This window comes from Pseudomonas gingeri (genome assembly GCF_013385425.1).
Lineage (GTDB): Bacteria > Pseudomonadota > Gammaproteobacteria > Pseudomonadales > Pseudomonadaceae > Aquipseudomonas > Aquipseudomonas gingeri_D.
In genome coordinates this window covers 1-56757 of record NZ_JACAQA010000036.1, presented here as the reverse complement: position 1 = coordinate 56757, position 56757 = coordinate 1, and the positions used below count along the sequence as shown (strand labels likewise).

52 protein-coding genes (1 of these 52 only partly in view) are annotated in these 56757 nt (G+C 61.8%); 25 read left to right on the top strand and 27 right to left on the bottom strand.

Annotated features, from left to right (window positions below):
- Together HX830_RS32255 and HX830_RS29065 are read left to right on the top strand one after the other, a co-directional pair.
- Nucleotides 1-102: the 3' end of an autotransporter outer membrane beta-barrel domain-containing protein gene (locus tag HX830_RS32255; protein WP_248764398.1), read on the top strand. The gene continues 498 nt to the left of window position 1, outside the view; 102 of the gene's 600 nt are visible here — the last part of the coding sequence; the start codon falls outside the window, past its left edge; its stop codon occupies nucleotides 100-102.
- A gap of 178 nt (nucleotides 103-280) precedes the next feature.
- Nucleotides 281-2764: an autotransporter outer membrane beta-barrel domain-containing protein gene (locus tag HX830_RS29065; RefSeq protein ID WP_103498467.1), complete on the top strand. Its 2484-nt coding sequence runs from the start codon at nucleotides 281-283 to the stop codon at nucleotides 2762-2764.
- A gap of 55 nt (nucleotides 2765-2819) precedes the next feature.
- On the opposite strand, the gene HX830_RS29060 is transcribed toward HX830_RS29065, so the two are convergent.
- The 7 genes from HX830_RS29060 to HX830_RS29030 form a co-directional block, all read right to left on the bottom strand.
- Nucleotides 2820-3104 (bottom strand): helix-turn-helix domain-containing protein, encoded by a 285-nt coding sequence (locus HX830_RS29060; protein WP_371317553.1) that lies wholly within the window; start codon nucleotides 3102-3104, stop codon nucleotides 2820-2822.
- Nucleotides 3076-4419, bottom strand: coding sequence for a TolC family outer membrane protein (locus HX830_RS29055; RefSeq protein WP_177104098.1), 1344 nt, complete (start codon nucleotides 4417-4419; stop codon nucleotides 3076-3078). The genes HX830_RS29060 and HX830_RS29055 overlap by 29 nt, the downstream gene beginning before the upstream one ends.
- Before the next feature lie 17 nt (nucleotides 4420-4436).
- Nucleotides 4437-5765: an HlyD family type I secretion periplasmic adaptor subunit gene (locus tag HX830_RS29050; RefSeq protein ID WP_152736613.1), complete on the bottom strand. Its 1329-nt coding sequence runs from the start codon at nucleotides 5763-5765 to the stop codon at nucleotides 4437-4439.
- Complete coding sequence (locus HX830_RS29045; protein WP_177104096.1) at nucleotides 5762-7498, bottom strand: type I secretion system permease/ATPase; 1737 nt, start codon at nucleotides 7496-7498, stop codon at nucleotides 5762-5764. The genes HX830_RS29050 and HX830_RS29045 overlap by 4 nt, the downstream gene beginning before the upstream one ends.
- A 122-nt stretch (nucleotides 7499-7620) precedes the next feature.
- Nucleotides 7621-8160, bottom strand: coding sequence for a hypothetical protein (locus tag HX830_RS29040; RefSeq protein WP_103498472.1), 540 nt, complete (start codon nucleotides 8158-8160; stop codon nucleotides 7621-7623).
- A gap of 192 nt (nucleotides 8161-8352) precedes the next feature.
- Entirely contained in the window at nucleotides 8353-10167 is a 1815-nt protein-coding gene (gene oadA / locus HX830_RS29035; RefSeq protein WP_177104094.1) for a sodium-extruding oxaloacetate decarboxylase subunit alpha, read from the bottom strand.
- An 11-nt stretch (nucleotides 10168-10178) separates the two neighbouring features.
- Nucleotides 10179-11594 carry an acetyl-CoA carboxylase biotin carboxylase subunit gene (locus tag HX830_RS29030; RefSeq protein WP_103498474.1) on the bottom strand — a complete coding sequence of 472 codons (1416 nt, stop codon included), beginning with the start codon at nucleotides 11592-11594 and terminating at the stop codon, nucleotides 10179-10181.
- A gap of 200 nt (nucleotides 11595-11794) precedes the next feature.
- Here HX830_RS29030 and HX830_RS29025 point away from each other — a divergent pair, with 200 nt between their 5' ends.
- A complete protein-coding gene (locus HX830_RS29025) occupies nucleotides 11795-12757 on the top strand; it encodes a LysR family transcriptional regulator (protein ID WP_103498475.1) in 963 nt (320 codons plus the stop codon).
- Here HX830_RS29025 and HX830_RS32250 read toward each other — a convergent pair.
- The 3 genes from HX830_RS32250 to HX830_RS29015 form a co-directional block, all read right to left on the bottom strand.
- Nucleotides 12699-12890, bottom strand: a complete 192-nt coding sequence (locus HX830_RS32250; RefSeq protein ID WP_083875491.1) for a PA3496 family putative envelope integrity protein — start codon at nucleotides 12888-12890, stop codon at nucleotides 12699-12701. The two genes, HX830_RS29025 and HX830_RS32250, sit on opposite strands and share 59 nt — an antisense overlap.
- A gap of 94 nt (nucleotides 12891-12984) precedes the next feature.
- Nucleotides 12985-13851: a transcriptional regulator HexR gene (gene hexR, locus HX830_RS29020; RefSeq protein ID WP_040071809.1), complete on the bottom strand. Its 867-nt coding sequence runs from the start codon at nucleotides 13849-13851 to the stop codon at nucleotides 12985-12987.
- Nucleotides 13852-13995: 144 nt separating this feature from the next.
- Nucleotides 13996-16863, bottom strand: coding sequence for a putative bifunctional diguanylate cyclase/phosphodiesterase (locus HX830_RS29015; protein WP_152736611.1), 2868 nt, complete (start codon nucleotides 16861-16863; stop codon nucleotides 13996-13998).
- 275 nt (nucleotides 16864-17138) lie between these two features.
- On the opposite strand from HX830_RS29015, the gene uvrD reads away from it, so the two are divergent.
- From uvrD to HX830_RS28995, 4 genes are all read left to right on the top strand, one after another.
- Nucleotides 17139-19322: a DNA helicase II gene (uvrD, locus tag HX830_RS29010; protein WP_103498477.1), complete on the top strand. Its 2184-nt coding sequence runs from the start codon at nucleotides 17139-17141 to the stop codon at nucleotides 19320-19322.
- Nucleotides 19323-19414: 92 nt separating this feature from the next.
- Entirely contained in the window at nucleotides 19415-19855 is a 441-nt protein-coding gene (locus HX830_RS29005) for an EamA family transporter (RefSeq protein ID WP_177104092.1), read from the top strand.
- 190 nt (nucleotides 19856-20045) lie between these two features.
- Nucleotides 20046-20915 (top strand): Tim44 domain-containing protein, encoded by an 870-nt coding sequence (locus tag HX830_RS29000; protein ID WP_103498479.1) that lies wholly within the window; start codon nucleotides 20046-20048, stop codon nucleotides 20913-20915.
- A 137-nt stretch (nucleotides 20916-21052) separates the two neighbouring features.
- Nucleotides 21053-21460 carry an SMI1/KNR4 family protein gene (locus HX830_RS28995; RefSeq protein ID WP_103498480.1) on the top strand — a complete coding sequence of 136 codons (408 nt, stop codon included), beginning with the start codon at nucleotides 21053-21055 and terminating at the stop codon, nucleotides 21458-21460.
- A 145-nt stretch (nucleotides 21461-21605) separates the two neighbouring features.
- Here HX830_RS28995 and HX830_RS28990 read toward each other — a convergent pair whose 3' ends face one another.
- Nucleotides 21606-23369 (bottom strand): cation:proton antiporter, encoded by a 1764-nt coding sequence (locus HX830_RS28990; protein WP_152736609.1) that lies wholly within the window; start codon nucleotides 23367-23369, stop codon nucleotides 21606-21608.
- A gap of 278 nt (nucleotides 23370-23647) precedes the next feature.
- Between HX830_RS28990 and HX830_RS28985 the strand changes: the two genes are divergently transcribed.
- Nucleotides 23648-24139, top strand: coding sequence for an acyl-CoA thioesterase (locus HX830_RS28985; protein WP_100939860.1), 492 nt, complete (start codon nucleotides 23648-23650; stop codon nucleotides 24137-24139).
- Nucleotides 24140-24156: 17 nt separating this feature from the next.
- Here HX830_RS28985 and pdxY read toward each other — a convergent pair whose 3' ends face one another.
- Nucleotides 24157-25029 carry a pyridoxal kinase PdxY gene (pdxY, locus tag HX830_RS28980; RefSeq protein ID WP_177104090.1) on the bottom strand — a complete coding sequence of 291 codons (873 nt, stop codon included), beginning with the start codon at nucleotides 25027-25029 and terminating at the stop codon, nucleotides 24157-24159.
- Nucleotides 25030-25143: 114 nt separating this feature from the next.
- Here pdxY and HX830_RS28975 point away from each other — a divergent pair, with 114 nt between their 5' ends.
- Nucleotides 25144-25548, top strand: coding sequence for a DUF3301 domain-containing protein (locus tag HX830_RS28975; protein ID WP_100939862.1), 405 nt, complete (start codon nucleotides 25144-25146; stop codon nucleotides 25546-25548).
- Between the two features lie 55 nt (nucleotides 25549-25603).
- On the opposite strand, the gene HX830_RS28970 is transcribed toward HX830_RS28975, so the two are convergent.
- Nucleotides 25604-26584 (bottom strand): CobW family GTP-binding protein, encoded by a 981-nt coding sequence (locus HX830_RS28970; protein WP_177104088.1) that lies wholly within the window; start codon nucleotides 26582-26584, stop codon nucleotides 25604-25606.
- A 34-nt stretch (nucleotides 26585-26618) separates the two neighbouring features.
- Between HX830_RS28970 and HX830_RS28965 the strand changes: the two genes are divergently transcribed.
- The gene (locus tag HX830_RS28965) at nucleotides 26619-26969 is read left to right on the top strand and encodes an NADH:ubiquinone oxidoreductase (RefSeq protein ID WP_177104161.1); all 351 of its coding nucleotides are present in this window, start codon (nucleotides 26619-26621) and stop codon (nucleotides 26967-26969) included.
- A gap of 159 nt (nucleotides 26970-27128) precedes the next feature.
- Here HX830_RS28965 and HX830_RS28960 read toward each other — a convergent pair whose 3' ends face one another.
- Nucleotides 27129-27779 (bottom strand): DUF1826 domain-containing protein, encoded by a 651-nt coding sequence (locus HX830_RS28960; protein ID WP_177104086.1) that lies wholly within the window; start codon nucleotides 27777-27779, stop codon nucleotides 27129-27131.
- On the bottom strand, nucleotides 27779-28987 hold the full coding sequence (gene zigA / locus HX830_RS28955) for a zinc metallochaperone GTPase ZigA (RefSeq protein WP_177104084.1): 1209 nt from the start codon (nucleotides 28985-28987) through the stop codon (nucleotides 27779-27781). Before zigA ends, HX830_RS28960 begins: the two co-directional genes overlap by 1 nt.
- Before the next feature lie 201 nt (nucleotides 28988-29188).
- On the opposite strand from zigA, the gene HX830_RS28950 reads away from it, so the two are divergent.
- Entirely contained in the window at nucleotides 29189-29569 is a 381-nt protein-coding gene (locus HX830_RS28950; RefSeq protein WP_103497203.1) for a glutamine synthetase, read from the top strand.
- 126 nt (nucleotides 29570-29695) lie between these two features.
- Here HX830_RS28950 and HX830_RS28945 read toward each other — a convergent pair whose 3' ends face one another.
- Entirely contained in the window at nucleotides 29696-30937 is a 1242-nt protein-coding gene (locus HX830_RS28945; protein WP_177104082.1) for an N-acetylmuramoyl-L-alanine amidase, read from the bottom strand.
- A gap of 127 nt (nucleotides 30938-31064) precedes the next feature.
- On the opposite strand from HX830_RS28945, the gene folE2 reads away from it, so the two are divergent.
- Genes folE2 through thrS form a run of 8 tightly spaced genes read left to right on the top strand, consistent with a single transcriptional unit; the run spans nucleotide 31065 to nucleotide 38651 of the window.
- Entirely contained in the window at nucleotides 31065-31961 is an 897-nt protein-coding gene (folE2, locus tag HX830_RS28940) for a GTP cyclohydrolase FolE2 (protein WP_152736602.1), read from the top strand.
- Nucleotides 31958-32626, top strand: coding sequence for a metal ABC transporter ATP-binding protein (locus HX830_RS28935; protein WP_100939870.1), 669 nt, complete (start codon nucleotides 31958-31960; stop codon nucleotides 32624-32626). The genes folE2 and HX830_RS28935 overlap by 4 nt, the downstream gene beginning before the upstream one ends.
- A gap of 2 nt (nucleotides 32627-32628) precedes the next feature.
- Entirely contained in the window at nucleotides 32629-33495 is an 867-nt protein-coding gene (locus tag HX830_RS28930) for a metal ABC transporter permease (RefSeq protein WP_177104159.1), read from the top strand.
- An 11-nt stretch (nucleotides 33496-33506) separates the two neighbouring features.
- On the top strand, nucleotides 33507-34394 hold the full coding sequence (locus HX830_RS28925; protein WP_103497136.1) for a metal ABC transporter substrate-binding protein: 888 nt from the start codon (nucleotides 33507-33509) through the stop codon (nucleotides 34392-34394).
- A complete protein-coding gene (hisI, locus tag HX830_RS28920) occupies nucleotides 34391-34825 on the top strand; it encodes a phosphoribosyl-AMP cyclohydrolase (RefSeq protein WP_177104080.1) in 435 nt (144 codons plus the stop codon). Before HX830_RS28925 ends, hisI begins: the two co-directional genes overlap by 4 nt.
- The gene (locus tag HX830_RS28915) at nucleotides 34822-35382 is read left to right on the top strand and encodes a gamma carbonic anhydrase family protein (protein ID WP_103497138.1); all 561 of its coding nucleotides are present in this window, start codon (nucleotides 34822-34824) and stop codon (nucleotides 35380-35382) included. The genes hisI and HX830_RS28915 overlap by 4 nt, the downstream gene beginning before the upstream one ends.
- A gap of 2 nt (nucleotides 35383-35384) precedes the next feature.
- Nucleotides 35385-36722, top strand: a complete 1338-nt coding sequence (locus HX830_RS28910) for a dihydroorotase (protein ID WP_152736599.1) — start codon at nucleotides 35385-35387, stop codon at nucleotides 36720-36722.
- A gap of 36 nt (nucleotides 36723-36758) precedes the next feature.
- Nucleotides 36759-38651 (top strand): threonine--tRNA ligase, encoded by a 1893-nt coding sequence (gene thrS / locus HX830_RS28905; RefSeq protein ID WP_152736598.1) that lies wholly within the window; start codon nucleotides 36759-36761, stop codon nucleotides 38649-38651.
- Nucleotides 38652-38778: 127 nt separating this feature from the next.
- On the opposite strand, the gene HX830_RS28900 is transcribed toward thrS, so the two are convergent.
- A complete protein-coding gene (locus tag HX830_RS28900; protein WP_152736597.1) occupies nucleotides 38779-39294 on the bottom strand; it encodes a DUF3617 domain-containing protein in 516 nt (171 codons plus the stop codon).
- Nucleotides 39295-39426: 132 nt separating this feature from the next.
- Between HX830_RS28900 and cls the strand changes: the two genes are divergently transcribed.
- Nucleotides 39427-40866, top strand: coding sequence for a cardiolipin synthase (gene cls / locus HX830_RS28895; protein WP_177104078.1), 1440 nt, complete (start codon nucleotides 39427-39429; stop codon nucleotides 40864-40866).
- A 48-nt stretch (nucleotides 40867-40914) separates the two neighbouring features.
- On the opposite strand, the gene cfaB is transcribed toward cls, so the two are convergent.
- The 4 genes from cfaB to bufA2 form a co-directional block, all read right to left on the bottom strand.
- Nucleotides 40915-42099: a C17 cyclopropane fatty acid synthase CfaB gene (cfaB, locus tag HX830_RS28890; RefSeq protein ID WP_177104076.1), complete on the bottom strand. Its 1185-nt coding sequence runs from the start codon at nucleotides 42097-42099 to the stop codon at nucleotides 40915-40917.
- 128 nt (nucleotides 42100-42227) lie between these two features.
- A complete protein-coding gene (locus HX830_RS28885; protein ID WP_177104074.1) occupies nucleotides 42228-43019 on the bottom strand; it encodes an HvfC/BufC N-terminal domain-containing protein in 792 nt (263 codons plus the stop codon).
- Complete coding sequence (gene bufB, locus HX830_RS28880) at nucleotides 43010-43855, bottom strand: MNIO family bufferin maturase (protein WP_103497146.1); 846 nt, start codon at nucleotides 43853-43855, stop codon at nucleotides 43010-43012. Before bufB ends, HX830_RS28885 begins: the two co-directional genes overlap by 10 nt.
- A gap of 70 nt (nucleotides 43856-43925) precedes the next feature.
- Nucleotides 43926-44177 (bottom strand): BufA2 family periplasmic bufferin-type metallophore, encoded by a 252-nt coding sequence (gene bufA2, locus HX830_RS28875; protein WP_103497147.1) that lies wholly within the window; start codon nucleotides 44175-44177, stop codon nucleotides 43926-43928.
- Between the two features lie 681 nt (nucleotides 44178-44858).
- Here bufA2 and HX830_RS28870 point away from each other — a divergent pair.
- A complete protein-coding gene (locus tag HX830_RS28870; protein ID WP_177104072.1) occupies nucleotides 44859-45194 on the top strand; it encodes a hypothetical protein in 336 nt (111 codons plus the stop codon).
- A gap of 105 nt (nucleotides 45195-45299) precedes the next feature.
- Nucleotides 45300-46700, top strand: a complete 1401-nt coding sequence (gene lpdA, locus HX830_RS28865; protein WP_177104070.1) for a dihydrolipoyl dehydrogenase — start codon at nucleotides 45300-45302, stop codon at nucleotides 46698-46700.
- Nucleotide 46701: 1 nt separating this feature from the next.
- Here lpdA and HX830_RS28860 read toward each other — a convergent pair whose 3' ends face one another.
- Nucleotides 46702-47175, bottom strand: coding sequence for an Lrp/AsnC family transcriptional regulator (locus HX830_RS28860; protein ID WP_177104157.1), 474 nt, complete (start codon nucleotides 47173-47175; stop codon nucleotides 46702-46704).
- Between the two features lie 144 nt (nucleotides 47176-47319).
- Here HX830_RS28860 and HX830_RS28855 point away from each other — a divergent pair, with 144 nt between their 5' ends.
- A complete protein-coding gene (locus HX830_RS28855) occupies nucleotides 47320-47943 on the top strand; it encodes a LysE family translocator (protein WP_103497150.1) in 624 nt (207 codons plus the stop codon).
- A gap of 94 nt (nucleotides 47944-48037) precedes the next feature.
- Nucleotides 48038-49540 (top strand): aldehyde dehydrogenase family protein, encoded by a 1503-nt coding sequence (locus HX830_RS28850; protein WP_177104067.1) that lies wholly within the window; start codon nucleotides 48038-48040, stop codon nucleotides 49538-49540.
- Between the two features lie 153 nt (nucleotides 49541-49693).
- On the opposite strand, the gene HX830_RS28845 is transcribed toward HX830_RS28850, so the two are convergent.
- From HX830_RS28845 to HX830_RS28830, 4 genes are all read right to left on the bottom strand, one after another.
- Entirely contained in the window at nucleotides 49694-51739 is a 2046-nt protein-coding gene (locus tag HX830_RS28845) for a 2Fe-2S iron-sulfur cluster-binding protein (RefSeq protein WP_177104065.1), read from the bottom strand.
- A gap of 57 nt (nucleotides 51740-51796) precedes the next feature.
- Nucleotides 51797-52426, bottom strand: a complete 630-nt coding sequence (locus HX830_RS28840; protein WP_177104063.1) for a glutathione S-transferase family protein — start codon at nucleotides 52424-52426, stop codon at nucleotides 51797-51799.
- Nucleotides 52427-52555: 129 nt separating this feature from the next.
- Nucleotides 52556-53458 (bottom strand): LysR family transcriptional regulator, encoded by a 903-nt coding sequence (locus HX830_RS28835; RefSeq protein WP_177104061.1) that lies wholly within the window; start codon nucleotides 53456-53458, stop codon nucleotides 52556-52558.
- Nucleotides 53459-53495: 37 nt separating this feature from the next.
- Complete coding sequence (locus HX830_RS28830) at nucleotides 53496-54311, bottom strand: alpha/beta fold hydrolase (protein WP_177104059.1); 816 nt, start codon at nucleotides 54309-54311, stop codon at nucleotides 53496-53498.
- A gap of 253 nt (nucleotides 54312-54564) precedes the next feature.
- Between HX830_RS28830 and HX830_RS28825 the strand changes: the two genes are divergently transcribed.
- Nucleotides 54565-55314: an SDR family NAD(P)-dependent oxidoreductase gene (locus tag HX830_RS28825; protein WP_177104057.1), complete on the top strand. Its 750-nt coding sequence runs from the start codon at nucleotides 54565-54567 to the stop codon at nucleotides 55312-55314.
- A gap of 19 nt (nucleotides 55315-55333) precedes the next feature.
- Here HX830_RS28825 and HX830_RS28820 read toward each other — a convergent pair whose 3' ends face one another.
- Complete coding sequence (locus HX830_RS28820; protein WP_177104055.1) at nucleotides 55334-56239, bottom strand: LysR family transcriptional regulator; 906 nt, start codon at nucleotides 56237-56239, stop codon at nucleotides 55334-55336.
- Nucleotides 56240-56757: the final 518 nt, after the last annotated feature.

The window sequence follows — 56757 nt, the reverse complement described above, 5'->3', positions numbered from 1 at the left end:
AAGCTGTCGCCCAGCCAGAACCTCGGCGTCGGCTACACCGGGGAAGTCAGCAGCAACCAGCGTAATCATGGGGTCATGGGTCAATGGAGGCTGACCTTTTAAACAAGGTTCCCGCCACCCGGCCGGGTCAGGCCGGGCCGCGGGAAGGTGTCAATCCTGCCCAGGACCAAACATCGCTCAAACAAGGACGTGTCTCGCACAGCAGGAGCCCAAGGCCCGACATCCGCCAGGGAAACGAATAATTACATTCTCATCTCAATTGAACTTGAGGTGACAAGGAATGCAATTTACTCAGCCTCGTTTAAGCATCGCCGTGACGCTCGCCCTCGGCATAACGGCGACACAACACACTCAAGCCTCCGACATCGTCAACAGGGGCATCATTTCCAATAACTCCCATGGCCTTACCAGCCAAGAGGATCTCTTGCTGTTCAATGCGGGAACAATCGTCGGTCGAGACGGGGCCGGCGTCTATGCCCAAGGCAATGGCAACGTGGACAATAAGGGACGTATCACCGGTAGTCTCGGAGAGAAGGGCAGCCCTCTCAATGACGGCATCCGCATCGGCAAGGTCGCCCGTATCTCGAACGCCGGGACCATTGAAAGCACCCACCCGCTCGGCTCAGGCCTGGTGATCGGCAACGGTAGCGTTACAAACGGCTCGTCGGCACTGATCAGCGGCAAGGGCTACGGCATTCTGGCAAAGGGCGGCGGTACGACCCATGTGACAAACTCGGGAACCATCCAGGGTGCCCGAGGCATAAAGTTCGAAGGCAACTTCAATGACGTCGTCGTCAACAGCGGTTCAATCATCGGTTCCGGAGGCGGTCCCACGATTGACCTCGGCGGTGGCGACGATGTGCTGTCCCTCCACAGCGGCTCCCGAATCGGCGGATTTATCGACGGCGGTCAAGGTTACGACCGGGTGGTTCTCAATGGCGCCGGGAGCGGAACCCTCAGAGACACCCTCAGGTTCGAAAAGCTCCATGTCGATTCAGGGACCTGGACGCTGCTCAGCCGCGGCGACTTCAGTGACGGCGCCGAGATTGCCTGGGGCGCGAAGCTGATCAACCAGGGTGCGATCACCGGGCAGACCCTGGTCAAGGGTGAGTATACCGGCCAGGGTTACACCCATAGCTTGCTGGTAAAGGGTACGTTGCGGGTCAATCGGGCATCGGGCGCTGCCAGTATCGGTCAGGACCTCACCTTGAGCCGAGGTTCGAAGTTGATCTACGGGGTCGACGCCAATGGTGGCAGCGCCACCGTCCAGGTCGGGGGAACAGCGAATTTGGGTGGGGCCACATTGCTGGTAAACGCGACGGGAGGCCGTGCGCCCGTGAACAGCCAGCACACTCTTCTGCGAGCGGGCAACGTGGAGGGTACCTTCGGCCAGGTCACCACTGACCTGGCGCTGATGACCCCGGAGGTCCGCTATGGCAAAACGGAGGTTGGACTGAGCTACCGGCGTAACGATGTCGCCCTTGAGAGTCTTGCGCAATCCGATAATGCCAAGAGCGTTGCCAGACACCTGGAACCCCTGACACGTTTTGGGAAAGTAACCACCGGGATCAAGGGCCAAGCCGTCAGCCGCGAGGAATTTTTCTCGGACGGCATGAACAAATCCATCATACGAAAGCGCAGGAGCCTGGACGACGACATGGACAGCGATCTTGAGCTGGCGATGGCTGATGTCGAGGAGATGGACGATGTCCCGGCCGTGGGCGCCGCCCTGACCACCAGTAATGAAGCCACGCTGACACGCGCCTTGGAGCAACTCGCCAGCAGCCACACTGCCAACCTGGGTAACGCAACCTTGAGTGGTGCCAGCCAAGTGAGCAGCAGCATGCTCTCGGCCATGCGGCAACTGGGCGACCCCGCCAATCGACAGACCCTGAGTTCGACCGCCCTCGCCACCGGCGATTCGAGTCGTAACGGTGCCAATGGCCGACTCTGGGTCCAGGGCCTGGGCAACTCCGGAAAGTTCGAGCGCAGCCAGAGCAGCCAGGTGCTGCAGCAGAACACCAGGGGCCTTCTCCTCGGTGCCGATTGGGCGCTCGATTCGGAATGGCGCCTGGGGGTGCTGGGCGGCAAATCACAGACCCGCCTCAAGGGCACCGACTTCGGGGGTGACCTCGATAGCTGGCACCTGGGTGCTTATGCCCTGCGCCAAAGCGGCCCCCTGGCGCTGCGTCTCGGCGCGGTACACAGCATCCACGAGGGCAGAACCCGGCGCAACGTGGACTTCGCCGGCCTCAGTGATCGCCTCAAAGGCAACCACCGTGCCGACAGCCAACAAGCGTTCGCCGAACTCGGCTACAACCTGGGTAGCGGCAACCTGCACGCGGAGCCGTTCGTCAATATCGGTTATCAGCGCTACCACCACGAGGGTTTCAAGGAAAAAGGCGGTGACACGGCCCTGAACGTCAAGGCACAGACCCAGGACAATCTCAGCAGCACCTTCGGTGCCCGCCTGGCCAATCAGTACACACTGGACAGTGGCATGCGCCTGACCCCACACCTGAGCGCCGGCTGGAAACATCTGTATGGCCGCACCACCCACCAGACTGAACAGAACCTGATGGCACTGAACGACGATTCGTTCAAGATCAAAAGCAGTGCATTGGACCGCGACAGCCTGGTGCTGGAGGCCGGCCTCGACCTGAAGTTATCGCCCCGCCAGAACCTCGGCGTCGGCTACAGCGGGGAAGTCGGCGGCAACAGCCGCAAGCATGGCGTCATGGGGCAGTGGGCGCTGGCCTTTTAACCGGGCTTGGGCTGTTCGGCCAGTCGTCCGCCGTGCAAAAGGTGGCGCGAACCCGTCAGCCTGAAGTCTTGCGAAGTCGCACCACGCCCATCTGCAACCCGAAGGGTTTGAACACCGAGTTCAACGACTTGAGCGTCGGATTGCCCTCCTCGTGCTCGATATGAACAAGGGTCCGTACCGAAATCCTGCACATCCGAGCAAATTGAGTCTGGTGCAAGCCGGTGACCTCGACACGCAAGCGCCTGACCGCCGCGCCGATACCGATCACGCCCTGGGTAAGCTCGCCTTGAATGGCCTGAATCAGTGGCTCATCAACCGATATCGCCAACAAAGACCTCATCGATCCTGGCCAGATCGCCCTCATTCAGGATGCCGGCGTGGAAACGCAACTTCACCCATGCCATCAGATAGTCGTAACGGGCCTTGGCCAGCTCGCTACGGGTACTGAACCGTTGTTGTTCGGCATTCAGCAGATCGAGGTTGACCCGCTCGCCCCCCAGCAAGCTCTTTTGCGTCGAATCCACCAACGACTCCGCTGAAGCCAGGGCCTTCTGATAAGCGCGTAATTTGCTCTCCCCCGACAGGCAAGCGCTGAACTGGCGACGCAGCTCGATCAACGTCTCACGGGTCTTGGCCTCCAGTTCGTACTCCGTTTGCTCAAGGGTCCGGCTGGCCTTGCGCACGGAGGCCGAAACGCCGCCCCCCGCAAACAACGGCACGCTCAACTCGACGCCAATGCTATTGGTGCTGTTGCGCTGGTCATAAGTGCTGCTGCTATCGGACTCCGATCTGCGCAGGCTGGCGTAGGCCGTGACCTTGGGCAGGTGTCCGGCACGGCTGCGCTCCACCTCGAACCTCGCCACCTCGACCGCCTGGCGTTGAGAAGCCAGCAACGGGTTCTGGACCAGCGCCATGCGATGCCAATGATCAAAGGTCGCCGGCTCCATGGGAAAGGCCTGGAAAGTCGCGGACAGCGGCGCCAGATCATTGATGGCGATCCCTGGTTTGCCCATCAACGCCCCCAACTCCCGCAAGGCGGCCTCCTGTTCGTCATGGGCCTCGATCTGCTGCGCCGTTGCCAGCTCGAAACGCGATTCGGCTTCGAGAATATCGGTACGCGCGCCCTCTCCCTGGTGAAACAGGTGGGTATTGCGCTGGAACTGCTGCTCAAAGGCCTTTTTTCGGGCCTGGGCAATTTCGATCTGATCCTGGGCCAACAAGGCCCGGGTGTAGGCACTGAGTACCCGCAGCAGCAGCTCCTGGCTTTTGCTGCGAAACACCTCATCGGCAAACAGCGACTGGGCGACGCCTTTGCGATAAGCCGCATAGGCTTCGTAATCGAGCAGCGGTTGCTGCAGGGTCAGTGCCGAGGTGGCACTGCGGTAGCGGCGCTGGTCATGGCTGCTGCCCGCCTCCCTGAGCTGGGTGATCCTGGATTCATTACGCCCCAGGTTGTGGCTGTAGGACAGCCGAGGCAGCAGCCCCGCCCGGCCAATGGCATCGCTTTCCCGCCCTGCATCGCGCGCCTTCATGGCCCCCTGGAACACCGGGTCATGCAGCAAAGCCGACTCATACACTTGAAAGGGTCCCAGGGCATGGCTCTCGAGGCTGGCGATCAACGCGAACAGCGCAACAGGTATCAAAACTATTTTCATGACGGCAGACCCTCTTCCTATTCGGTCAACGAGGCGCTCACGCGATCCAGCAGCGGTTTGAACAGGTAGTTGAGGAGCGAGCGCTCCCCGGTACGGACGAACATCTCGGCCGGCATGCCGGGCTTGATCACCAGTCCATTGAGCTGTTCCAGAGAGGCTTCACTGACCGAGCTGCGTATCACGTAGTAGGGGGCGCCGGTTTTTTCGTCGAGCAACTGGTCGGCCGACACCAGGCTGACCTCACCCGCGACACGGGGCGTCACGCTCTGATTGAACGCCGTGAACAGGATGTCCACCGGCAGGGCCGGACTGACCTTGTCCACCAGGCTGACCGGCAAGCGCCCCTCCACCTCCAGATGCTGGCCTTGGGGCACGATCTCCAGCAGGGTGTCGCCGGCACGGACCACGGCGCCCTCGGTATGCACGCTCAAGTTGACGGCAATCCCTTGCGCCGGCGCGTTGACCTCGGTGTGCTGCAAGTCAAAACTCGCGGATGCCAGCTGTTGTTCCAGAGTCAGGCACTTGAGTCGCACCTCGGCCAACTCGCCACGGACTTCGGTCTGATATTCCTCGACATGCCGGGAGAGCCTTAGCTGCGACTCGAGTATTTCCTGTTTCAGCAGCCCGATTTCCCCCTTATTCCGCGCGATCTGCTGCTGAACCTGGGACAACTGGCGCTCCTGCTCCAGCAGACGATTACTCGCAATATGTCCCTCATCCGCCAGAGGGCGCAGTTTCTCCAGTTGCCGGCGCAATGATCCGGCTTGGGCATTCAGATCATTGCGGGCTTGGCGCAGGCCGGACAGTTGGGCCGTCGCCCCGTCGATGCGGGCACGGATGCCCGCCTGCTCGCGAGAAAAGGCTTCGCGCCGACTATTGAAAAGCTGCCGCTGCCCTTCCAGCACAAGCGCCAACAATGGATCGGTATCGGCCATCAACTCGCCTGGAAACTGAACTTGCGCCAGATTGTCCCGCTCGCTCTGCCAGCGGGCCTGGGTGGCCAGGGCTTGGCGGTACTGGGCCTGCAAGGATTGGACAGTGGCCGACAGTTGCGTGCGATCCAGGCGAAACAGCACCTGCCCCTTCTCGACCTTCTCTCCTTCTCTGACCAGAATCCCACTGACGGCTCCCCCGCCCAGGGACTGGACGGCCTTGCGCTTGCCGGACACGACAACCGTGCTCGGCACACTGACGCCTTGATCCAGCGGTGCCAGGGCCGCCCAGCTGAAGAAACCTCCGGCACCGAACACCACCAGTGCCCAGCCCAATCTGACGAAAAACGCGGCCCCGCGCTGCGGACACGAAGTGAGCGCAGGGTGATGTGGCGTGATGCTCTCTGAACTCATGCGCCTGTTTTCCTTGGCGATTGAATGGCAGCTTTCGAAGCCGACTCCCGGGTTCTCGATAAACTGTCGAGCACCTCCGAACGCGGACCGAAAGCCCGCACTTTCCCCTCTTCCAGCACCATCAACTGATCGGCCTGGACCAGAACCTGGCTACGGTGGGTCACCAGAATCACCGTGCTGCCCTGAGCCTTCAGTTGGGTAATGGCTCGGGTGAGGGCCGCTTCACCCTCGGTATCAAGGTTGGAGTTCGGCTCATCGAGCACCACCAGGCGAGGCCGGTCATAGAGCGCCCGGGCCAAGGCCACGCGCTGCTTCTGGCCTCCGGAAAGGCCGGCGCCGGCGTCCCCCAGCACCGAGTCATAACCTTGCGGCAGACGCAGGATCAGCTCATGAACACCCGCCTGCCGGGCCGCCTCGACAACCTTGTCCGGGTTCGGCGCGCCGAAACGGGCGATATTTTCAGCCACGGAACCGCTGAACAACTCGATGTTCTGCGGCAGGTAGCCAATATGGGGACCCAGTTCATTGCGGTCCCAACGATGGATATCGGCACCGTCCAGCCTCACCACCCCGCCCTGGACCGGCCAGATGCCCAGCAGCACGCGAATCAGGCTCGACTTGCCCGCGCCGGAGGCCCCCAGCACCCCCAGCACTTCACCGGCCGCCAGCTGGAAACTCACTTGATGCAAGGTCGTGCGCTGCTGGCCGGGAGGCCCGGCACTCACCTGCTCGAACGCCAGTTGCCCCTTGGGAGCGGGCAAGGCCATCGCTCCCGTCGATTCGGGAAACTCATTGAGCAGCGCGTCGAGACGCTGATAGGCCGACCTGGCCGCGTTCCAATGCCTGGAGGTGGCAATCAACTGGTCGATGGGCAGCAAAACCCTTCCCATCAGGATGGAACCGGCAATCATCATCCCGGCGCTCATATCACCAATGATCACCAGCAGCGCACCGAGCCCCAGCACCAGGGATTGCAGGCACTGGCGAAAGCCTTTGCTCAGATGGGTCATGACCGCGCCCGTGTCGCCGGCCCGGCTCTGTTGCGAAAGAAAATGGGCGTAGGGCTCGAACCAGCGTTGGCGTAACACACCCAGCATGCCCATGGCCTGAATGGTCTCGGCATTGCGCAAATGGCTGGTGGCCAGGCGACTGGCCTCTTGTGAATGGCGGCCGGCTTCAGCCAGCGGCTTCCTGGTCAGCCACTCATTGAGCAGCGCCATGCTCACCAGCAGCACAGCTCCCACACAGGCGAAGACACCCAGCCAGAAGCTGAACATAAACATCACCGCCAGGTAGATCGGAAACCAGGGCGCATCGAAAAAAGCGAACAAGGCCGGGCCGGTCAGGAACTGGCGAATATGGTTCAGATCGCCGAGGGCCTGCGCGCCATGCCCGTCACCACGGACCAGGTTGCGCGCGAAGGCGGCCTGGTAGACCCGCAGGTTGAAACGCTGATCGAGATGCCCGGCGACACGGCTGACGACAAAGTTGCGAACGGTCTCCAGCAGCCCGATAAAAACGAAGAATCCCACGATCATCAACGTCAACATAACCAGCGTGGTCTGGTTTTGCGAAGTCAGGACCCGATCATAAACCTGCAGCATATATATCGAGGGGGCCAGCATCAGCACATTGATCAAGGCGGTAAAACAGCCCACGCTGATCAGAATACTCTTATATTCCCCGAGCACTTCTATCAACGGTGCCGTAGGTGTTGTCGCCAAGGGTTTCATTGACTTCCTTGAGTAGTATTTCGCGTGCGTAAAACATCAGAAGAGCAGCGCCTAGGGCACTGCTCTTGGTGAGTTCAAACGAATAAACTGACCGGGCTATTTATAAACCGGCGAGAGGGCTATTACGCCGCCATATCCAAAATATCAGGGAGCGGGCCCTTATCAACAGGACCGTCGTAATAGCTGTCGGCAAAGTCGCTATAGGCATCAGGCTGATTGAAAACGAATTCATACTCATTAAACGCTGAGAAATTACTTTCTCCCTGGCCAGAATCTGCTTCAAGCCTGTCAAACGCGTCCCTGCCGGGGCTCTCCTCGCCAATAAACCCTCGATGTTGCGGCTGCACCTCATCTAAACCGTCTTCAGGCTTGCCAAACTCAAAATGGCTGAGGTCCTGGTCGTCTATGAGCCCCCTATGTTGCGCTGGCCTATAATTTAAAACCACGTCAAGCAGCGCCTGGATTTCCATAAGATCTCGCTGCAAATTTTCTGAAACCTTGGTAACTTTTGCGCTCCAGCCAACAAAATCAAAAGTGGCATTTGTGCTACTGAAATTAGGATTGGTAGCAGCCGGTTGCCCGCGCTCAGATACTATCCATGGCAACTTGTTCTCGAAAGGCGAGAACATCCAATCGTTTGCACCGTTGGTTTCCACTGACATAAATCACTCCATATAACGACGAGTTAATGAGCGCCCGATACCCATCAGGCGTGCTCGTCGTCTATTTAATGAAACTTATGAAGTGAGGGTTATATAAATAGATATCACCACTCTTCCATGGCAAATCCAGCGTAAAAAAAAGGGGAGCACATGCTCCCCCGAGGAAAAACGTTGGTAGTCGAAGGCCTTCGATCAGCCTTCGATCTCGATCAGGATCTCGCCCGGATTGACCCGGTCGCCCTTGGCCACATGGATGGCTGTGACCTTGCCCGCCACGGCGGCCTGCACTTCGGTTTCCATTTTCATGGCCTCGGTGATCAGTACGGCCTGGCCGGCTTTCACGGTGTCGCCTTCCTTGACCAGCACATCGACGATATTGCCCGGCATGGTGGTGCTGACATGGCCCGGCGCGCTGGCCTGCTTGCGCTTGCTGCTGCCACCGCCGACAAACTCGTTGAGCGGTTCGAACACCACTTCTTCCGGCATGCCGTCGATGGACAGGTAGAAGTGCCGCTTGCCTTCGGCCTTGACGCCGACACCGGTGATGTCCACGCGGTAGGTTTCGCCGTGCACATCGATCACGAACTCGGTCGGCACGCCCTCACCGCCCACCGAACGCACGCCACCGGCCTCGGGGATCGGCAACAACACCTCAGGAACCAGGGTGCCGGCCTCACGCTCTTCGAGGAATTTGCGCCCGATATCCGGGAACATGGCGTAAGTCAGCACGTCTTCTTCCGACTTGGCCAGGGCACCGATCTCACCACGCAACTTGACCATTTCCGGCTTGAGCAGGTCGGCCGGGCGCACGTCGATCACTTCTTCGCTGCCGATGGCCTGGCGCCGCAGCTTCTCATTGACGACGCCCGGTGCCTTGCCATAACCGCCTTGCAGGTACAGCTTCACTTCGTTGGTGATGGTCTTGTAGCGCTCGCCGGCGAGGACGTTGAAGAACGCCTGGGTGCCGACGATCTGCGAGGTCGGGGTCACCAGCGGCGGGAAGCCGAGGTCTTCACGCACTCGCGGAATTTCCGCCAGCACTTCGCCCATGCGGTTCAAGGCGCCCTGCTCTTTCAGCTGGTTGGCGAGGTTGGAGATCATCCCGCCCGGCACCTGGTTGACCTGCACGCGGGTGTCGACGGCGGTGAATTCGCTTTCGAACTGGTGGTACTTCTTGCGCACGGCGTAGAAGTACAGGCCGATTTCCTGCAGCAGTTCCAGATCCAGGCCGGTGTCGAATTCGCTGCCTTTAAGGGCCGCAACCATCGACTCGGTGCCCGGATGGCTGGTACCCCAGGCGAAGCTGGAGATCGCGGTGTCGATATGGTCGGCACCGTTTTCCACCGCCTTGAGCTGGCACATCGCGGCCAGGCCGGCGGTGTCGTGGGAGTGGATAAATACGGGCAGCGATTGCTCGCTCTTCAGCGCCTTGACCAGTTCGCCCGTGGCGTAAGGGGTCAGCAGGCCGGCCATGTCCTTGATCGCCACCGAGTCGCAACCCATGGCTTCCATCTGCTTGGCCTGGGCCACGAAGGCCTCGATGGTATGCACCGGGCTGGTGGTATAGGCGATGGTGCCCTGGGCATGCTTGCCCGCCGCTTTCACCGCTTCGATGGCGACCCGCAGGTTACGCACGTCGTTCATGGCGTCGAAGATGCGGAACACATCGATACCGTTGACCGCCGCCTTGGCAACGAAGGCCCGGACCACGTCGTCGCTGTAATGGCGGTAGCCCAGCAGGTTCTGGCCGCGCAGAAGCATTTGCAGGCGGGTGTTGGGCAACGCCGCGCGCAGTTGGCGCAGGCGCTCCCACGGGTCTTCTTTCAGAAAGCGCACGCAGGCGTCGAAGGTCGCGCCGCCCCAGACTTCCAGGGACCAGTAGCCGACCTTGTCGAGCTTCTCGCAGATCGGCAGCATGTCTTCGGTGCGCATGCGGGTGGCGAGCAGCGATTGGTGGGCGTCGCGCAGGATTGTGTCGGTAACGTGGATTTTTTTGGAAGAAGTCATTGGAATAGTCCTCACAGGCCTGCGTGGGCGGCGATGGCGGCGGCGATGGCCAGGGCCAGCTCTTCGGGTTTGCGCTTGATCGAGTAGTTGGTCAGTTCAGGGTGGCTTTCAACAAAGCTGGTATTGAACTGGCCGCTACGGAATTCCGGGTTACGCAGGATTTCCTGGTAATAGGCCGCGGTGGTCTTCACCCCCTGCAGGCGCATGTCGTCCAGGGCCCGCAGGCCACGGTCCATCGCTTCTTCCCAGGTCAACGCCCAGACCACCAGCTTCAGGCACATGGAGTCGTAGAACGGCGGAATGGTGTAGCCGGTGTAGATCGCCGTGTCGGTGCGCACGCCGGGACCGCCGGGTGCGTAGTAGCGGGTGATCTTGCCGAAGCTGGGCAGGAAGTTGTTCTTCGGGTCTTCGGCGTTGATCCGGAACTGCAAGGCAAAACCGCGATGGATGATGTCTTCCTGCTTGACCGACAACGGCAGGCCGGAGGCGATGCGGATCTGTTCACGGACAATGTCGATGCCGGTGATTTCTTCGGTGATGGTGTGTTCCACCTGCACCCGGGTGTTCATTTCCATGAAGTACACCTCGCCCTCGGCGAGCAGGAACTCCACGGTACCGGCGTTCTCGTAGCCCACCGCCTTGGCCGCGCGCACCGACAGGTCGCCGATATAGGCGCGCTGTTCCGGGGTCAGCTGGGGGCTGGGGGCGATTTCGATCAGCTTCTGGTTGCGGCGCTGGATCGAGCAGTCACGCTCGAACAGGTGCACCACGTTGCCGAAGCTGTCGCCAAGAATCTGCGCTTCGATGTGCTTGGGATTGACGATGCATTTTTCCAGGAAGACTTCCGCCGAACCAAAGGCCTTGGTCGCTTCGGAAATCACCCGGGGGAAGGCCTGTTCCAGTTCTTCGCGGCTGTTGCAGCGACGAATCCCGCGACCGCCACCACCGGAGGTGGCCTTGAGCATCACCGGGTAACCGATACGGTCGCCTTCGGTAAGGGCTTCGGCGATGTCCGCGACGTTGCCTTCGGTGCCCGGGGTGACCGGCACGCCGGCCTTGATCATGCTGCGGCGGGCTTCGGTCTTGTCACCCATGCGGCGGATCACTTCCGCCGACGGGCCGATGAATTTGATTCCACGTTCGGCGCAGATATCCGCCAGTTCGGCATTTTCCGACAGGAAGCCGTAACCGGGGTGCAGCGCGTCACAACCGGTTTCCACCGCCAGGTTCACCAGCTTGCGCGGGTTCAGGTAGCCGGCCAGGGGTTCGGCACCGATGCTGTGGGCCTCATCCGCGCGCTTCACATGCAGGGCATGGCGATCGGCGTCGGAATAGATCGCGACCGAGCGAATGCCCATCTCGGCGCAGGCACGCACGATTCGTACGGCAATTTCACCACGGTTGGCGATCAGGATCTTTTTTATCACTTGGAAATTCCTAAGCCGCTGGAACAAACAACCCTTGGGTGCAACCGGAAAACGGGTCGGCGCGTGACTAAATGTTTCAAGCCAGTCGCGCAGTCCACACTAGACCTACCCAGTGATAAACCAAAATCAATAATTATTGGGTCACTCATAAGTAAAAGCTTATAGTTGAGCGGTTCGCGGCTTTCATGAGTGTTTATAAAATGCGTAAGTCCTTGATGCGTATGACATTACGCCAGCTCAAGATTTTTAATGAGGTCTGCGATCTGCGTTCCTACAGCCGCGCAGCTGATGAAATGTCTCTCACACAACCGGCCGTAAGCCTACAAATTCGCCAGCTGGAAGAGCTGATCGGCCAGCCATTGTTCGACTACGTCGGCAAAAAGCTCTACATGACCGAGGCGGCTGAAGCGTTACAGCGGGCCAGCCGGGACATTTTCGGTCGACTGGAAAACCTCGATATGCAGCTCTCGGACATGCAGGGCTCGCTGCAAGGGCAGTTGAAACTGGCGGTGGAATCCAGCGCCAAGTATTTCGTCCCGCACCTGTTTGCCGCGTTCAAGCGCCAGCATCCCGAGGTCAATCTGCACCTGACGGTGGTCAACCGCGCGCAGGCGCTGCGGCGCCTTTCGGACAACCGCGACGACCTGCTGATCATGTCGATGGTGCCCCAGGACATGGGGCTCGAATTCCTGCCGTTCCTGAACAACCCGATTGTCGCGGTGGCGCCGCCCGATCACCCGCTGTGCCACGGCGGCCCGCTGCGCTTGCAGGACCTGGAGCCGTATACGTTGTTGATCCGCGAAGCGGGGTCGGGGACGCGGATCGCCTGCGAGGAGTATTTCAAGGAGAAACGCGTGCACTTCTCGCAGACGCTGGAAGTGACCTCGGGCGAAGCCCAGCGCGAGTGTGTGGTGGCGGGGCTGGGCCTGGCCCTGTTGACGCGCCATGCCCTGAGCCTGGAACTGGCGACCGGCGTGCTCCGAGAACTGCCGGTGGAAGAACTGCCGCTCTATCGCAGTTGGTGCCTGGTTCAGGCCAAGGACAAACGCCTGTCACCGGTCGCCCATGCGTTCCTGGGGTTTATTCGCAGTGAACGGTTACAAATCAGCGGGCTGGTTGAGCGCTTCGACGGTCGGATGCCGAGTCTGCCTGCCAGTAATTGAGTGCGGCGATTTCCTGTTGCAATTGGCGCAGTTCGGTGCGGTCTTCGATTGCGCGACGAAATTCCATGCGGCGCTGATCTTCCTGCTGCCGACGGGTTTTGACGCTGCTTTGCTCTTCGTGGTGCCGGGCCATTTCGAGTCTCCCAGGGTGGGTACGGGAGCTTCAAGATGGACGTCCGGCGTTACGGTTTGGCGGCAGGTGGGTGACAGACTGATGAAATCATCGGTCAGTCGTCGAGGGCCTTCACCGACTTGGGCGACAGGCGCAGGCTGCGCAAGCTGCGTTTGACGCTCTTGAGGTGGTTGACCAGGCTCGGCCCACGGGCCATGGCCACGCCCATGGCCAGCACGTCGATCACCACCAGGTGGGCGATACGCGAGGTCAGCGGGGTATAGATCTCGGTGTCTTCGTGCACGTCGATGGCCAGGTTCACCGTCGACAGCTCGGCCAGCGGGGTCTGGCTCGGGCACAGGGTGATCAGGGTCGCGCCGCTTTCACGCACCAGGTTGGCGGTAATCAGCAGGTCCTTGGAACGGCCCGACTGGGAAATGCAGATCGCCACGTCGGTGGGCTTGAGGGTCACCGCCGACATCGCCTGCATATGCGGGTCGGAATACGCCGCCGCCGTCAGCAGCAACCGGAAAAACTTGTGCTGGGCATCCGCCGCCACCGCACCGGAAGCGCCGAAACCATAGAACTCCACCCGCTGCGCCGCCGACATGGCGGTCACGGCACGTTGCAACGCGGCCGGATCGAGCTTTTCGCGCACGTCCATCAGGGTGTGCAGGGTGGTGTCGAAGATCTTCAGGCTGTAGTCCGCCACCGAATCGTCTTCGTGAATCGCGAACTGCCCGAAGCTGGCGCCGGCCGCCAGGCTCTGGGCCAGCTTCAGTTTCAGGTCCTGGAAACCCGAGCAACCGATGGCCCGGCAGAAACGCACAATGGTCGGTTCGCTGATGCCCACGCTGTGGGCCAGGTCAGCCATGGAACTGTGCATCACCGCCGCTGGATCGAGCAGGACGTGATCGGCGACCTTGAGCTCCGACTTGCGCAGCAGGTTGCGAGACTGGGCGATGTGTTGCAACAGATTCAAAGGTCTGGACTCATTGTTATGGGCGAACGCCTGGGATGTAGCAGTCTTGTAGTTATACTACAAGAATTCGCGAATTGCCCGCTCCATTACGTAACCCGCCTCCCCGCTAGCGTAGCGCGGGGAGCATGTAGCCACTCTCGACGCCTAGGGAAAGCCATGGCGTAGCAGTCGCATCAATTCCTGCGCCGCCACCGGCCGGCTGATCAGATAGCCCTGCACTTCATCGCAGCCCTGGGCCTTGAGGAAATCCAGTTGCTCCTGGTTTTCCACACCCTCGGCCACCACCTTCAGTTCCAGGCTGTGGGCCATGGCGATGATCGCCCGGGTGATCGCCGCATCTTCACTGCCGTCCCCCAGGCCGCGAATAAAGCTCTGGTCGATCTTCACGTAGTCCACCGGGAAGCGCTTGAGGTAACTCAAGGACGAATAGCCGGTGCCGAAGTCATCGATGGCCAGTTTCACCCCCAGGTCGCGCAGTTGCTGGAAGGTGGCGATGATGTGTTCGACGCTGTCGAGCAGCTGGCTTTCGGTCAGCTCAAGCTCCAGCAGTTCCGGGGCCAGGCCGGTTTCCTCCAGCACCTGGCGCACCAGGCTGACCAGCTTGCCCTGGCGCAACTGATGCACCGACAGGTTTACCGACACCCGGATCGGCGCCAGCCCCTCGCGCTGCCATTCGCACGCCTGCCAGCAGGCCTGGCGCAAGACGAACTCACCGATCGGCCCGATCAACCCGGTTTCCTCGGCCAGGCCGATAAAGTCCGCCGGCGGCACCTGGCCCAGGGTCGGATGCTCCCAACGCACCAGCGCCTCGGCGGCGTTCATCCGCCCGGTGGCCAGGCACAGCTTGGGTTGGTAGAAGACGCGCAATTGCCGCTCTTCGATGGCCTTGCGCAGCTGGTTCTCCAGCTGCAAGCGCTCCAGGGTGCTGGCCTGCAGGCTCTCGGTGTAGAACTGGAAGTTGTTCCCGCCCAGGTGCTTGGCATGTTGCATGGCGATGTTTGACTGGCTGAGCAGCACCGGTATTTCCCGGGCATTATCCGGCAACAGGCTGATGCCCATGGACGCGCTGACCACCAGCTCATGCTCGTCGATAGTCACCGGCACCCGCAACTTGCCGAGCAGGCGCGTCGCCACCCGGGCCAGGCTGGAGAGGTTGCCGTAGGCATCGAACAGCACCGCGAACTCATCCCCGGACAAACGGGCAATGGTGTTGGCTTCAGGCAAGGCGTTGACCAGGCGCCGGGCCATCTGCTGCAGCAACTGGTCGGCGATTTCATGGCCGAGGCTGTCGTTGAGCAATTTGAAACGGTCCAGATTGATGTGCAGCAACGCCAGGCTGCGGCCACCCTGGCGCACTTGCTGGTGAGCCTCGTACAGACGTTCGCGAAACAACGAACGATTCGCCAGCCCCGTCAGTTCGTCGTAGTGGGTCAGGTAGCGCATGCGCTCTTCGGATTCGCGGCGAGCCGACAGATCGGCGAAGAAGCCGACGATATGGCTGACATTGCCTCGAGTATCGCGCACCACATTCAGTTGCAGCCATTGCGGGTACAGCTCGCCGTTCTTGCGCGCCTCCACCAGTTCGCCCTGCCAGCTGCCGTGCTGTTCCAGGGCCTGGCGGATGGTCGAATAGTGACGCCGGGCATCACGACTGCCCGGCAGGTCGACCACATTGCGCCCGAGCATGTCCTCGAGCAGGTAACCGGTTACCCGGCTGAAGGCCTGGTTGATCGCCAGCAGGACGTAATTGGGGTCGAAAATCACAATACCTTCGCTGGCCGCCTCGAACACCGTCGCGGCCAATTGGCGCTGGGCTTCCTGCTCCTTGTGCGCGCTGATATCGCGACGGGTGCCGACCATACGCAACACTCGACCGTTGGTGGAGCGCTCGACCGCCCGGCCGCGGTCTTCGATCCAGACCCAGTGACCATCGCCATGCCGCACCCGGTACTCGATCAGGTAGTCCTCGGTGCGGCCCTTCAGATGCTCCACCAGCGCGCGCTTGAGTGCCGGCACATCCTCGGGGTGCAGGCGCGGCTTGAGGTGGCCGAGCATGGCGGTCACGTATTCCGGGTCGAGGCCGAACAGCTCCTTGATCTGGGTGTGATGCACTTCATCGGTCTGCAGGTTCCAGTCCCACAGCCCGAGGGCGCTGGCCTGCAACGCCAGGGCCAGGCGCGTTTCGCTTTTGCTCAGGGCCTTGTTCGCCACATCCAGCTCCAGGCTGCGCTGGACCACCCGGCTTTCCAGGCCGACCTGGGCGTCGCGCAGTTCCTGTTCGGCACGACGCCGCTGATCGATTTCCCGCGCCAGTTCAAGATTGAGTTGTTCGCTGCGGGTGTGTGCCTGTTGCAGGCTCTCGATCAGCGCCTGGTTCTGGAAACGCCGCAGCAGGCCGCGGCGGATCAGCCGATTGACCTGCAAGGCCACCACGCTCAGCGACACCAGCAGGATCAGCCCGAGCCAGGCCCAGCCTTGTTGCTCCTCGGTGCCGCCCCAGAACAGATAGACGATGGCCGGCAACAGGCAGGGCAAGGTAAAGGTCAGGAACGCCGGGATGCTCACGGCATACGCCACGCTGGCAGAGAGGGTCGCTGCGCCGATCAGGCCGAAGACCCAGGCCTGCTCGAGAAAACTGTCGGTGGGCACCAGGGCGATGCCGGCGCAGGCCAGGGTCAGGCCGCTGACCGCCGAGCCCAACAGGAAGGTACGGCGCCAGATCGGCTGGGCCTGGCGGCTGGGCATCGCCGAGTCGAACGCCGCCACCTGGATCACGCGCAAGGCCACCAGGGCCATCAACCACACCAGCCAGACGCTGACCAGCAGGTAACGCTGCGGGCTCCAGAGCAACCAGGCGCAGACCAGACCGTTCAACAACATGAATAAAGTCGGCAGCAACGACCCCTGGTACAGCAGGCGCGTACGCTCGACTGTCAGCTCAGTGGCGAATTGCTTGCGGATAACCCGCCCAGCCTCCATCGAGGGGCTCAGCGCGTCAAAGCTCTGGGTCATGGGCAGTATTCTTATAATGGTTAGCCATAAACGTGGCAGGAGCATACACAAGCATCCGGCAGGACCAAACTGCCTCAGGTCATAAAATGTAATGAATTGATCGGTGGCCAGACCCCTTGCCGAGGCCCAGAGCAAGACACACTGCCGCCTGTAGCCGATGACTGACCGGTCGTCATCGCCAATCTTTTTATCTGCCGCGGCGCGCCCCCCGGTATAAGAGCCGCCGCTCAGCATTAGGGTTTGCCCGCCCAGGCCCGGCACCCTAGAATGCGTCGATGCGCGATGATCTCTCCTTTCTGCTGAACTCCCTCAACGATGCCCAACGCCAGGCCGTAGCCGCCCCCGTTGGTCGTCAGTTGGTCCTGGCCGGTGCCGGCTCGGGTAAAACCCGGGTGCTGGTGCACCGTATCGCCTGGTTGATCCAGGTCGAAAACGCCTCGTCCCATTCGATCCTGTCGGTGACCTTCACCAACAAGGCCGCTGCCGAGATGCGCCATCGCATCGAGCAGTTGCTGGGCATCAGCCCGGCCGGCATGTGGGTCGGCACCTTCCACGGCCTGGCACACCGCCTGTTGCGGGCGCACTGGCAGGAAGCCGGCCTGAGCCAGACCTTCCAGATCCTCGACAGCGACGACCAGCAACGGCTGGTCAAGCGGGTGATCCGCGACCTCGGCCTCGACGAACAGCGCTGGCCCGCCCGCCAGGCCCAGTGGTTTATCAACGGCCAGAAGGACGAGGGCCTGCGCCCACAGCATATCCAGGCCAGTGGCGACCTGTTCCTGGCGACCATGCGCAGCATCTATGAAGCCTACGAGGCCGCCTGTGCCCGCGCCGGGGTCATCGACTTCTCCGAGCTGCTGCTGCGCGCCCTGGACCTGTGGCGCGACCATCCGGGCCTGCTGGCGCACTACCAGAAGCGCTTCCGGCACATCCTGGTGGACGAATTCCAGGACACCAACGCCGTGCAGTACGCCTGGCTGCGTTTGCTGGCCCAGGGCGGCGACAGCCTGATGGTGGTCGGCGACGACGACCAGTCGATCTACGGCTGGCGCGGCGCGAAAATCGAGAATATCCACCAGTATTCCGCCGACTTCGCGGACGCCGTGACCATCCGCCTGGAGCAGAACTACCGATCCACGGCCGGGATCCTCAAGGCCGCCAACGCCCTGATCGCCCATAACACCGGGCGTCTGGGCAAAGAACTGTGGACCGATGGCGGCGACGGCGAGGCGATCAACCTCTATGCCGCCTTCAACGAGCACGACGAAGCGCGCTACGTGGTGGAAACCATCGAAAGCGCCCTGAAAACCGGCCTGGCCCGCAGCGATATCGCCATTCTCTACCGCTCCAACGCCCAATCCCGGGTGCTCGAAGAAGCCTTGCTGCGCGAACGTATTCCGTACCGCATCTACGGCGGCCAGCGCTTCTTCGAACGGGCTGAAATCAAGAACGCCATGGCCTACCTGCGCCTGCTCGAAGGCCGTGGCAACGACGCGGCGCTGGAGCGGGTGATCAACGTTCCAGCCCGTGGGATCGGCGAGAAAACCGTCGAGGCCATCCGCGAACACGCCCGCCACAGCGAGCTGTCGATGTGGGAAGCCATGCGCCAGCTGGTCGCCAACAAGGGCCTCGCCGGACGGGCCGCCGGTGCCCTGGGGGTGTTTGTCGAGCTGATCGAGGACCTCGCGGCGAAAACCCGGGAAATGCCGCTGCACCTGATGACCCAGGTGGTCATCGAGCAGTCCGGGCTGATCGCCTACCACGAAGCGGAAAAGGGCGAGAAAGGCCAGGCCCGGGTGGAAAACCTTGAGGAACTGGTCAGCGCCGCCCGCAACTTCGAGGCCGCCGAAGAAGACGCCGAGCTCACGCCGCTGGCCGCCTTCCTCGGCCACGCGTCGCTGGAGGCCGGCGACACCCAGGCCGACGAGCACGAAGACAGCATTCAGTTGATGACCCTGCACAGCGCCAAGGGCCTGGAATTCCCCTACGTGTTCCTGGTGGGCATGGAAGAAGGCCTGTTCCCCCACAAGATGAGCCTGGAAGAACCCGGCCGCCTTGAGGAAGAACGCCGGCTGGCCTACGTCGGCATTACCCGGGCGATGCAGAACCTGGTACTGACCTATGCCGAAACCCGACGCCTGTACGGCAGCGAGACCTACAACAAGGTCTCGCGTTTCGTGCGCGAAGTGCCGAAAGGACTGATCCAGGAAGTGCGCCTGTCCAACAGCGTCAGCCGACCGTTCGGCGGCGCCCAGGCTCAGGCCGGCAGCAGCCTGTTCGGTGGCAGCGACATCCCGGACACCGGTTTCAGCCTCGGCCAGACTGTACGCCACAGCATCTTCGGCGACGGCGTGATCCTCAACTTCGAAGGCGCTGGCGCCCAGGCCCGGGTCCAGGTGAACTTCAGCGAAGGCAGCAAGTGGCTGATGCTCGGCTACGCCAAGCTGGAAGCGGTCTGATCGTGACGCTCAAGCGTTTCCACGGCCAATGTGGAAACGCTTCTCGACAGCACGCCATGCACATCTAATCATTCATCGAGGTCACGATCACCATGGGTTCAGGTTTCTTCTCCTCGTGGACATTCTGGGCCCTGCTGTCGGCGACTTTCGCCGCCCTGACGGCGATCTTCGCCAAGATCGGCATCGACAACGTCAATTCGGACTTCGCCACCCTGCTGCGAACCGTCGTGGTATTGGTCAGCCTGGCCTTGATTTTGTACGCAACGGGCCAATATCAGTCATTGAGTTCGATTTCCGCCAAGAGCTATCTGTTCCTGCTGTTGTCGGGCCTGGCAACCGGTGCCTCGTGGTTGTGCTACTTCCGCGCGCTGAAGGTCGGCCCGGCCTCGCTGGTGGCCCCGGTGGACAAGCTCAGCGTGGTGTTCGTCGCCGTCATCAGCGTACTGCTGCTGGGCGAGAAGCTCGACCTGCGCCAATGGGGCGGTATCGGCCTGATTACCGCCGGCGTGGTCATGCTGGCTCTCCGGCGTTAGCCGGGAACATTTCACTCAGCATTTATCGACTCGTCTTACGAAACAAACGGCATCGGCGTAATGCCTTTCATGAAACCCTCAGGTGAGGCATGGAAGGATCAGGCAAAAGCCGGAAACACTCTCGCGCTAGCCAGTAACATTTCACCTGTGCAGTATGGCGCGCGTGCACTCCACAAACGGGAATACCCTTATGCAACGTTTTCTCAGTATCGTCTTGGCGCTCTGCATCGGTCTGACGATGAGCCTCGACGCGAACGCCAAGCGCTTCGGCGGTGGCAAAAGCATGGGTTCGGCACCCAGCCATCAAACCAGCCAAATGGCCCCAGCCGCGGGTGCCGGCGCTGCTGCCGCAACCGCCGGTGCTGCCGGTGCCGCGGGCGCTGCTGCCAAAGCCGGCGGTGCTTCGCGCTGGCTCGGCCCTCTGGCCGGCATCGCCGCCGGTGGCCTGCTCGCCTCCATGTTCATGGGCGGCGGCTTCCAGGGCATGCAGTTCTTCGACATCCTGATCATGGCGGTCATCGCTTTCGTGATCTTCCGCTTCATTGCCGCCCGTCGACGCAAGCAGCAGGAGCACATGGCCCCGGCCGGCGCGCCGTTCCAGCGTGAAGTGTTCGAGCAACCGGCACAGCCGCAGAACGCGATCTTCGGTGGTTCCGCCCCCGTCGCCCCACGCCGCGTGATCAACGCACCGGCCTGGTTCAACGAAGAGCGCTTCCTGGAAGCCGCCCGCAGCCACTTCCAGGCGCTGCAGCAGCACTGGGATGCCAACGAGATGGACAAGATCGCCGAATTCGTCACCCCGCAGATGCTGCAGTTCCTGAAACAGGAACGGGCGAACGAAGGCGACGGTTTCCAGTCTACCTATATCGAAAACCTGCATGTGCAGTTGGACGGCCTGGACGATCGCGCCGACAAGACCATCGCCACCCTGACCTTCAGCGGCGTGTCGAAGAACTCGCGCTTCGACCAGGGCGAAGCCTTCAGCGAAAGCTGGAACATGGAGCGTCCACAGGGCGACAACCAGCCTTGGCTGGTGGCCGGTATCCGCCAGAACGGCTGATCCACGGCTCGCGGTTGAAAAAAGCTACAAAAACCCCGGACTCGTCCGGGGTTTTGCATTTCACAATTGTACTTTTTGCAAGCTACTGTATAAGACCCGTGATACGAACCGCGCCATAAAGCAAGAGGATTGAGGCCGTGGAAGAAGTCATTGAACAATTGCGTGAAGCCAACGAACCCGTACCGGTGCCTTTGGAGTTACCCGACGAGGATCAGTTGGTCGAAGTCGAAGAGGAGTTGTTCATCAACATCCCCTTCGTTTTCAAGGAATTCCTGCTGACCGTCAGTGACGTGGTGTTTGGCAGCCTGGAACCGGTGACGGTGACTGATCCGCAGTCGCACACCTACCTGCCCGATGTAGCAGCCAATGCCTGGGATTCTGGTGTGCCCCGGGACCTGATCCCGATCTGCCAGGACGGTGACAACTACTACTGCGTCGAAGAAGACGGCACCGTGGTGCTGTGGTCCGGCGAAGAAGAGCTGATCACTGAAGAGTCCTGGGAATCGGTATGGCACTGGGCGCGGGATGTGTGGCTGGAAAGCTGATTGACCCTGTCCGATGCTGCTCCAATCACGCTACCTTGGGTTGACTCGGACCTGTAGGAGCAGGGCTTGCCCGCGAAGCTTTTGGCGGCCTCAAGGGCCCCTTCGCTGGCAAGCCCTGCTCCTACAAAGGGTCGGCACCTGAACCTCAGTGCCCCGCCGAATCGCTCTTGTGCTCCAGCGTCTCCAGCAAGGCGACCTGCATCCGCGTGTGCACACGCACAAACCAGCGCCACAACACCGCCGCGATCGCCGCTGCAACCACCGCGATCAGCACCAGCAACTCGCTGGTGGGCAGAATGCTCGCCGACAGCGCCGACAGCAGCAGGAAAATCACCAGCAGCGACAGCAGCGGAATCACCTCGGCGATCACCCTTCTGACCCGCTGGGTGTGCCGTCCCGCCACCTCGGCTTTCACGCCCATCTCCGCCAGCAGCATCGACAGCGCCTTGAGCTTGCGGTACGCCGCAATCAGGAAGGGTAGCGACAACAGCAGCGCCCCACCCCAGATCAGGCCGTTGTGCCAGCTCGGCTCATTGATCCAGTCGGCCAGATAATCGGCAATCGGCGCCGCGAAGAAGCCCCCGGCAAAGAAGATCGCCATCACCAGCGCCAGGTTGACCCCCACCTGCAACAGAATCCGCCGGATCATCGAGGCCAGCAGCGCGCCCTCGCCCTGGGGCTGGATGCTGCGCAACCATTCACCGTAGAGGCTGAACACCCGTGCCAGGCGTCGCGGCATCACCGCCGCCAGCTTGAGCGACAGTGGGTCCGCCGCGCGGATCAGATAGGGCGTGAGCAGCGTGGTGATCACCGAGACCGCCACCGCGACCGGATAGAGAAAGTCACTGGTGACCTGCAAGGTCATCCCCAGCGCCGCGATAATGAAAGAGAACTCGCCGATCTGCGACAGCCCCATCCCCACCCGCAACGACGTCCGGCCATCGTTGCCGGCAATAAACGCCCCCAGCCCGCAGGAGAGCATCTTGCCCAGCACCACCGCGACGGTGATCACGGCAATCGGCCAGGCGTAATCGAGGAGGATCGCCGGATCGATCATCAAGCCGATGGCAACGAAGAAGATCGCGCTGAACAGGTCGCGAACCGGCTCGATCAGGCGTTCGATTTTCAGCAACTGACGGGACTCGGCCATGATCGCGCCAATCAGGAACGCCCCCAGGACCATGCTGTATTCCAGCTTGACCACCAACAGGCAGAAACCGAAACACAGGCCGAGCACGGTGATCAGCAGCATCTCGTTGCTTTCGAAGCGGGCGACGTAAGCCAACAGCCGCGGCACCAGCAGGATGCCGACCACCAGGGCGACGATCATGAACAGCGACAGCTTGCCCACGGTGGAGAACACCTCGCCCGAGCTTACGGTGCCGCTGACCGCGATGCTCGACAGCAAGGCGATGATGCCGATGCCGAGGATGTCCTCGACGATCAGTACGCCGAAGATCAGCTGGGCGAAGCGCTGGTTCTTCATCTTCAGGTCGTTGAGCGCCTTGACGATGATGGTGGTCGAGGAAATCGCCAGGATCGCGCCGAGGAACAGCGAATCCATGGTGTTCCAGTCGAACCAGCGGCCGATTTCGTAGCCGATCCAGATCATCAGCACGATTTCCAGGAACGCCGCGATAAACGCCGTGGCCCCGACCTTGAACAGCTTGCCCAGGCTGAACTCCAGGCCCAGGCAGAACATCAGGAAAATCACCCCCAGCTCGGCCAGGGTCTTGATGGTGTCTTCGTCGTGGATCAGGCCGAACGGCGGCGTGTGCGGCCCGATGATAAAACCGGCGACGATATAGCCGAGCACCACCGGTTGCTTGAAACGGTGGAAGAGGATGGTCACCACACCGGCCACCAGCATGATCACGGCCAGGTCCTGGATAAAGCTGATGGCATGCATGGCGTGGCGCTCCTTGCTGTTGGGAAAGCGGCCATGGGACAGCTTTTTGAGCCGTCAGCAATCACCGTTCCTGGTGTGAGAACTTTCTATGGCATGGCTTTCTGAAGGTTAACACCGCGACTTCCGACAAAAAGCCGGTGCAATATGTAGAAACAGATCCCTTGAAGCGTGACGATGCCCCCATCAACGGCGTCCCGTTATCGAGTGTCTGTGAAAATGAAGGAAGCGCCCGTAGAGGTGCCTGAGCCAATCCCTGCCTACCCAACCGTGAGCGTGCTATGGAACCCGGAAATGCCCAGCTGTCGATGACTGTTTTGATGACCCCGGACATGGCCAACTTTTCTGGCAATGTCCACGGCGGCACCTTGCTCAAGTACCTGGATGAAGTGGCTTACGCCTGCGCCAGCCGTTATGCCGGGCGTTATGTGGTGACCCTGTCGGTGGACCAGGTGATTTTCCGCGAGCCGATCCATGTCGGCGAACTGGTGACCTTCCTGGCCTCGGTCAACTACACCGGCAACACCTCCATGGAGGTGGGCATCAAGGTGGTGACGGAGAATATCCGCGAGCGTTCGGTGCGCCACACCAATAGCTGCTTCTTCACCATGGTCGCGGTCGACGACCAGCGCAAGCCGGCCGCCGTGCCGCCGTTGCAGCCGCAAAGCAGCGAGGACAAGCGTCGCTACGTGCAGGCGCAACAGCGTCGGCAGATTCGCCAGGAGCTGGAAAAGCGCTACCAGGAAATCAAGGCCGACGGTGAAGGCGACTGAAACCCTGAAGACAGGGCCTACAGGCTGATCGACTCCGCCTCGAACCGCACCCGCGGATGCACGATGCGGTCCTGGGCCCGCACCAGCTCAAGCTCGTAGCTGGCGCAGGCCTGGGTTTCCAGCAACACCTCATGCACCGCCGAGGCGGCGAACTCGAACGCCGCCACCAGGCTGTCGCCCAACAGCACCCGCGCCAGGAACAGCCCCGAGGTCAGGTCGCCGACGCCCACCGGCTGCTTCGGGAAGGCCAGCAAGGGCCGTCGCAGGTGCCAGCTGCCCTCGGCAGTGACCAGGAGCATCTCGAAACTGTCGGCCAGCTTGCCCGGATAGGCCAGGTGCTTGACCAGCACCGCCTTCGGTCCCCGTGCCAGCAGGCTGCGGGCCATGGCCAGGCAATCGAACAGGGAACTTGGCGTACGCCCGCAGAAGCTATCGAGCTCAAGCTGATTGGGGCAGAGGAAATCGGCCATGGCCACCGCTTCTTCCAGCAGGAAATCACTGACCTCGGTCGGCACGCTGCAGCCTTTCTCCGGATGGCCCATCACCGGGTCGCAGAGATACAGGGCATTGGGGTTGATCGCCTTGATCCGCGCCACACCGGCGAGGATCGCCCGGCCCTGGGCCGCACTGCCAAGGTAGCCGGACAACACGGCATCGCAGTTACCCAGTTCACCGATGGCGGCGATCCCCTCGACCAGCTCGGAAATCCGCTGCGGCGCCAGCACTTCGCCCGCCCACTGCCCGTATTGGGTGTGGTTGGAGAACTGCACGGTGTTCAGCGGCCAGACATTGACCCCGACGCGCTGCATGGGGAAAACCGCCGCACTGTTGCCGGCATGGCCAAAAACCACGTGGGATTGAATGGCGAGCAAATGGGGAGTGCGTTTCATTCCGTATTCCAGAAAGGCCAGTGGATTCAAGGCGCTGAGTATGCGACTAAACGGAGCCTGTACGACAGGCCGGGGAGCCAGTTAAGCTGAGCTGACTTTGTTGGAGTGGCGTTCATGCTGACCCTCGGAAATATGTTCGTGCTGATGTTGCTGGCGACCGGCGCTGCCTGGCTCTGGCACAACCATGGCCTGCGCGAGCGGGCGCTGGAGCGGGTCAAGCAGCACTGCGCCAAGCTCGACATCGAGCTGCTCGATGGCGCCGTTGCACTCAAGCGCATCGGTTTTGTCCGTGACGCCCATGGTCGGCGGCGTCTGGCGCGGATCTACAACTTCGAGTTCACCGTCACCGGTGAGCAGCGTCACGCCGGGACCATCACCCAGTTCGGCGCCCACAGCGCCCATATCGAGCTGGCACCCTACCCGTTCGAAGCCAAACCGGAAGTACGCAGCGCCGAAGTGATCGAATTGAGCCAATGGCGCCAGGATCACGCCAAGGACCATAACAATTTGCGTCGTTGAACGGCCCGGCGGTGGTTTGCCAGTGAGTGCGATGCAAGATGCAATGCCGCTCGCCCTACAAACGACACTGCACCATTCCCGCCTTTAACGACTCGATCTCCTGCTTTTCAGCGAAAATCAGCTCAATACGCGAATCCCGCCGCCACTCGCTGGGCTGCCACTGCGCTGCCGAGTTATCCACAGCGTTGGCGGAAACCCAGCCGTCCGGGCTGTGGATAACCAGTTTGGCCCGCAACCAATCCAGCCCGGACAACCAGCGCTGGAGCTTTTCCGTATCGAAGCGCTGGCTCGGGTGCCAGCGCCAGCCGATGCTCCAGTTGCCGTCCTGGGCATGATCCAGGCAGATCGGTTGGGCCGGGTCGGTCCAGATCGCCGCCAGTGGGGCATTGACCGGTGCGCCTGCGGAGGGCGCGATATCAGCGTAGGTATGAGCCTGCTCGCGATGACCGTTATCCAGGGCGAGCAACTCGGCCAACCCCAACACGCCCTGCTCCGTCCAGTGCACGGGTCCTTCAGGCAAGCGGGCCAGCACCCGCTGCCGTTCAACCTCGTCCAATCCTTCGGACTTGTTCAACACCCGTAACCCCGCCAACTCCAGCGCTTCCTGCTGGGAGTCCGGCAACGGCTTGCCCGCCGCCAGGGCCCGGGCGTCCAGCACCAGCACACAAGGTTGCAACGCCAGGACGCCCAGCCAGGGCGCCTCGGCCAGTTGCCTGAGAATCTGCACCGGATGCCCCAACCCGGAGGGCTCGATCAACAACCGATCCGGTCGTGCCTTGCGCAACAGTCGGGTCAATCCAACCTGGAACGGCGCGCCGTTGACACAGCAGACACAGCCGCCTGCCACTTCCCCCAGTGCGATACCATCGTCGCCCCGGGTCAGCAGTGCGGTGTCCAGGCCGATCTGACCGAACTCGTTGATCAGCACCGCCCAGCGCTCGCCTTCCGGCTTTTGCGCCAGCAGTTGCCGAATCAGGCTGGTCTTGCCTGCCCCCAGCGGGCCGGCGATGACATGGGTGGGAATGTTCTGCAACATAGAGGGCCAATGGTCTGAAAGAGATGAAAGAATGATGCGCCTGATCTGCCTGGCGTTGCTGTTCGGCTCTAGCCAGGTGCTGGCCCAGGCCTGCGTGGTACACAGCCATGGGCAGCGACTGGACGTCAAAGTCTGCCAGGAAAACATCAATATCCCGGCCAAGCTGTTCAGCGACGGCTTCTGCCAGCCGAACCTGCCGGGGCAGAAGGTCGAGGTCGAGTACGTCGAACAGTGCCCGGGCGGTTCCTTCGGCGTGTGCGGCAACGCGCAAGTGGCCAATATGCCTTACCGGCAGAATATCCACTATTACGGCGTGGCGACGGACGCGGCGTATCTCAAGCCGTTTTGTGAGGGCCAAAGCCAGGGCCACTGGCAAACCCCATAACCACGACAGTCACAGATCCCAATGTGGGAGCGGAGCTTGCCCGCGAAGGGAGCGCCGCGTTTTTTCAGATACACCGCGTCATCGTTCTTCGCGGGCAAGCTCCGCTCCCACAAGGGTTTGGCGGTGTTTACCAGAATGAGTAACTTCTGAGAGTCCGGATCAGGCCAACCAATCCAATGTCAGGATCAACCGCCGCTCGCCCTCCGGCACCGGCGGCGAACGGTGCACCAGGCCAAAACCTTCATTCCCGTGCCAGCGCTCGCCCTTGAGCAACGCCACCGCGCCGCTGTCCACCTGCTGGATCAGCGCCGGCTCATCAGGCTCCGCCGCCGCATTGCCCAGCAGCCGACGATCGATCGCCCCTTCCGCCAGCCACTGGCTGCCCGCCCCCGCATAGGTGGTGATCAAGCGCACCGGCACATGATCGACATGAAAACGCGGGCACATGGCCTTGTCCAGCACCCGCAAACGCAGACCGATCCGCCGCGCGCCGAGCAGGCAGGCATAAGCGCTGACCAGCCAGGACACATCGCTCAAGAACCCTTCATAACCCTCCAGATCGCTAAACCCCGAAGCCAGTCCCTGCAGATTCGGCCGTGCCTCGTCATCCGGCATTTCCAGGCTGAGGGATTCGGCCAACGGCTCGTTCAACGACAACAACAGGGTCGCGAAATCGGCAATATGCCCCGGCAACCGGCGCTGCCAGATCGCCAGGTTGACCCCCTCGTCGAGAATCTCGCCCAGCACCGTCGGCGCTTCGCCCTGCACCTGCCGAATCGCCGGCAAGGCCTTCCAACGTGGCGCCAGCATCAGGCGGCCTCCTCTTCATGCCAGGCGCCGAACGGATCGGGCAGCACGCTCCAACCCTCGACCCCAAGGGCCATTTCCTCATCGTTCAACAGGCAGTCATCCAACCGCGCGGTCAGCTGCGCGAAGTCGATGTTCTGCCCGATAAACACCAGTTCCTGGCGGCAATCGCCGGTTTCCGGCGTCCAGTGCTGCATGATCGCCGTGACGCTTTCCTGATCCTGCGGCCACTGCGGTTTCGGCACGAAGCGCCACCAGCGCCCGGCAAAACCATGGCGCATCAGGCCACCGGCCTGGGACCAGCTACCGGCCTCCTGGTACTTGCTGGCCAGCCAGAAAAAGCCCTTGGAGCGCAGCAGCTTGCCGTTCACCCAGGGCCGGTTGATAAAGTCGAAAAAGCGCTCGGGATGAAACGGCCGCCGTGCCCGGTACGCCGTGGAAGCAATGCCGTACTCCTCGGTTTCCGGCACATGCTCGCCCCGCAGTTCCTGCAACCAGCCCGGCGCCTGGGCCGCGCGCTCGAAGTCGAAACGGCCGGTGTTGAGGATCTTCACCAGGGGGATTTCGCCCATCACCATGGGAATGATTTCCGCCTGGGCGTTCAGGCGCTGCAGAATCGCCATCAACTCCAGACGTTCGCTGCTGCTGATCAAATCGATCTTGCTGATCAGGATCACGTCGGCAAACTCGATCTGCTCGATCAGCAGGTCGGTGATCGAGCGCTCGTCCTCTTCGCCCAGGGTCTCACCACGGGAGGCGAGGCTTTCGGCAGCCTGGTAATCGAGCAGGAAATTCATACCGTCGACCACCGTGACCATGGTGTCGAGCCGGGCGACATCCGCCAGGCTCTGGCCGCTTTCATCACGAAAGGTAAAGGTCTCGGCCACCGGCAGCGGCTCGGAGATGCCGGTGGATTCGATCAGCAGGTAATCGAAACGACCGTCGCGGGCCAGCTTGCCGACTTCCTCCAGCAGGTCTTCGCGCAAGGTGCAGCAGATGCAGCCGTTGCTCATCTCGACGAGCTTTTCCTCGGCGCGATTGAGGCTGACATCGCGCTGCACTTCGCTGCCGTCGATATTGATTTCGCTCATGTCGTTGACGATCACGGCCACCCGCAGGTTTTCGCGATTGCGCAGCACGTAGTTGAGCAGGGTACTTTTACCGGCACCGAGAAAGCCGGACAGCACGGTCACGGGTAGACGTTGGGTCATGGGGTTTTCCTCATCAGATCGGCCGGGTCAAAGCGCCCGTTTATGGCGTTCGCGCAGCTCTTCACGTTCTTTGGCTTCGATGCACATCGGGTCCGGGATTTATTTAATGTTATATTATAACAATGCAAATAATCCAATCCCCCGCTTGCTCGCCGCGACGAAGAGCGCAATGCTGGGTCGATCCCGTTGCCGAGAATGCCGATGCGTCCTGTCCTGAACTATCTGTTGCCGGTCCTGTTGTTGGTGGCGGCGAACGCCGAGGCCCAAGTGCCGGCCCCTACCCAGACGAACTGCACCCGCAGCGCCAACCTGCTGGCGTGCAAGGATGGGCTGGGCAACGCCTATGGCGTGGCGACCGAGGGCAAGACGATTTATTTGCAGGGCTTTGAAGTGATCGGCAAGCGCTACTGGGCGCAGACCAGCAGCCGCTATGGGCAGTTGACGTTCTTCACCGGGATAGCTTCGGACGGTGAAGCCTGGGTCGGTTACAGCCGGCGAGTGGGCTGGACCACCCAGAACCGTTTTTCCAGTTCAGGCGGGTTGAGCAAAAAGTTTGTTTGCGACCGAATGGTGGGGTGCTAGGCAATACTGGATAACACACACCTTGTAGGAGCCTGGCTTGCCAGCGAAGAGGCCCTTGAGCCTTGCGCCGCACATCCTGCCGCCATCGCCAGCAAGCCGGCTCCCACAAGGGTGAAGCAGCCAGTCTTAGACCAACCCTTCCTGCACCTGCTGCTGTTGCCAGGCGATATAGCTGTCCGCCGGCGGGTTCTTCTCGAAGTAACGCTTCAAACCCTCGAACAACCCATCGGCAATCGCCTGCTGGTGCCGCGCCGTGACCAGCCGCTGGCTGTCACGGGCGTTGGAGATAAAACCGGTCTCCACCAGGATCGACGGCACGTCCGGCGACTTCAGCACCGCGAACCCCGCCTGTTCCACACGCTTCTGGTGCAGGGTGGTGATGCCTTCCAGGCTGCCCAACACGCTGTGCCCCAGCTGCAGGCTGGAAGCGATGGTGGCGTTCATCGACATATCGAGAATCACCCCGGCCAGCATCGGGTCCTTGTCCTTGAGATTGAGCAGGCTCTGCGCGCCCAGCAGGTCGGCGCCGTTTTCGCGCTGGGCCATAAACCGCGCCGTGGTCGACGTCGCCCCGCCTTCCGACAAGGCAAACACCGAAGCCCCCGAAGCCGTAATCCGCGGTGCGGCATCGGCATGCACCGAGATAAACATGTCGGCGTTGTTCTTGCGGGAGAACTCCACCCGCTTGCGCAGGGGCACGAAGAAGTCGTCGTTGCGCACCAGGCGCACATCGAAGCCCTTCTCACGCTTGAGACGCTTGGCCAACAGTCGGCCAATGGACAGCACCACGTCTTTCTCGCGCTCGCCCTTGGAACCTACGGCCCCCGGATCCTTGCCGCCATGGCCAGGGTCGACCACCACCATGATGTCGCGCTTGCGATGGGTGTTGCCGCTCGCCTCCTCATGCCGCACAGGCGGCGGCGCGACGACCGCCGGTGCCGCCGCCAGGGCCGCCGTCGGCACTCCGGCGCTGCCATTGCTGGTCAGGTCGAGCACCAGGCGATGGCCCTGCGTACCCTCGGGCGGCAACAGGAAGCTGTTGAGCTGAACCGGGTTGGCCAGGTCGAGGACGATCCGCGTATCGCCCTCGCCGAAATGCCCGGAGCGGATCGAACGGATCACCGTATTGCTCAGCGCTAGCTGTCGGAAATCTCCCGTCAGCTTGGCGCCGCTCAGGTCGATGATCAACCGCTCGGGCGAGGTCAGGGAAAAGGTCTTGTATTGAATCGGACCGCTGAGGTCCAGCACCAGCCGCAGCTTGTTGCCGTCGCGCCACAGCCGCGCATTCTGGATCTGCGCCGCCGACACACCGAACGGCAAAACCACCGCACCGGCCAATAAAAAGTTGAGCAACTGACGTCTATGCATAACAGGTACCGCGGATAAGGGAGCGTCCGTACTCGTTGTCGCTGTGTAAAGCCCCAGCAAAAAAGGCATCGTCGACTGAATAGTTATAATATAACATGTCACTTTAACTCCGACGATGGACCTGCTCATGAATGCGTTGACGCTGCCGGATATCGCCGCGCAGTCATCCCGGCAAGCCTTGCCCCTCGAGTGGGTGGGCATGTGCGGCATTGCCCTGCCCGTCTCGATTGACGGCCACAGCCTCAGCGCCAAAGCCGATGCGGGTGTCAGCCTCGACGATGGCGAAGCGCGGGGCATTCATATGTCACGTCTGTACCTGGCCCTGGAACAACTGGAACAGGAAGACCTGACGCCCGCGCTGATACGAGAAGTATTGCAGCAATTTCTCGACAGCCACGACGGACTTTCCAGCAACGCCTATCTACGCATCCATAGCGATCTGCTGCTCAAACGCCCGGCGTTGGTCAGTCCGCTGGCCGGCTGGAAAACCTATCCAGTCAGTGTCTTGGCCGAACTGAAAAACGGAGTGTTCCACGTGGAACTAAAAATTGACGTGGCCTACTCCTCAACCTGCCCGTGCTCGGCCGCCCTCGCCCGGCAGTTGATCCAACAGCAATTCATCAACGACTTCGCCGACAAGCCCCTGGAGCACAGTGACGTCCTCAGCTGGCTCGGCGGACCGCAAGGCGTCGTCGCCACACCTCACAGTCAGCGCAGCATTGCACAATTGCATATTCATTTAGATGAAAAAACGTATCGGTTTCCCTTCGAGGCCCTGATCGACGACGCCGAGGCCGCCCTCGGCACTGCCGTGCAGACCGCGGTGAAACGCGCGGACGAACAAGCCTTCGCCCTCGCCAATGGCCAGAACCTGATGTTCTGCGAAGACGCGGCGCGCCGCCTCAACCTGGCGCTCAAGCGCTCGGACGCGGTCAACGGCTTCCACTTGCGGGTGGTTCACGCCGAAAGCCTGCATGCCCATGACGCCGTGGCTGAGAGCCGCTGGAATTGGAGGCAGGCATGATCCGTTGCCAAGGCCTGCGCTGGGGCGCCCCGGGCCAGCCCCTCACTCCTGCCGTGGATTTCGAACTCGCCGCCGGCAGCCTGACCGCTGTGATCGGTGCCAACGGCACCGGCAAAAGCAGCCTGTTGAAAGTCATCGCCGGGCTGCAAAAACCGCTGTCCGGCAAAGTGCATCTGGATGTTCCACGGCGCGGCAGCCTGTCGTTCCTGCCGCAGCAACAGCATCTGGACCGGCAATTCCCCATCAGCCTGCAAGAGCTGGTGGCCGCCGGGTTCTGGGGCATCAAGCAAACCCCGCAACAGCGCAGCGAACGCCTGCAAGCCGTGCTCGAAGACTGGCACCTCGGCGGCCTGGAACATCGCCCGCTGATGGCCTTGTCCGGCGGTGAATTGCAGCGCGCCCTGCTAGCCCGCATGAGCCTGGCCTCGGCGCCGGTCCTGTTGCTCGACGAACCCCACGCCGCCCTCGACGAAGATGGCCAGGCGCTGCTGTGGAAACATATCCACGCCTGGCACGCCGAAGGTCGCACCCTAGTGGTGGTCTGCCATGACCTCGCCGCCGTGCGCCAGCACATCCCCAACGCCTTGCAGATCAAGAGCAGCGGTTGCGTCCTGGCGCCCAGCACCGAGCTGATCCGCCAACAACCCATTACGCAGGTAGCCTGATGTTGATGTTCGCCAGCCACCTGTTGCAACCGTTCCAGGATTTCGTGTTCATGCGCCGAGCGTTGATCGGTGGGCTGGTCCTGGCCTGCAGTACCGCGCCACTTGGGGTGTTCCTGATTTTGCGGCGCATGAGCCTGATCGGTGACGCGGTCGCCCACGGCATTCTGCCCGGCGCCGCCATCGGCTTCTGGATCGCCGGCCTGAGCCTGCCGGCCCTGACCCTCGGCGGCCTTGGCGCCGGCATGGGCATGGCCGGGCTCTCGGCCTGGATCACCCGCCGCACTGGCCTGCGCGAAGACGCCAGCCTGGCGGCGATCTACCCGATCTCCCTGGCCAGCGGCGTGCTGATCCTCGGCATCGCCGGCAAACGCCTGGACCTGCTGCACCTGCTGTTCGGCTCGGCCCTGGCGGTCGACGGACCGACCCTGACCGGCATGCTCTGGGTCTGTGGCATCAGCCTGATAGTGATGGCGCTGATCTATCGCCCGCTGCTGCTGGACACCCTCGACCCGCTGTTCCTGCAAACCGTCAGCCGCCTCGGCCCCCTCGCCCACGGGGTGTTCCTGACCCTGGTGGTGCTGAACCTGGTGATCGGTTTCCAGGCCATCGGCGCGCTGATGGTGGTCGGCCTGATGATGCTGCCGGCGATCGCCTCGCGCTTCTGGAGCCGCAACCTGCCGGTGCTGATGCTGATCGCCGCGCTGATCGGCTGTGTCTCGGTCACCCTCGGATTACTGCTGTCGTTCTACTACTCGCTACCCAGCGGCCCGGCCATTGTGCTGGTGGCAGGCGGCTTTTATCTGCTGTCCGTGGTCTTCGGTCCGGTGCACGGTTTGCTGCGCCGCCCGCCCTTGCTTACATCCCAATGAGGTCTTATCCGATGCGCGCTTTACTCGTGCTGTTCAGCTCCGTGCTGGCCTTGTCACTGAACCTGTCCACCGCCCAGGCCGCGGACAAACTCCCGGTGGTCGCCAGCTTCAGTATCCTGCGAGATATCACCCAGCAGATCGGCGGCGACCATATCGCGGTCATCGGCATGGTCGGCCCGGACGCCGATGCCCACACCTACGAACCGACGCCGGATGACGCCAAGGCCCTGCTCAACGCCAAGCTGATCGTCAAGAACGGCCTGGGCTTCGAGCCGTGGCTCGACCGCCTGGTGACCAGCACCGAGACCAAGGCACCGGTGGTCACCGCCAGCAAGGGCGTGATCTCCCACACCATGGTCGACGACGGCGAAACCATTCCCGACCCGCACGCCTGGCACAACCTGGCCAACGCCGAAATCTATGTGAACAACATCACCAAGGCACTGATCAAGGTCGACCCGGCGAACAAGGACGACTACACCCGCAACAGCCAGGCCTACCTGAAAGTGATCCACAGCCTGTTGGCCGAAGCCAAGGTCAAGCTCGGCAACCTGCCGGCCGGCAACCGTCGCATCGTCACCTCCCATGACGCCTTCGGTTACCTGGGCCAGGCCTACGGCATCCAGTTCATGGCGCCACAGGGCCTGTCCACCGAACGTGAGCCGTCCGCCGCCGAAGTTGCCGCGCTGATCACCCAGATCCGCAAGGACAAGGTCAAGGCCGTGTTCATGGAAAACATCAAGGACGCCCGCCTGCTGCAGCAGATTGCCGACGAAAGCGGCGCGCAGATCGGCGGCACCCTGTATTCCGACGCCCTCGCCGCCGAAGGTCCGGCCAGCACCTTTACCGGCCTGTTCGAATACAACATGAACACCCTGCACGCGGCACTGAGCAAATGACCGCGCGGCCGCCCTTGTCGATGCTCGATCTGGAGAGCGCCGCCCTGGGTAGCCGCTGGCCTCTCGCGGCGGTGCTCGATGCACTGCCGTGGAACGAGGACGGACTGATCGCCGCGATCACCCAGCAACACGACAGCGGCGAAGTGCTGATGCTGGCCTGGATGAACCGCCAGGCCCTCGGCGAAACCCTCGAGAGCCGCCAGGTCTGCTACTGGTCGCGCTCACGCCAGCGCCTGTGGCGCAAGGGCGAAACCTCCGGGCACCGCCAGCACCTGATCGAGGCGCGCCTGGATTGCGATGGCGACGCGGTGCTGCTGCGGGTCGACCAGCAAGGCCCGGCCTGCCACACCGGGCGTCCCAATTGTTTCTACAACGCGATTCGTGACGGCGAGGTGCACGTCATCAGCGCCCCTCAGGAGAACGCTTCATGATCCGCAAGAATCCTTCCGGCCACCTGCCCGTGATCGCCGAGTCCGCTTACGTGGACAAGACGGCAATCATCTGCGGCAAGGTGGTGATCGGTGAAAACGTCTTTGTCGGCCCCTACGCGGTGATCCGCGCCGACGAAGTCAACGCCCAAGGCGAGATGGACCCCATCGTCATCGGCGCCAATTCGAATATCCAGGACGGCGTGGTGATCCACTCCAAATCCGGCGCGGCGGTGACCATCGGCGAGTTCACCTCCATCGCCCACCGCTCCATCGTCCATGGTCCCTGCACCGTCGGCGACCGGGTGTTTATCGGCTTCAACAGCGTGCTGTTCAACTGCGTGGTGGGTGACGGCAGCGTGGTCCGGCACAACTCGGTGGTGGATGGTCGCGACCTGCCGCCGGACTTCTACGTGCCCTCCACCACCCGCATCGGCCCGGGCACCGACCTGTCGCAATTCCCGCCGGTAAGCGTCAGCGCCTCGGAGTTTTCCGAAGACGTGGCACGGACCAACGTTGATCTGGTGCGCGGCTACAAGGCCCTGCAAAACGAGTTCTGAACATGAGCAGCCTGCTGATCCGCAACGCCCGCGTGGTGAACGAGGGGCGTGAATTCGACGCCGATATCCGGGTCATCAATGGCCGGATCGAGACCCTCGCCACCCAGATCCACAACGCCAGCGCCGACCTGGAAATCGACGCCGCGGGCCAATGGCTGCTCCCAGGGATGATCGACGACCAGGTGCATTTCCGCGATCCCGGCGCGCCGGCCAAGGGCAGTCTCTACAGCGAGTCGCGGGCAGCGGTGGTCGGCGGCATCACCAGCTATATGGACATGCCCAACACCCAGCCGGCGACCCTGACCCTCGAAGCCCTGGCCGACAAGCAACGCAAGGCCGCACAGCACTCGGTGGCCAACTATGGCTTTCACTTCGGGGTCAGCAACGACAACCTCGACACCATCGCCGCCCTTGATCCGACCTGCGTGGCCGGGGTCAAGGTGTTCATGGGCGCGTCCACCGGCAATATGCTGGTGGACGATCCGCGAGTGCTGGAGAGACTGTTCGCCGAAGTGCCGACGATCCTCCTCGCCCACTGCGAACACACGCCGACCATCAAGGCCCGCGAGGAAAACCTGCGGGAGCTGTTCGGCGCTGCCATTCCCGCCGACGCGCACCCGTTGATCCGCAATGCCGAGGCCTGCTATCGCTCCTCGTCAATGGCGGTGGACCTGGCCCGACGCCATGGCACGCGCCTGCACGTCCTGCACCTGACCACCGAGCGCGAACTTTCGCTGTTCGAGAACAAGCCGCTGAGTGAAAAACACATCAGCGCCGAGGTCTGCCTGCATCACTTGCTGTTCGACGACCGCGACTATCCGCGCCTGGGCAACCTGATCAAATGCAATCCGGCCATCAAGCACCAGTCGGATCGCGATGCCCTGCGCGAAGCCTTGCTGAGCAACCGCCTGGATGTGATCGGCAGCGATCACGCGCCGCATACCTGGGAAGAAAAACAACGGCCCTACAGCGAGGCACCGTCCGGATTGCCGCTGGTCCAGCATGCGCTGCCGGCCCTGATGGAGCTGGTGGCCGCGCGGGTCCTGCCGTTGACCACCCTGGTGGAAAAGACCAGCCATCGGGTCGCCGACCTGTTCGCCATTCCCGACCGCGGCTACCTGCGCGAAGGCTACTGGGCCGACCTGGTGCTGATAAACCGTGAACCGCTGTCGCGGCCGGTGAGCGCCGAGCCGCTCCTCTCGCAATGTGGTTGGACGCCCTTCGTCGAGCGGCGCTTTCGCCATTGGGTCAGCACCACGGTGGTGTCCGGCCAGGTGGCCTGGCATGCCGGGAAAATCCACGACACCTGCCAGGGCCAGCCCCTGCGCTTTCTCCGTTAATCCGTTCCAGCGCCCGACCGACCAAGGACAGCACCGATGATCCGCATTACCCTCCCCGACGGCTCGCAACGCGAGTACGACCAACCGCTGACGGTGTTCGAAGTGGCCGCCAGCATCGGCAGCGGCCTGGCCAAGGCGGCTGTGGCCGGTCGGGTCGACGGCGTCCTGGTGGACTGCGGCACCTTGATCGAACAGGACGCGGCCGTGAGCATCGTCACCCCACGGGACACCGAGGGACTGGAGATTCTGCGGCACTCCTGCGCGCACTTGCTGGCCATGGCGGTGAAACAGTTGTACCCCTCGGCCCAGGTCACCATCGGGCCGGTGATCGAAGACGGCTTCTTCTACGATTTCGCCTATGAGCGCGCCTTCACGCCCAAGGACCTGGAACTGATCGAAGCGCGCATGCAGGCCCTGGCCGCAACCAATCATTCGGTGCGCCGCCGTGAGTTGCCGCGCGATGAAGCCATCGCCTGCTTCGAAGCGCGCGGCGAACACTACAAGGCCGAGCTGATACGCTCCATCCCGGACGGTGAAGTGCTGTCGCTGTATCGCCAGGACGATTTCGAAGACCTGTGTCGCGGTCCCCATGTGCCGTCGACCGGCCTGTTGCAAGCCTTCAAGCTGACCAAGGTGGCGGGCGCCTACTGGCGCGGCGACGCCAACAACGCGCCGCTGCAACGGATCTACGGCACCTGCTGGGCCAATGCCAAGGACCTCACGGCCTACCTCACCCGTCTCGAAGAGGCCGGCAAACGCGACCATCGCAAGCTCGGTGCGCAACTGGACCTGTTCCATTTCGATGACTGCGCGCCGGGCTCGGTGTTCTGGCACGCCAAGGGCTGGACCCTGTTCCAGCAACTGATCGGCTATATGCGCAAGCGCCAGGAACAGGCCGGCTATATCGAGGTGAACACTCCGGATGTAATGGATCGCGGACTGTGGGAAACCTCCGGGCATTGGCAGAACTACCGCGACCATATGTTCACCACCACCACCGAGGATGAGCGGGTGTTCGCCCTCAAGCCGATGAACTGCCCCGGCGCGGTGTCGATCTTCGGCCACGGGCTCAAGAGCTATCGCGACCTGCCGCTACGCATCGCCGAGTTCGGCAAGGTCCATCGCTACGAACCGTCCGGGGCCTTGCACGGGCTGTTGCGGGTGCGCCACTTCACCCAGGACGATGCCCATATTTTCTGCACCCCGGCACAGATGCAGGCCGAATGCGAGACGGCGATTGCCCTGGTGTTCGATATCTACAGCGAGTTCGGCTTCGACGATATCGTGGTGAAGCTCTCCACGCGCCCGGCCAACCGGATCGGCAGCGACGACACCTGGGACCAGTTGGAAGGCGCGCTGATCGGTGCCCTCGGGCAGATGGGCATCGAATACCGGATCAATCCCGGCGAAGGAGCGTTCTATGGGCCGAAGCTGGAGTTCGTGCTGCGTGATGCCATCGGTCGCGACTGGCAGTGCGGCACCTTGCAGGTCGATCTCAACCTGCCGGAACGCTTCGACATTGGCTATATCAGCGAAAGTGGCGAGCGCCAACGGCCGGTGATGCTGCACCGGGCGCTGTTCGGTTCACTGGAGCGATTTATCGGCATTCTGATCGAGCATTACAGCGGCGCGCTGCCGGTCTGGCTGGCGCCGTTGCAGGCGGTGGTGCTGAACATCAGCGAGGGCCAGGCCGAATATGCCCGGGATGTCGCCGAGGGTTTGAAGATCCGCGGCCTGAGGGCCAGCGCGGACCTGCGCAACGAGAAGGTCGGCTACAAGATCCGCGAGCACAGCCTGCAGAAAGTGCCGTACCTGCTGGTGGTGGGCGAGAAGGAAAAGGCCGCCGGGCAGGTCAGCCTGCGCAGTCGGCAGGGTGAAGACCTGGGGGTCATGAGCCTGGAGACGGCGTTCCAGCGATTGACCTCATAAACACCACGTCACTGTAGAAGCAGAACTTGTGTGGGAGCGGAGCTTGCCCGCGAAGGGGCCCTCAAAACCGCCAAAAGCTTCGCGGGCAAGCTCCGCTCCCACAATTAAACGAGCCCTGCGCTCCTCATCAGGTACGCGGTTTCACCGGCCCGCAATCCTGCCCCATCCACACCGCCCGGGTTTCCATGCTGCCGTTCTGCTGGATGCCGGTGGCATTGAAAGTCCCGCTGACCTTGGTGCTGAACTCGCGGTCACTGACAAAATGCGCCACGCCGCTGCCCTGGGCCTTCGGACAGCTGAAACGGAATTTCCAATCCGGGCCGTTGCGTTCGGTGACCTGCTGCTGGCAACCCGATTGCGGATCGGTCAGCGGAATCGACTCGGACGCCACCTGTTGCGGCGTCAGGCACACTCGCACGCCCTCACCGCCCAGGTTGACCCCCTGCTTCTCCAGCGCCGCGCGCTGCTCCGGGGTGGTGTTCTGTTTCAGCATACCCATCAGCATGCCGACATCCAGCTGTTGGTTCTCGACCTGCACATTGCTGGAGGTCAGCTCCCACAAGCCCGGTTGCAGCACCTGCGCCTGGGCAACGGGAATCATTGAGCCAAGGACAAGGGCCAGGCCCGGCAGACGAAGGTTCATCAAGTAGCTCCTAGAGAATGGGGTCCATCTTGGACGTCAGAATCATGCGAGGGTTGCGTCAAGAATTAAATAGCGACAATAACCCCGGAACATGGTCTGTTAGAGATTGAAGACGCCTGAGCAGGAGCGCCCATGGATTTTTTTGGCCCACACCTTTTCGCCTACCTGATTGCCCTGATCCATTCCCTTGGCCTGATCGCCGCCATCCATGCCGTATTGACCGTGCGCACCGCCCAGGGCGCGATTGCCTGGGCCCTGTCACTGATGTTCATCCCGTACCTGACGCTGATTCCCTACCTGGTCTTCGGCCGCAGCAGCTTCGACGCCTACATCAAGGCCCGGCGCCAGGCCAACGTGGAAATGCGCAAGGCCATCGCCGACCTGAACTGGCGCCCCTGGGTCGAAGAGGCCCTGGCCGCCCGCAGTTCCCAGGCCTATGCCTCGCTGCGGGCGATGCCGAAACTGGGGCGCATGCCATGCCTGGCGAACAACCAGGTGCAGTTGCTGATCAATGGCGACGCAACCTTCGAGGCGATTTTCCAGGCCATCGACCAGGCCCACGAAGCGGTGCTGGTGCAATTTTTCATTATCCATGACGACCAGCTCGGCCGACGGTTGCAGAAAAAGCTCCTGGAAAAGGCCGCCGAAGGGGTGGCGGTCTACGTGCTCTACGACCGTATCGGCAGCCATGCCCTGCCCCACACCTACGTCGAGGCCCTGCGCGAGGGCGGTGTGCAGATCCGCGCGTTCGCCACCCGCAGCGGTTGGTTGAACCGCTTCCAGGTGAATTTCCGCAATCATCGCAAGGTGGTGGTGGTCGACGGGCTGGTCGGTTTTGTTGGCGGGCATAACGTCGGCGACGAGTACATGGGGGCCAAACCACCGCTGTCGCCCTGGCGCGACACCCATGTGCAGGTGAGCGGACCGGTGGTTGCCTGCTTGCAGGAGTCATTCGCCGAAGACTGGTTCTGGGCCTCGCGCAAACTCCCGCCGCTGATCCTGCCGGAGTCCTACCCGGACGGCGGTGTGCTCTGCCAGTTGCTCGCCAGCGGCCCGGCCGACCCGGTGGAGACCTGTTCGCTGTTCTTCGTCGAAGCCATTCATGCGGCCCGGGAACGGGTCTGGATCACCAGCCCCTACTTCATCCCCGACGAAGCGGTGTTCGCCGCCTTGCGCCTGGCGGTGCTGCGCGGCGTGGATGTGCGCCTGCTGCTGCCGTCACGCCCGGACCACCGCATCGTCTACGCCGCCTCCAGCCTCTACGCTTTCGAAGCCGTGCGCGCCGGCGTGCGGGTGTTCCGCTACCGCCCCGGTTTCCTGCATCAGAAGGTGGTGCTGGTGGACAACGAAATCAGCGCCATCGGCAGTGCGAACCTGGACAACCGCTCGTTCCGGCTGAATTTCGAAGTGATGTTACTGACCGTGGACGAGGCCTTCGCCCGGAAAGTGGAACAGATGCTCGAGCAGGACTTTGCCCTGGCCCATGAAGTGGCCAAGGACGAAAGCCGCAAAACCCATCGCCTGCAACAGCTCGGCATGCGGGTCGCACGCTTGATCTCGCCGATCCTCTAGAGAGGAACCTCGGCGCAGGCGCCGCCCAAGGCCGCGCCTGCGCGGGGGTCAGCGATAAAGATCGTCGCGGGTCCAGGGCAGGTTGTGGCTGCCGTCGGAGAAGGCTTTTACCGCCAGGATCTGGTGCAGGTTGATCCAGCCCTTTTCAAAGGCGTAGGCGCAACCGGCCAGGTACAGCCGCCAGATCCGCAGGGCGCGTTCCGGCACTTCACGGCCCGCTGCCTCCAGGTTGTTTTCCAGGCGCTGGCTCCACTGCTCCAGGGTCCGCGCGTAGTGCAGGCGCAGGCTCTCCACGTCGACCACTTCCAGACCGGCCTCGCTGATTTCAGCAGAGATCATCGACAGATGTGGCAACTCGCCATTGGGGAACACATAACGATCGATAAAGTCGCCGGCACCGCGTCCCACCGGGCGTCCGTCGGTGTGCTTGGCGGTAATGCCATGGTTCATCACCAGGCCGCCTTCGCGCACGGCACCGAACAGGACCTCGCAATACTGCTTGAGGTTGGCGTGGCCGACATGTTCGAACATGCCGACGCTGACCACCTTGTCGAAGCGACCGTCCTGGGGCAGGTCACGGTAATCAAGCAGTTGCAGGTCGACCTTGTCCTGCAGACCTTCGGCGGCCACCCGCTCCCTCGCCAATGCCAACTGTTCCTTGCTCAGGGTGATCCCGAACACCTTGACCCCGAACTCCCGCGCCGCATAACGCGCCAGCCCGCCCCAACCGCAGCCGACATCCAGCAGGTACTCGCCCGGTTGCAGGCGCAGCTTGCGGCACAGGTGGCGGAACTTGGCTTGCTGGGCTTCTTCGAGGGTCGCGTCGGCGCTTTCGAAGTAGGCGCAGGAATAGACCATCTCGCGGTCCAGCCAGAGCTGGTAGAAGGCGTTGGAGAGGTCGTAGTGGTAGGAGATGGAAGCGGCGTCGGTGGCCTTGTCGTGGGCCAGGCGCGGCGGCGGGTTGTCCCCTTCATCCTCCAGCAGCGCCTGGCTCAACTCGTCGCAGACCCGCACGACTTCGCTGATCGGTCCTTCGAGTTCCAGCTTGCCTTCAACGAAGGCGCTGCCCAGCAAATCCAGCGTGGGATGGGTGAATTGCGCGACCAGTTGTGGGTCCTTCACAACGATGGTGACACTGGGCGTCGGCCCGAGATTGATTTCGTGGCCGTCCCAGAGTCTCAGGCGAAGCGGTAGCTGAAGATTCTGTAAGGCCGGTGGAAGTTGCGCGAGCATGAGTTATCCCCCTTGTTTCAGACGTCTGAATTAAGGGTAGCGCATTCACGGGATCTGTCAGCCTATCGAGATAATAGACTCGAACTATGGGTTTTGCCCGACACCGTTTCACGGGAAGAATGGCAGCGTCAAAGCCTGTGGCGTTGAGCAACCAGGCCGTCGCTCACCCATTGCTTGAGCCAGCTGACCGCCTGCAAAGGCGCCCCCTCTCCCAGGCTGGCCGCCAGCTCGGCGCACAATTCGGCGAAACTCCAACCGGCATTCACCATGCCGTCCAGGGCCTGGACTTCCGCCGGTTCCAGGCTGCGATAGTGGCAGACCAGGTCGGCACGCCAGACCAGGCAGACCTGGGGTTGTTCCAGTTCGAGGCTGTCGGGAAACTCCGTTTCGGCCTTCACCGCCCGCCACATCGCCAGGCTGTTGAACCGACCACTGAGCCATTGCACGCTGGGCAGCAACTCCAGTTGCAACGACGGCCAGGCCTCGGCCGGCAGGCCGGCCATGGCCGCGAGGGTCAGGGGCTCGCCCGGCACGGCATCGAAGGCCAGGGTAAAGGCCCACTCCAGGCGAATCAGTTCCGCCAGGGGCGCGCTCTGCTCCGGCACCAGATGACGCAGGGCAAACGCCTCGAAGCCGGCACCGAGCCAGCGCAGGCTGTAATGGGACGATGGGCATTCGCGCAGATAGGCCGCGGTCAGCGCATCGAACTCCTCGTCACCCAGCCAGTTCCACACCGTGGGAAAGTCGCTGCGCAGGGTTTCCTGCAAACGGGCGCGGTAAGCGTTGTGGTAAATCGCCAGGCCGGTTTCGACATCCAGGCTCGGCCCGCCGATCAGGCTGGCGCCCAAGGCGTCACTGGCCACGGCGTTTTCCCCGAGCAGGTAACGTTCAAAAGCCAGCTGCCAGTCATTCAGGCGCATAACGACCTCCGGGCCAGGGCGGTAGCGCCCAACTCACGGGCCTTGTCCAGCTCGTCCACCAGTTCACCCAGTGGCGGGAAATGATCGTCGCGCTCCAGCAGGGTCGCCACCGGTCCCAGGTGTTCGAGGGTCCGCTGATAGAGCTCCCAGACCGGATCGCAGACCGGATGATCATGGGTATCGATCACGTAGTCGCCATAGTCCTCATGCCCGGCCAGGTGCAATTGGCGGATCTTGCCTGCCGGCAGGCTGTGGATAAAAGTCCAGGGATCGAAACCGTGATTGCGCCCGCTGACATAGACATTGTTCACGTCCAGCAACAGCTCGCAGTCGCTCAGGCGACTGAGGGCTTCAAGAAACTCCCACTCGGAAAATTCATCGGAAGCAGCTCGCACATAACTGGAGACATTCTCCAGCACCAGCGGCTGCTGCAGCACGTCCTGCACCTGACGGACCCGGGCCGCGACGTAGTACAGGCTTTCTTCGGTGTAGGGCAGCGGCAGCAGATCATGCAACTGATGGGCGTTGCCGCGGCTCCAGCACAGATGGTCGGAAATCCACGCGGGATTGACCCGCCCGGCCAACTGCTTGAGTTGTTTGAGGTAGTTCATATCCAGCTCATGGGGCCCGCCGATGGACAGCGACACGCCATGCATCACCAGCGGATAGCGCTCGGCGATGGCATCCAGGTAGTACAGCGCCTTGCCGCCCTGGACCAGGTAATTCTCGGAAACGATCTCGAACCAGTCCACCGCGGGCAACTGCTCGAGGATTTCCTGGTGATAGTGACTGCGCAAACCCAGGCCATAACCCAGGCAGGGACGGGAAACGGACATACTGGACTCCTCGCTGAAGTGTCCGCAGCGGCGTCAGGGGCCGACCGCTGCGGGAGCACTCGGGCGTCGTTTATTCGCCGATTTTGCCACCGGCTTTTTCACAGGCCGACTTGGTCATGGCCTTGAAGCCCTGGCCTTTGCAGGAACCCATGCCTTTGCAAGCGTGATCCTTGGTCTTGCAGTCGTTCTGGCCTTTGCAGGCGTTGACACCATAGCAGTGAACCTGGGCATCGGCGGCCGACGCCTGGGTGACGACACCAGCAAACATGGTGGCGGCAGCGAGAGCGAGAGCGGCACCAGCAGCGGCGGTTTTGATCGACATGGTTTTTATCCTCGAAAATGCGTTAGGGGTATCGGTCCGAACGGAATGTTCAGTCTCGACATGGCAGTAGAGAGCGGTCGCCGCCAGCCGTTACAGCCCCTTGCAAATTTTTTTGAAAATAATCCTCGACGCCCTCATCGACCGGCCGCTCCTGCCAGGGATGACCTGCAGAAGTATTGCGTTACTACATAACAGAAACTCCCTAACAAGTAATAATTAAAGCATTACCCGAACAGTGTAACCCGTATATCAATTAACCCAACAACACGGAAAACACTGACATTAATTTATCTGCAATCCCACTGTTCGAAACAACCAGAAAAATTACCACCGGTTAACCGGCTACTCGTGTAACAAAATTCAACATCTGCGTGACTTGATTGGTATCCTGGCAATGACTAACATCCTTCTGACTTTAAATACCTCTATCGGTTCATTAAAAAATTCGTAACTTTCCGTATTGAAAAGCGTTCGCCAAGGGTTCCGCGCCACGCCTAACCCCTTGAATAGACGGCTCGATACCCAAAACCCTTATTGACCCTCGTACGCTCACCAACGCCACGAGGCCAGATAACTTATAACTATATGCCTCACCCTTAAAACACTTGACACCCTTTGTGCGCGCTGCCGACTAATAACATGCCCAACACTCGGCGCGCACACTTGAGCGACGGAGCCGCCATGAGCCATACCTTGAGTGAATACCATTATTTTCAACGCCCGCTGGGGATGACCCCAAGTGCGGAGACTTCCAGTTGCCTGACCATCAATCAACCCGGTTCGCCCCTGGGCCTGAGCAACCTGCTGGACTTGATCAGCCATGAGATCAGCCGCGAAGACAATCAACAGATTCATCGGCTCACCTTCAAAAGCGGTCAGACACTTTGCATAAAGGCCGACTCGCAACTGACCACCGTCCGTGGCCGGAGGATCAATTTTCACGCCGAGTCGACGTACCCCTACACCACCTTTCTCGAAGATCCGGCTCGAACCGGCGGCAGCAAGCCCTCCAGGTGATGCCTTGACCAAAGTTGCGTACAAGGACAATATTATGATCATAATATTTTGTGACACCTGCCTTTGTCCTTCTTCCTCAACGCGGTGTCTCCCAGGAGAACAGTCATGAGCAGCTACGACGTCGTCATCATCGGAGGCGGACCCGGGGGCTACAACGCCGCCATTCGCGCCGGCCAGCTGGGTTTGAAGGTCGCCTGCGTGGAGGGCCGCGCGACCCTCGGCGGAACCTGCCTGAACGTCGGCTGCATGCCGTCCAAGGCCCTGCTCCACGCGTCCGAGCTCTATGAGGCGGCCGTGGGCAGCGAGTTCGCCAACCTCGGGATCGAGGTCACGCCCAGCCTCAACCTCGCGCAGATGATGAAACAGAAAGACCAGGGCGTGGCCGGGCTGACCCAGGGTATCGAATACCTGTTTCGCAAGAACAAGGTCGAGTGGATCAAGGGCTGGGGGCGGATCGCCGGCCCTGGCAAGGTGCTGGTCAGTGCCGCCGACGGCAGTAAAACCACCTTACAGGCCAAGGATATCGTGATCGCCACCGGCTCCGAGCCGATGCCGCTGCCGGGTGTCGAAATCGACAACCAACGCATCCTCGACTCCACCGGAGCGCTGTCGTTGCCGGAGGTGCCCAAACATCTGGTGGTGATCGGCGCCGGGGTTATCGGCCTGGAACTGGGCTCGGTGTGGCGGCGGCTCGGGAGCCAGGTCACGGTGGTGGAATACCTGGACCGGATCTGCCCCGGCGTCGACCTGGAAGCCGGCAAGACCTTGCAGCGCTCGTTGAGCAAACAAGGCATCAACTTCCTGCTCGGCTCCAAGGTCACCAGCGCCACCCGCTCCGCGACCGGCGTACGGTTGCGCGTGGAACCGGCGGCCGGTGGCGAAGCGCAGTTGATCGACGCCGACTACGTGCTGGTGGCCATCGGCCGTCGCCCCTTCACCCAAGGGCTTGGCCTGGAAAACGTGGGGCTGTCCACCGACAAGCGCGGCATGCTGACCAACCAGGGCCACCGTACCGAAGCCCCGGGTGTCTGGGTGATTGGCGACGTCACCAGCGGCCCGATGCTCGCCCACAAGGCCGAAGACGAGGCCATGGCCTGCATCGAGCAGATCGTCGGCAAGGCCGGCGAGGTCAATTACGCGCTGATCCCCAGTGTGATCTACACCCGGCCGGAACTGGCCAGTGTCGGCAAGACCGAAGAACAGCTCAAGGCCGAAGGCCGTGCCTACAAGGTCGGGAAATTCCCCTTCAGCGCCAATAGCCGGGCCAAGATCAACCACGAGACCGAGGGTTTCGCCAAGGTCCTGGCCGACGAGCACACCGATGAGATCCTTGGCGTGCATCTGGTGGGCCCGAGTGTCAGCGAGATGATCGGCGAATACTGCGTGGCCATGGAGTTTTCCGCCTCGGCCGAAGATATCGCCCTCACCTGCCATCCACACCCGACCCGCTCGGAAGCCCTGCGCCAGGCGGCGATGAACGTCGAAGGCCTGGCCACGCAGATCTGAGTCAGTCGGGCAGATGATCCAACGGCAGCGGTCCGGGCGCCTTCACCGCCTGGATCGCAAAGTTGCTGCGGATATCACGTACACCGGGCAGGCGCAGCAGTTGACCATTGAGGAAGCGTTCATACGCCCGCAGGTCGGGCACCACCACTTGCAGCAGGAAGTCCGACTCGCCGGACACCAGGAATGCCGAGATCACCTGGGGCAAGGCCATGACCGCCAGGCGAAAGGCCTCGGCTTCGGCCTCGTGGTGCCGCTCGACCTTGACCCCGACGAACACCGTCAGCCCCAGCCCGACTTCATCGCGGTCCAGGTTCACCTGGTAGCCACGAATCACCCCCGCCTCCTCGAGCATGCGAACCCGACGCAGGCACGGTGACGCCGAGAGACCGATCTGTGCGGCCAGCTCGACATTGCTCAGGCGTCCGTCCCGTTGCAAAGCCGCGAGGATTTTACGGTCATAGGCATCGAGTTTTATTTTTGGCATATCCGACTACCCGCTTCGACTGTATTGGCAGAAAGTACCAAGTCTAAGCCTTTCACGGGTTGAATACGCAAGCACCTGCCCTGGCCTTCCGACATAGAATTTTCTCCGGTTATCCCTTCTTGGAGAAACAGCACGATGCTCCTCTACCTGTTCGCACTGGCGATGGTTTATCTGCTTCCCGGCCCCGACATGATCCTCCTGCTGCAAACCGGCGCCCGCCATGGCCGTAGCCAGGCCCTGACCACCGCCCTCGGCCTGGGCATCGCCCGCGCCTGCCATGTGGCGCTGGCGGCCCTGGGCCTCGCGGCGCTGTTCAAGGCAGCGCCGTGGACCTTCGATATCGTACGCCTGGCAGGTGCCGCCTATCTGTTGTGGATCGGCCTGCGCATGCTGCGGCCCGGGTCGCTGGCGTTGCTGAACGCGGATCACCAGGGTACCCAACAAACCTTGAGCTGGCGCGGCGCCCTGCAACAAGGACTGCTCACCAATCTGCTGAACCCCAAGGCGTTGCTGTTCTGTTCGGTGCTGCTGCCGCAATTTATCGACGCCCATGCCGGCCCGGTGGCCGCGCAGTTCCTCGGACTCGGCGTAACCCTGGTGGCGGTCGGGCTGCTATTCGATAGCTGTTACGCCCTGGCCGGTGCCTGGATCGGCCAATGGCTCGATAAGAGCCCAAGGGCGCAACGCCTGCAGCAATGGCTGTTCGGCGGCCTGTTGATCGGTTTTGCCGTCCGATTGGCGTTTATCCAGCAAGCCTGAGGCCGTTGTGCAAAAGAAACGCCGTTAGCAGGTGAGCCGACGGCGTTTTTCTTATACATTTTGCCTCCTACTCCCACGGACAAGTGTTCCAACCATGACCAGCACGCTCGATCGTCTTATCGCCGGCACGCCAATTCTCTACGCGGGTAACCGGGTTTCCCCGGTGCCGCCGGAATTGGCCGAGCGTTTCCAGCCGGGCGATCATCTGCTGGTGGACCAGGCCAGCGGCGAACTGCTGCTGATTCCCCATGCCGTGCAACAGATCGCGACCCAGGCCATCGACACTGCACAAACTGCGTTCACCGCACTGGCCCAAGTCTCGGACGAGGCCATCAGCCAGTTCTTCGACCTGTTTGCCCAACATCTGGAAGCACCGGCTTCCTGGGCATTGATCGAGGCCGCGAACCAGGCCGATATCGCCCAGGCCAAGGCCCGTGGGCGCTCCACCACCCGTCTGCTGGCAAGCGAGGCCATGCGTCGCGACATGATTGCCGGGCTACGGGCCTGGCGTGATGCGCCGCTGATTCGCGGTCGGGTCCGTGAGTCCGTGGAACATGAAGGTTGGAAGGTTGAGCAAGTCGTCGCGCCCCTGGGCGTGGTGGCATTTGTCTTTGAAGGTCGGCCGAATGTGTTTGCCGATGCTGCCGGCGTTCTGCGTACGGGTAATACCGCCGTGCTGCGGATCGGCAGCGATGCCCTCGGCACGGCCCAGGCAATTGTTCGCCATGCACTCAATCCGGCGCTGCACGAAGCCGGTTTGCCGGCGGGTGCGGTGTCCCTGGTGGAAAGCAGCGATCGGGCAGCAGGCTGGGCGATGTTCGCCGACCGCCGCCTGTCACTGGCGGTGGCCCGGGGTTCGGGCCATGCCGTAAAGCAGCTTGGCGGAATCGCCCAGCAGGCCGGCACTGTGGTCAGTCTGCACGGCACCGGCGGCGCCTGGCTGGTGGCCCATCAGGACGCGGACGCCAAGCGCTTTGCCGAAGTGGTGCGCAACTCCCTGGATCGCAAGGTCTGCAACACGCTTAATGTCTGTGTGATTCATCGCCAGCGCGCAGCCGAACTGGTGCCGTTGTTCCTTGAGGCGCTGAAGGCTGCCGGCGAAGCACGCGGCCAGCGCTGCAAGCTGCATATCGTCAGCGGCGATGAAAGCGTGCTGCCGGCCGAGTGGTTGCACGCGCGGGTGCAGGTCCAGCGTGCCGAAGGGTATGAGGAAGAAGCACAAACCGAGTCGTTGCCCGAAGACCAACTGGGCCGCGAATGGGAGTGGGAAGGGACGCCGGAAGTCAGCCTGAAAATCGTCGACGACCTGGATCAGGCGGTTGCCCTGTTCAATCGCTACAGCCCGCAGTTCACCGTGTCGCTGATCAGCGCCGACCGTGGCGCCCACGATTACTTCTACAACAGCATCAACGCCCCCTTTGTCGGCGATGGCTTCACTCGCTGGGTCGATGGCCAGTACGCGCTGAACAAGCCGGAACTGGGGCTTTCGAACTGGGAGAACGGGCGCCTGTTTGCCCGTGGGGCGATCCTCTCCGGGGATGGAGTGTTTACCTTGCGTAGCCGGATGAGCCAGATCGATACCAGCCTGCGGCGCTGAGGCATCTTTCAGGCAGCGGGCTCGTCGCAGATAGTGAGGACACCATCAATCTGTAGGAGCTTGGCTTGCCAGCGAAGCTTTTAGCGATCTTGAGGGCCTCTTCGCTGGCAAGCCAAGCTCCTACAGGAATGTGCCATACATTCAGATCTGTGCTCAGAGATCCAACACCAGAGGCTCCGTGCTCTGCGCCGGAATCGCGCAACAAATCAGCACCTGCCCCTCGCTCGGCAACTCCGCGGGCGGTTGTGGATAATGTACCTGTCCGCTGATCAAGCGGGTGCTGCAAGTGCCACAGGATCCGCCCCGACAACTGAACTCCGGCTGCAAACCCCGGCTTTCCGCCAACACCAACAAGCTCTCACCTTCAGGCTGCCAGCGCGCTTCCTTGCCAGAACGATGGAACACCACCGGCACCGATTGCGTAGCTGCCGGTGGCTGCTCGATCTGCGGTGCACCCGGGTCCTGACGACGGCGCAACGTCGACGGACCAAAAGTCTCCGCATGAATACGCTCATCACGGATATCCATATCCCGCAGTTGGTCATATATCCCCTGGGTAAAACCACCCGGGCCGCACAGGACAAAATCCACCGAGTCATAGTCGTCGACCGTCAACACGGCCTTCAACACCTCGACATCGAGTCGACCTTGCAGATGGTAATCCTCACCCGGCACTGCCTCAGGCTCCGGCTGGCTCAGCAGTCGCACCACCTGGACCGTCTCGCCCGCACGCGCCATCAGCTCATCCAGCTCAGCCCGAAACGGCAGTTCCGCCAACGAGCGGGCGCTGTGGAACAAAACCGTAGGCCGCATCCGCCGAGTGCGTTTGCCCTGGTACACCACCTCCCGCAGCATCGACAACAAAGGCGTAATCCCCACCCCCGCCGCCAGCAATACCAACGGGCGCTGCTCATGGGTCGCCACGGTGAAATGCCCCTGTGGTGCACGCGCCTCAAGCACATCACCGACCTTGAGCTGGTCATGCACATGGGACGACACCCGGCCGTCGCGCTTGACGCTGATCCGGCAGAACTCATCCGATGGCGCGCCCGACAAACTGTAGGTACGAATCTGCGTCTGCCCGCCCAGGTCGAAACGCAGCGGCAGATGCTGCCCGGCCTGAAACACCGGCAACCCGGCCCCATCCGTAGGCTCCAGATACAGCGAACGAATGTTGCGACTTTCCTCGACAATCCGGCTGATCCGCAAAGGCCGCCAGGCATTGCCCAGCGCCTCGGCTTGCAAACGTGCTACGGCCTGGTCCCAGCTGCCGGTCATCAGGCTGTTGGGTGAAAAGCCCTCGAACTTCCAACGCAAGGTCGAAGCCGCCGGACGCCGCACACAATGTTCCACGTGGAACGTCCACAAACGTTCGGCGCCTTGAAAGGCTTTCACCAGCGGTCCGTCGAGGATGACTTCGGTGCGCCCGCTGAGTTGCAGCAGGTCACCCGTATTGAAATCGATAAACAACAGGCCCGCGCGGGGATTGATCAGCAGATTGCCCAAAGTGTTGAAGTGCAGGTTGCCGGCGAAATCCGGGATGGTCAGGCAGTCGCCCTCAACCCGCACAAAACCGCTTTGCCCACCACGATGGGAAACATCCACGGAACGGGCGCCATCGATATCCACATAACTGGCGACGAAGAACGTATCGGCGGCATGGATCATTGCCGCCGCCTCGGCGTCCAGGCCTTGCGACCGATGAACGACTTGCGTGACCGGGTCCGGCGCAGGCACCCGTTCGAACTGACGCAACTGGATGTACTGCGGACAGTTACCGAAGGCATGTTCCACAGACACGCTCAGGGTTTTTCCAGTCAGCGCCGCCACACGCCCATTGATACGGTTGCGTCGCCGGGTATGCAGCTCCATTCCCAGCAAGCCGATGGCCGCGCCGGCTCGCAGGGCTGAATAGGTCGGGTCCGCAACCTGTGGAAAACTCGCCACCTGCAACAACCTGGGATCGGGAGAAAAGGCAAAGCCCGGCTCGCCCTCAAACAGGCTCGCCCAGGGATTGCCCTGATCGTCGACGGTGCCGAACAGCAGGAACGGCAACTGGCGATAAAAGTCACGATGCTGGTCCGGCATGTAGTCACGGATCACCCTCGGACCGAGTTCAGCCATCCGTTCGGCGACACCGACCTGGGTCTGCATCTGCAGTTCACCGACGTGCCAGGGTGATGCGCTGGATATATTCATCGCGACTTCTCCACGGGAAACCCTCCCGGCCGAAGTGGACGGGAGGTTTCATCGATCTCAGGCGGTCTGCAATCCGGCGACGGTACGCGGCATCGGCACAAAGCCCGGCAAGGCTTCGATCCGCGCCAACCAAGCCCGTACATTGGGGTAGTCCGCCAGCGAGACATTGCCTTCCGGCGCATGGGCGATATAGCTGTAGCCGGCGACATCGGCGATGGTCGGTGTGTCACCCACCAGATAGGACGACTGGTTCAGTTCATGCTCGACGACCTTGAGCAAGGCATGGGAACGGCTGATCGCGTCCTCGGCGTCAAAGGGTGCACCGAAGACCGTGATCAACCGGGCCCGGGCCGGACCGAAGGCAATCGGCCCCGCCGCTACCGACAGCCAGCGTTGCACCTGGGCGGCACCAACCGGATCGGTGGGCAGCCAGCGGCCTTGTCCATACTTGAGTGCCAGGTACACCAGAATCGCCGCGGAGTCGGCGAGGACCAGGCCTTGATCATCGATGACCGGCACCTGGCCGAAGGCATTCAGGGCCAGGTATTCCGGGGTCTTATGGGCACCGCTGGGCAAGTCCACATGAATCAGTTCCACCGGCAGACCGAGCAGGGACAACATCAGTTCGGCGCGATGGGCGTGGCCGGAGCGGGAAAAGTTGTAGAGCTTGATGGGGGTCTGGGACATGGCGGTACTCCACGGGGGCAGAAGCGCAACCCGGGATGGTTCGCGCTGATGGAGTGATCTTGCTCCTTCAGCGAAAACAACAGAATCACCAGAAACGGCAATCCATTCTTTCAAAAAATGAAATACCGATCAGCCTTTCAGGTTCGGGTGTTCGCGTAAGGCCGCGACCACGAAATCGACAAAACTGCGCACCCGTACGGAAACCGTGCGGCCTCCTTGATACACCACATGGATCGGCAGCGGCGGAAACTCGAAATCTTCCAGTACGATTTCCAGCTCACCGGCCGCCAGCTTGTCCGCGACTTGATAAGACAGCACCCGGGTCAGGCCAAGGCCCAGGCAGGCCGCGTGGATCGCCGCCCGATTCGCCGTCAGTGCCAATCGTGGTTCCAGGCGAATGCTCAAGGGTTTGTCGCCTTCGAGGAATTGCCAGCTCCTGACCTGCGAAGCCGAGGCGGCCATGACGATCTGCGCCTGGCGCAACTCGTCCGGATGTCGGGGACGGCCCTGTTTGTCCAGATAGGCCGGTGAAGCGCAGACCACCCGGCGGACCTGCCCTACCCTGATGGCGTGGTAACCGCTGTCGGGCAACTCGCCAATCCGCACCGCGACATCGATCCCATCCTCGACCATGGGTACCACGCGGTCCAGCAGCAGCGCGTTGATATCCACCGCCGGATACTGCGCCAGGTAACGCACCATCACCGGCGTGACATACAACTCGCCGAACAGCACCGGCGCGGTCATGGTCAGTTGGCCGCTGGGACGGGCGTGACTGTCGGCGGCCGAGGCCTCGGCTTCCTCCATGGCGGCGAGGATGCGTCGGCAGTCTTCCAGATAACGCTGCCCGGGTTCGGTCAGGTGCACGTTGCGCGTGGTACGCACGAGCAACTGGGCGCCGATGCGTTTTTCCAGCGCCGCCACCGCCCGGGTAACGCTTGGTGCCGAGAGGCTCAGACGCCGCGCCGCCGCCGCGAAGCCTTGCTCCTGGGCGACGGCAATAAACACCTGCATTTCCTGGAATCTGTCCATGGCTTGGCTTACTCGCTGCTACGGCGGATCGCGGTGACTATGCTGGCAGGTCAGAAAGGAAGTCCAACAGCGCATCGTTCACGAACGACGGGTTCTCGATACTGGAGATATGCCCGGCCTCCGGTATCCCGATGTACTGGCAACCGATCAACTCGGCCATCTCCCGAGCCTCGCTCGGTGGCCGTGGCTTGTCCTGCTCGCCGCACATCACCAGAGTGCGGCTGGCATCCAGCGTCGCCAGCTCGGCCAGACGATCGTCGCGTCCGAAGATCAGCCGTCCCAATGGGACGATGCTGTCGCGCAGGCGCTCGCTCGAATAGGTCGTCAGGGACGCGCGAAACGCCTGATAGTACGGCAGCTGCGGGTCGACACCTGCCTTGAAGAAAATCGGCGTGATTGCATCGAGTAAAGGCGGCGGAATACTGCCGGCGTCCTCGATCATCTTCAGCATCGAGAAATAATATTGCTGGGTCGGTGCAGGTTCTTCGCCGGCATAGGTATCCATCAACACCAGGCCACGGACGCGCTCGGGTGCCGCCAGGGCCAGGCGCGCGCCCCACATGCCGCCGACCGACAGGCCGACCAGGGTGAAACGCTGAACTTCCAAGTGATCCAGCAAGGCCAGCACCTGATTCGCCAGATCGTCGAGGCTACGAGTGTTCTCCGGCAGCTGTCCGGACTGCCCATGGCCCCAGAGTTCCGGCACGATCACTCGGTAGTGTTGCGAGAGTGCCGCGATCTGCGGTGCCCACATGCCGCTGTCCCACAGGTAGCTGGAGCCCAGCACCACCACCTCGCCCGCGCCCTGGTCGAGGAAGTGCAGCGGTTGTCCATCGATCGTCACAAACGGCATTGAATTATCCTTCGCTAATGGATGAAACAACGAGTGCCCAGGCCCCCTGCACTCGGAATCAAGAGATCGGACAGCGTTGCCCGCACGCGTTCAAATGTCCAGAGGTATGGGCGCTCATTCATATGAGGCATAGGTTTTATGCCCGTGACCGGCGTTCCCGGTTTAAATCATGGAGCAGACACTTGGGCCCTCACCACGAGGCGAGTGGCCACCCTGGGCCCTCCCTCAGTTCTACCTTCCTGAGGGCATTACCATGAACAAGCTTCAAGGCAAGATTGCAGTTATCACCGGTGGCAGCAGCGGCATCGGTCTTGCGACCGCCCAGCGTTTCGTTGAAGAAGGTGCTTATGTCTTTATCACCGGCCGGCGCCAAGCCGAATTGGACAAGGCCGTCGCATTGATCGGTCGCAACGTGACAGCCGTGCAGGGCGACGTCTCCAGCTCCGAAGATTTAAACCGACTCTACGAGGTCGTTGAACGCGAGAAAGGCGGCATTGACGTGCTCGTCGCCAACTCGGGCATCGTGGACCCCACCTACCTCAATGACGTCAGCGTCGAACACTATGACGGGACGTTCGATATCAACGTCAAGGGCCTGTTGTTCACCGTACAAAAAGCACTTCCCTTGATACGTGATGGCGGCTCGATCATCCTGACCGCTTCAATCGCCGCCACCAAAGGCATTCCCGGCTACGGCACCTACAGCGCGACCAAAGCGGCCGTCCGCTCGTTCGCACGGACCTGGACACTGGAGCTGCAAGACCGTGGCATTCGGGTCAACAGCCTGAGCCCGGGCCCGGTTGATACGCCGATCATGGAAAGCCAGGCGTCCACCCAGGAGCAGGTCGATCAGTTGAAAGCATCGTTCGCCAAAGCCGTTCCGCTGGGGCGCCTTGGCCGCCCGGAAGAAATTGCTTCAGCCGCGCTGTTCCTGGCCTCGGACGACAGCAGTTTCGTTGCGGGCATTGACCTGTGCGTCGACGGCGGCATGGCTCAAGTCTGAGACCGGCAGCCACCCTGGATCAGGTGAGCGCCACTGAGGTGGCGTTTCCCATCAACTGCTCCACGTAGGCCACGAACGCACGAGCCTTGGCACTTGCCATGCGCCCGGTCGGGAAGATGGCCCAAAGGTCCATTTCGGGAAGCTCCCAGTCCTGAAGAACGGGCACGACCTCTCCGCTGGCCAGCTCAGGGGCGAACATCCACTCAGAGGAGAGTGTCAGGCCGTAGCCTGACAATACCGTTGTCCGAATACCCTCGGCAGCGGTGACTCGTACACGGCCGTTGAGGGTGACTGACTCCTCGGTCGTGCCTTTTTTGAATAACCACGATGCACCCCCTCCGCCCAGGGAATAGATCACCGCTTCATGGTCCGCCAAATCCGCGGGCGACTCGGGCACACCGCGTCGTTTGAAATAACCGGGCGTAGCCATTACCAACCGTCGGCATCGGGCAATCCTTCTGGCCGTCAAACTCGAATCGCTGAGGTTGCCCATGCGCAAGGCGATATCGATCCCCTCTTCAACAAGGTTCACCGATCGATCGTCAAGCAGCACGTCAACATCAAGCAGAGGGTGCATCTCCAGGAATCCCCCCAAATGGGGAAGAATATGCAATCTGGAAAAGGTCACTGTCGTGGAAATGCGTAATGTCCCGGTCAATCCGGCACCCGCCCCGCGCGCGGCGAATTCGGCTTCGTTGGCCTCCTCGATGACCCTCTTCGCCCGTTCAAAAAAGAGCGTGCCGGCCTCGGTCGGAGATAACCCTCGCGTCGAACGGGTCAGCAAGCGAACCCCCAGGTGCTCTTCAAGCTGCGCGATGCTTTTTGAAACAGCAGGCTGTCCGACGTTCAGACGTCTGCCTGCCGCGGAAAAGGAACCTGTCTCCACGACGTAGACGAAGGTTTCCATCGCAGCCAACCGATCCATCTTATTCTTCCCCGGAATGATTCACGTCACTTCGAGCAGTCTGCAGGTATTGCCTGGGAGCGTGCAAAATTTTTCTGTCGGCCGTCAGACCTCGGAAGAAAGGCCGCGCACTTCAACGAGAACGACGCGGTGATAAATCGCGGGGAAAAAAAAGCCGCCTTGATCGGCGGCTTTATACATGGTTTCAGACAATTAAGAGTGACACAAGGACACCAGAAAAATCAGTCAGTTAACCGCATATTGTCTTGCTTCTCGTTAGTAAAGACTGACACAAGGTGCCATCGGTTGCTGAAAAATCAGCTTTTTTCAACAATTAAGAGCGACATAAAGCTGAACTTACCAGCGGGGCAGTGACGACGCCCTGGTACGCATCTGGAGCGAGTTCTAGAGAGGCGTTGGGGGGAATGGTTTACTCAGATCTTGGCCCATAGCCTTAAGGGGCGGGATCTCCGGAAGCGCTCATACGTCTTTTCGATGCGCCGCTTATGAACCTGGGTGTCATCGCCAATGTAAAACTG

Bases quoted from the DNA above. Each gene is read 5' to 3' on its own strand.
- HX830_RS29065 (WP_103498467.1), top strand. From the start codon at position 281: ATGCAATTTACTCAGCCTCGTTTAAGCATCGCCGTGACGCTCGCCCTC.
- HX830_RS29060 (WP_371317553.1), bottom strand. From the start codon at position 3,104: ATGAGGTCTTTGTTGGCGATATCGGTTGATGAGCCACTGATTCAGGCC.
- HX830_RS29055 (WP_177104098.1), bottom strand. From the start codon at position 4,419: ATGAAAATAGTTTTGATACCTGTTGCGCTGTTCGCGTTGATCGCCAGC.
- HX830_RS29050 (WP_152736613.1), bottom strand. From the start codon at position 5,765: ATGAGTTCAGAGAGCATCACGCCACATCACCCTGCGCTCACTTCGTGT.
- HX830_RS29045 (WP_177104096.1), bottom strand. From the start codon at position 7,498: ATGAAACCCTTGGCGACAACACCTACGGCACCGTTGATAGAAGTGCTC.
- HX830_RS29040 (WP_103498472.1), bottom strand. From the start codon at position 8,160: ATGTCAGTGGAAACCAACGGTGCAAACGATTGGATGTTCTCGCCTTTC.
- oadA (WP_177104094.1), bottom strand. From the start codon at position 10,167: ATGACTTCTTCCAAAAAAATCCACGTTACCGACACAATCCTGCGCGAC.
- HX830_RS29025 (WP_103498475.1), top strand. From the start codon at position 11,795: ATGCGTAAGTCCTTGATGCGTATGACATTACGCCAGCTCAAGATTTTT.
- HX830_RS32250 (WP_083875491.1), bottom strand. From the start codon at position 12,890: ATGGCCCGGCACCACGAAGAGCAAAGCAGCGTCAAAACCCGTCGGCAG.
- HX830_RS29015 (WP_152736611.1), bottom strand. From the start codon at position 16,863: ATGACCCAGAGCTTTGACGCGCTGAGCCCCTCGATGGAGGCTGGGCGG.
- uvrD (WP_103498477.1), top strand. From the start codon at position 17,139: ATGCGCGATGATCTCTCCTTTCTGCTGAACTCCCTCAACGATGCCCAA.
- HX830_RS29005 (WP_177104092.1), top strand. From the start codon at position 19,415: ATGGGTTCAGGTTTCTTCTCCTCGTGGACATTCTGGGCCCTGCTGTCG.
- HX830_RS29000 (WP_103498479.1), top strand. From the start codon at position 20,046: ATGCAACGTTTTCTCAGTATCGTCTTGGCGCTCTGCATCGGTCTGACG.
- HX830_RS28990 (WP_152736609.1), bottom strand. From the start codon at position 23,369: ATGCATGCCATCAGCTTTATCCAGGACCTGGCCGTGATCATGCTGGTG.
- HX830_RS28985 (WP_100939860.1), top strand. From the start codon at position 23,648: ATGGAACCCGGAAATGCCCAGCTGTCGATGACTGTTTTGATGACCCCG.
- pdxY (WP_177104090.1), bottom strand. From the start codon at position 25,029: ATGAAACGCACTCCCCATTTGCTCGCCATTCAATCCCACGTGGTTTTT.
- HX830_RS28975 (WP_100939862.1), top strand. From the start codon at position 25,144: ATGCTGACCCTCGGAAATATGTTCGTGCTGATGTTGCTGGCGACCGGC.
- HX830_RS28970 (WP_177104088.1), bottom strand. From the start codon at position 26,584: ATGTTGCAGAACATTCCCACCCATGTCATCGCCGGCCCGCTGGGGGCA.
- HX830_RS28965 (WP_177104161.1), top strand. From the start codon at position 26,619: ATGCGCCTGATCTGCCTGGCGTTGCTGTTCGGCTCTAGCCAGGTGCTG.
- HX830_RS28960 (WP_177104086.1), bottom strand. From the start codon at position 27,779: ATGCTGGCGCCACGTTGGAAGGCCTTGCCGGCGATTCGGCAGGTGCAG.
- zigA (WP_177104084.1), bottom strand. From the start codon at position 28,987: ATGACCCAACGTCTACCCGTGACCGTGCTGTCCGGCTTTCTCGGTGCC.
- HX830_RS28950 (WP_103497203.1), top strand. From the start codon at position 29,189: ATGCGTCCTGTCCTGAACTATCTGTTGCCGGTCCTGTTGTTGGTGGCG.
- HX830_RS28945 (WP_177104082.1), bottom strand. From the start codon at position 30,937: ATGCATAGACGTCAGTTGCTCAACTTTTTATTGGCCGGTGCGGTGGTT.
- folE2 (WP_152736602.1), top strand. From the start codon at position 31,065: ATGAATGCGTTGACGCTGCCGGATATCGCCGCGCAGTCATCCCGGCAA.
- HX830_RS28935 (WP_100939870.1), top strand. From the start codon at position 31,958: ATGATCCGTTGCCAAGGCCTGCGCTGGGGCGCCCCGGGCCAGCCCCTC.
- HX830_RS28925 (WP_103497136.1), top strand. From the start codon at position 33,507: ATGCGCGCTTTACTCGTGCTGTTCAGCTCCGTGCTGGCCTTGTCACTG.
- hisI (WP_177104080.1), top strand. From the start codon at position 34,391: ATGACCGCGCGGCCGCCCTTGTCGATGCTCGATCTGGAGAGCGCCGCC.
- HX830_RS28915 (WP_103497138.1), top strand. From the start codon at position 34,822: ATGATCCGCAAGAATCCTTCCGGCCACCTGCCCGTGATCGCCGAGTCC.
- HX830_RS28910 (WP_152736599.1), top strand. From the start codon at position 35,385: ATGAGCAGCCTGCTGATCCGCAACGCCCGCGTGGTGAACGAGGGGCGT.
- thrS (WP_152736598.1), top strand. From the start codon at position 36,759: ATGATCCGCATTACCCTCCCCGACGGCTCGCAACGCGAGTACGACCAA.
- HX830_RS28900 (WP_152736597.1), bottom strand. From the start codon at position 39,294: ATGAACCTTCGTCTGCCGGGCCTGGCCCTTGTCCTTGGCTCAATGATT.
- cls (WP_177104078.1), top strand. From the start codon at position 39,427: ATGGATTTTTTTGGCCCACACCTTTTCGCCTACCTGATTGCCCTGATC.
- cfaB (WP_177104076.1), bottom strand. From the start codon at position 42,099: ATGCTCGCGCAACTTCCACCGGCCTTACAGAATCTTCAGCTACCGCTT.
- HX830_RS28885 (WP_177104074.1), bottom strand. From the start codon at position 43,019: ATGCGCCTGAATGACTGGCAGCTGGCTTTTGAACGTTACCTGCTCGGG.
- bufB (WP_103497146.1), bottom strand. From the start codon at position 43,855: ATGTCCGTTTCCCGTCCCTGCCTGGGTTATGGCCTGGGTTTGCGCAGT.
- bufA2 (WP_103497147.1), bottom strand. From the start codon at position 44,177: ATGTCGATCAAAACCGCCGCTGCTGGTGCCGCTCTCGCTCTCGCTGCC.
- HX830_RS28870 (WP_177104072.1), top strand. From the start codon at position 44,859: ATGAGCCATACCTTGAGTGAATACCATTATTTTCAACGCCCGCTGGGG.
- lpdA (WP_177104070.1), top strand. From the start codon at position 45,300: ATGAGCAGCTACGACGTCGTCATCATCGGAGGCGGACCCGGGGGCTAC.
- HX830_RS28855 (WP_103497150.1), top strand. From the start codon at position 47,320: ATGCTCCTCTACCTGTTCGCACTGGCGATGGTTTATCTGCTTCCCGGC.
- HX830_RS28850 (WP_177104067.1), top strand. From the start codon at position 48,038: ATGACCAGCACGCTCGATCGTCTTATCGCCGGCACGCCAATTCTCTAC.
- HX830_RS28845 (WP_177104065.1), bottom strand. From the start codon at position 51,739: ATGAATATATCCAGCGCATCACCCTGGCACGTCGGTGAACTGCAGATG.
- HX830_RS28840 (WP_177104063.1), bottom strand. From the start codon at position 52,426: ATGTCCCAGACCCCCATCAAGCTCTACAACTTTTCCCGCTCCGGCCAC.
- HX830_RS28835 (WP_177104061.1), bottom strand. From the start codon at position 53,458: ATGGACAGATTCCAGGAAATGCAGGTGTTTATTGCCGTCGCCCAGGAG.
- HX830_RS28830 (WP_177104059.1), bottom strand. From the start codon at position 54,311: ATGCCGTTTGTGACGATCGATGGACAACCGCTGCACTTCCTCGACCAG.
- HX830_RS28825 (WP_177104057.1), top strand. From the start codon at position 54,565: ATGAACAAGCTTCAAGGCAAGATTGCAGTTATCACCGGTGGCAGCAGC.
- HX830_RS28820 (WP_177104055.1), bottom strand. From the start codon at position 56,239: ATGGATCGGTTGGCTGCGATGGAAACCTTCGTCTACGTCGTGGAGACA.